The sequence below is a fragment of the Nocardiopsis sp. NPDC049922 genome, from assembly GCF_040660275.1.
Classification (GTDB): domain Bacteria; phylum Actinomycetota; class Actinomycetes; order Streptosporangiales; family Streptosporangiaceae; genus Nocardiopsis.
This window is the reverse complement of the sequence record NZ_JBFAME010000020.1, coordinates 1-55,302: the sequence shown is the minus strand read 5'-3', so window position 1 is coordinate 55,302 and position 55,302 is coordinate 1. Positions and strand designations below refer to the sequence as shown.

50 protein-coding genes, 1 tRNA gene and 1 pseudogene are annotated in these 55,302 nt (G+C 69.3%); 30 read left to right on the top strand and 22 right to left on the bottom strand.

The window, feature by feature from the left end; genetic code table 11:
* Both AB0I72_RS25760 and AB0I72_RS25755 read right to left on the bottom strand, forming a co-directional pair.
* Positions 1-696, bottom strand: a 696-nt coding sequence (locus AB0I72_RS25760) for a hypothetical protein (RefSeq protein ID WP_358573087.1), incomplete at its 3' end; no start/stop codon positions are given.
* A gap of 108 nt (positions 697-804) precedes the next feature.
* Complete coding sequence (locus AB0I72_RS25755) at positions 805-2,181, bottom strand: tyrosine-type recombinase/integrase (protein WP_358573085.1); 1,377 nt, start codon at positions 2,179-2,181, stop codon at positions 805-807.
* Positions 2,182-3,194: 1,013 nt separating this feature from the next.
* Here AB0I72_RS25755 and AB0I72_RS25750 point away from each other — a divergent pair.
* Positions 3,195-3,545: a MerR family transcriptional regulator gene (locus AB0I72_RS25750; RefSeq protein ID WP_358573083.1), complete on the top strand. Its 351-nt coding sequence runs from the start codon at positions 3,195-3,197 to the stop codon at positions 3,543-3,545.
* Between the two features lie 539 nt (positions 3,546-4,084).
* Here AB0I72_RS25750 and AB0I72_RS25745 read toward each other — a convergent pair.
* Together AB0I72_RS25745 and AB0I72_RS25740 are read right to left on the bottom strand one after the other, a co-directional pair.
* Positions 4,085-4,978 carry a hypothetical protein gene (locus AB0I72_RS25745; RefSeq protein ID WP_358573081.1) on the bottom strand — a complete coding sequence of 298 codons (894 nt, stop codon included), beginning with the start codon at positions 4,976-4,978 and terminating at the stop codon, positions 4,085-4,087.
* Between the two features lie 364 nt (positions 4,979-5,342).
* Positions 5,343-6,077, bottom strand: coding sequence for a helix-turn-helix domain-containing protein (locus tag AB0I72_RS25740; protein ID WP_358573079.1), 735 nt, complete (start codon positions 6,075-6,077; stop codon positions 5,343-5,345).
* Between the two features lie 427 nt (positions 6,078-6,504).
* On the opposite strand from AB0I72_RS25740, the gene AB0I72_RS25735 reads away from it, so the two are divergent.
* From AB0I72_RS25735 to AB0I72_RS25725, 3 genes are all read left to right on the top strand, one after another.
* Positions 6,505-6,783, top strand: coding sequence for a hypothetical protein (locus AB0I72_RS25735; protein WP_358573077.1), 279 nt, complete (start codon positions 6,505-6,507; stop codon positions 6,781-6,783).
* A gap of 215 nt (positions 6,784-6,998) precedes the next feature.
* Entirely contained in the window at positions 6,999-7,484 is a 486-nt protein-coding gene (locus AB0I72_RS25730; RefSeq protein WP_268645229.1) for a GntR family transcriptional regulator, read from the top strand.
* A 64-nt stretch (positions 7,485-7,548) separates the two neighbouring features.
* Positions 7,549-8,046, top strand: a complete 498-nt coding sequence (locus AB0I72_RS25725) for an HD domain-containing protein (RefSeq protein ID WP_358573095.1) — start codon at positions 7,549-7,551, stop codon at positions 8,044-8,046.
* A gap of 2 nt (positions 8,047-8,048) precedes the next feature.
* Here AB0I72_RS25725 and AB0I72_RS25720 read toward each other — a convergent pair whose 3' ends face one another.
* The 4 genes and pseudogenes from AB0I72_RS25720 to AB0I72_RS25705 all read right to left on the bottom strand — a co-directional run bounded on the left by AB0I72_RS25720 (position 8,049) and on the right by AB0I72_RS25705 (position 10,226).
* Entirely contained in the window at positions 8,049-8,522 is a 474-nt protein-coding gene (locus AB0I72_RS25720) for an NUDIX domain-containing protein (protein ID WP_358573093.1), read from the bottom strand.
* 45 nt (positions 8,523-8,567) lie between these two features.
* Positions 8,568-8,981: pseudogene (locus tag AB0I72_RS25715) on the bottom strand (Clp protease N-terminal domain-containing protein); the annotation flags it as partial.
* A 2-nt stretch (positions 8,982-8,983) separates the two neighbouring features.
* Positions 8,984-9,472, bottom strand: a complete 489-nt coding sequence (locus AB0I72_RS25710) for a Clp protease N-terminal domain-containing protein (protein WP_358573075.1) — start codon at positions 9,470-9,472, stop codon at positions 8,984-8,986.
* A 16-nt stretch (positions 9,473-9,488) separates the two neighbouring features.
* Positions 9,489-10,226 carry an XRE family transcriptional regulator gene (locus tag AB0I72_RS25705; protein ID WP_358573073.1) on the bottom strand — a complete coding sequence of 246 codons (738 nt, stop codon included), beginning with the start codon at positions 10,224-10,226 and terminating at the stop codon, positions 9,489-9,491.
* A gap of 288 nt (positions 10,227-10,514) precedes the next feature.
* Between AB0I72_RS25705 and AB0I72_RS25700 the strand changes: the two genes are divergently transcribed.
* The 3 genes from AB0I72_RS25700 (at position 10,515) to AB0I72_RS25690 (ending at position 12,688) form a co-directional block, all read left to right on the top strand.
* On the top strand, positions 10,515-10,922 hold the full coding sequence (locus tag AB0I72_RS25700) for a plasmid replication, integration and excision activator (protein ID WP_358573071.1): 408 nt from the start codon (positions 10,515-10,517) through the stop codon (positions 10,920-10,922).
* 105 nt (positions 10,923-11,027) lie between these two features.
* Positions 11,028-11,273, top strand: a complete 246-nt coding sequence (locus tag AB0I72_RS25695) for a hypothetical protein (RefSeq protein ID WP_358573069.1) — start codon at positions 11,028-11,030, stop codon at positions 11,271-11,273.
* Positions 11,273-12,688 carry a cell division protein FtsK gene (locus tag AB0I72_RS25690; protein ID WP_358573067.1) on the top strand — a complete coding sequence of 472 codons (1,416 nt, stop codon included), beginning with the start codon at positions 11,273-11,275 and terminating at the stop codon, positions 12,686-12,688. The genes AB0I72_RS25695 and AB0I72_RS25690 overlap by 1 nt, the downstream gene beginning before the upstream one ends.
* Positions 12,689-12,879: 191 nt before the next feature.
* On the opposite strand, the gene AB0I72_RS25685 is transcribed toward AB0I72_RS25690, so the two are convergent.
* Positions 12,880-13,044 (bottom strand): hypothetical protein, encoded by a 165-nt coding sequence (locus AB0I72_RS25685; protein WP_358573065.1) that lies wholly within the window; start codon positions 13,042-13,044, stop codon positions 12,880-12,882.
* A gap of 116 nt (positions 13,045-13,160) precedes the next feature.
* Between AB0I72_RS25685 and AB0I72_RS25680 the strand changes: the two genes are divergently transcribed.
* The 3 genes from AB0I72_RS25680 to AB0I72_RS25670 are packed head-to-tail and all read left to right on the top strand — an operon-like array spanning position 13,161 to position 16,239.
* The gene (locus AB0I72_RS25680; RefSeq protein ID WP_358573063.1) at positions 13,161-14,855 is read left to right on the top strand and encodes a replication initiator; all 1,695 of its coding nucleotides are present in this window, start codon (positions 13,161-13,163) and stop codon (positions 14,853-14,855) included.
* Positions 14,855-15,079 carry a helix-turn-helix domain-containing protein gene (locus AB0I72_RS25675; protein ID WP_358573061.1) on the top strand — a complete coding sequence of 75 codons (225 nt, stop codon included), beginning with the start codon at positions 14,855-14,857 and terminating at the stop codon, positions 15,077-15,079. The genes AB0I72_RS25680 and AB0I72_RS25675 overlap by 1 nt, the downstream gene beginning before the upstream one ends.
* Entirely contained in the window at positions 15,079-16,239 is a 1,161-nt protein-coding gene (locus AB0I72_RS25670) for a tyrosine-type recombinase/integrase (RefSeq protein WP_358573059.1), read from the top strand. Before AB0I72_RS25675 ends, AB0I72_RS25670 begins: the two co-directional genes overlap by 1 nt.
* Before the next feature lie 115 nt (positions 16,240-16,354).
* Here the strand turns inward: AB0I72_RS25670 and AB0I72_RS25665 are convergent.
* Positions 16,355-16,425: transfer RNA gene (locus tag AB0I72_RS25665), tRNA-Gly, on the bottom strand.
* Positions 16,426-16,565: 140 nt separating this feature from the next.
* On the opposite strand from AB0I72_RS25665, the gene dcd reads away from it, so the two are divergent.
* The 4 genes from dcd to AB0I72_RS25645 all read left to right on the top strand — a co-directional run bounded on the left by dcd (position 16,566) and on the right by AB0I72_RS25645 (position 20,864).
* Positions 16,566-17,156: a dCTP deaminase gene (dcd, locus tag AB0I72_RS25660; RefSeq protein WP_358573057.1), complete on the top strand. Its 591-nt coding sequence runs from the start codon at positions 16,566-16,568 to the stop codon at positions 17,154-17,156.
* A 433-nt stretch (positions 17,157-17,589) separates the two neighbouring features.
* Positions 17,590-18,585, top strand: a complete 996-nt coding sequence (locus AB0I72_RS25655) for a glycine betaine/L-proline ABC transporter ATP-binding protein (RefSeq protein WP_358573091.1) — start codon at positions 17,590-17,592, stop codon at positions 18,583-18,585.
* Positions 18,582-19,817: an ABC transporter permease subunit gene (locus AB0I72_RS25650; RefSeq protein ID WP_358573055.1), complete on the top strand. Its 1,236-nt coding sequence runs from the start codon at positions 18,582-18,584 to the stop codon at positions 19,815-19,817. Before AB0I72_RS25655 ends, AB0I72_RS25650 begins: the two co-directional genes overlap by 4 nt.
* Before the next feature lie 39 nt (positions 19,818-19,856).
* Positions 19,857-20,864: a glycine betaine ABC transporter substrate-binding protein gene (locus tag AB0I72_RS25645; protein WP_358573053.1), complete on the top strand. Its 1,008-nt coding sequence runs from the start codon at positions 19,857-19,859 to the stop codon at positions 20,862-20,864.
* Positions 20,865-20,971: 107 nt separating this feature from the next.
* On the opposite strand, the gene AB0I72_RS25640 is transcribed toward AB0I72_RS25645, so the two are convergent.
* Together AB0I72_RS25640 and AB0I72_RS25635 are read right to left on the bottom strand one after the other, a co-directional pair.
* Positions 20,972-21,586 (bottom strand): rhomboid family intramembrane serine protease, encoded by a 615-nt coding sequence (locus AB0I72_RS25640; protein WP_358573051.1) that lies wholly within the window; start codon positions 21,584-21,586, stop codon positions 20,972-20,974.
* Positions 21,587-21,730: 144 nt separating this feature from the next.
* Positions 21,731-22,204 (bottom strand): hypothetical protein, encoded by a 474-nt coding sequence (locus AB0I72_RS25635; RefSeq protein ID WP_358573049.1) that lies wholly within the window; start codon positions 22,202-22,204, stop codon positions 21,731-21,733.
* Between the two features lie 735 nt (positions 22,205-22,939).
* On the opposite strand from AB0I72_RS25635, the gene AB0I72_RS25630 reads away from it, so the two are divergent.
* The 6 genes from AB0I72_RS25630 (at position 22,940) to AB0I72_RS25605 (ending at position 33,014) form a co-directional block, all read left to right on the top strand.
* On the top strand, positions 22,940-24,589 hold the full coding sequence (locus AB0I72_RS25630) for an ABC transporter family substrate-binding protein (protein ID WP_358573089.1): 1,650 nt from the start codon (positions 22,940-22,942) through the stop codon (positions 24,587-24,589).
* A gap of 159 nt (positions 24,590-24,748) precedes the next feature.
* Complete coding sequence (locus tag AB0I72_RS25625) at positions 24,749-25,759, top strand: ABC transporter permease (protein WP_358573047.1); 1,011 nt, start codon at positions 24,749-24,751, stop codon at positions 25,757-25,759.
* Positions 25,752-26,666, top strand: coding sequence for an ABC transporter permease (locus AB0I72_RS25620; RefSeq protein WP_358573045.1), 915 nt, complete (start codon positions 25,752-25,754; stop codon positions 26,664-26,666). Before AB0I72_RS25625 ends, AB0I72_RS25620 begins: the two co-directional genes overlap by 8 nt.
* Positions 26,663-28,867, top strand: a complete 2,205-nt coding sequence (locus tag AB0I72_RS25615) for an ABC transporter ATP-binding protein (RefSeq protein WP_358573043.1) — start codon at positions 26,663-26,665, stop codon at positions 28,865-28,867. The genes AB0I72_RS25620 and AB0I72_RS25615 overlap by 4 nt, the downstream gene beginning before the upstream one ends.
* Positions 28,868-28,995: 128 nt before the next feature.
* Positions 28,996-30,639: a D-alanyl-D-alanine carboxypeptidase/D-alanyl-D-alanine-endopeptidase gene (dacB, locus tag AB0I72_RS25610; RefSeq protein WP_358573041.1), complete on the top strand. Its 1,644-nt coding sequence runs from the start codon at positions 28,996-28,998 to the stop codon at positions 30,637-30,639.
* A 305-nt stretch (positions 30,640-30,944) separates the two neighbouring features.
* Positions 30,945-33,014 (top strand): AarF/UbiB family protein, encoded by a 2,070-nt coding sequence (locus AB0I72_RS25605; protein ID WP_358573039.1) that lies wholly within the window; start codon positions 30,945-30,947, stop codon positions 33,012-33,014.
* Positions 33,015-33,121: 107 nt separating this feature from the next.
* Here AB0I72_RS25605 and AB0I72_RS25600 read toward each other — a convergent pair whose 3' ends face one another.
* Complete coding sequence (locus tag AB0I72_RS25600; RefSeq protein ID WP_358573037.1) at positions 33,122-33,673, bottom strand: TIGR03086 family metal-binding protein; 552 nt, start codon at positions 33,671-33,673, stop codon at positions 33,122-33,124.
* Between the two features lie 112 nt (positions 33,674-33,785).
* Between AB0I72_RS25600 and AB0I72_RS25595 the strand changes: the two genes are divergently transcribed.
* Positions 33,786-34,586 (top strand): helix-turn-helix transcriptional regulator, encoded by an 801-nt coding sequence (locus AB0I72_RS25595; protein ID WP_358573035.1) that lies wholly within the window; start codon positions 33,786-33,788, stop codon positions 34,584-34,586.
* Here AB0I72_RS25595 and AB0I72_RS25590 read toward each other — a convergent pair.
* Both AB0I72_RS25590 and AB0I72_RS25585 read right to left on the bottom strand, forming a co-directional pair.
* Positions 34,528-35,124 carry a TetR family transcriptional regulator gene (locus AB0I72_RS25590; protein ID WP_358573033.1) on the bottom strand — a complete coding sequence of 199 codons (597 nt, stop codon included), beginning with the start codon at positions 35,122-35,124 and terminating at the stop codon, positions 34,528-34,530. The genes AB0I72_RS25595 and AB0I72_RS25590 overlap by 59 nt on opposite strands.
* Positions 35,125-35,164: 40 nt before the next feature.
* Positions 35,165-35,488: a multidrug efflux SMR transporter gene (locus tag AB0I72_RS25585; RefSeq protein ID WP_358573031.1), complete on the bottom strand. Its 324-nt coding sequence runs from the start codon at positions 35,486-35,488 to the stop codon at positions 35,165-35,167.
* 308 nt (positions 35,489-35,796) lie between these two features.
* Here AB0I72_RS25585 and AB0I72_RS25580 point away from each other — a divergent pair, with 308 nt between their 5' ends.
* On the top strand, positions 35,797-37,104 hold the full coding sequence (locus AB0I72_RS25580) for an Ig-like domain-containing protein (RefSeq protein WP_358573029.1): 1,308 nt from the start codon (positions 35,797-35,799) through the stop codon (positions 37,102-37,104).
* A gap of 142 nt (positions 37,105-37,246) precedes the next feature.
* On the opposite strand, the gene AB0I72_RS25575 is transcribed toward AB0I72_RS25580, so the two are convergent.
* Positions 37,247-37,489: a hypothetical protein gene (locus AB0I72_RS25575; protein ID WP_358573027.1), complete on the bottom strand. Its 243-nt coding sequence runs from the start codon at positions 37,487-37,489 to the stop codon at positions 37,247-37,249.
* A 628-nt stretch (positions 37,490-38,117) separates the two neighbouring features.
* On the opposite strand from AB0I72_RS25575, the gene AB0I72_RS25570 reads away from it, so the two are divergent.
* Positions 38,118-40,265 carry a serine/threonine-protein kinase gene (locus AB0I72_RS25570; RefSeq protein WP_358573025.1) on the top strand — a complete coding sequence of 716 codons (2,148 nt, stop codon included), beginning with the start codon at positions 38,118-38,120 and terminating at the stop codon, positions 40,263-40,265.
* Positions 40,266-40,286: 21 nt separating this feature from the next.
* On the opposite strand, the gene AB0I72_RS25565 is transcribed toward AB0I72_RS25570, so the two are convergent.
* The gene (locus AB0I72_RS25565; protein WP_358573023.1) at positions 40,287-40,862 is read right to left on the bottom strand and encodes an NADAR family protein; all 576 of its coding nucleotides are present in this window, start codon (positions 40,860-40,862) and stop codon (positions 40,287-40,289) included.
* A 109-nt stretch (positions 40,863-40,971) separates the two neighbouring features.
* Between AB0I72_RS25565 and AB0I72_RS25560 the strand changes: the two genes are divergently transcribed.
* The 6 genes from AB0I72_RS25560 to fxsT all read left to right on the top strand — a co-directional run bounded on the left by AB0I72_RS25560 (position 40,972) and on the right by fxsT (position 50,721).
* Positions 40,972-41,457, top strand: coding sequence for a MarR family transcriptional regulator (locus AB0I72_RS25560; RefSeq protein WP_358573021.1), 486 nt, complete (start codon positions 40,972-40,974; stop codon positions 41,455-41,457).
* A 196-nt stretch (positions 41,458-41,653) separates the two neighbouring features.
* The gene (locus AB0I72_RS25555; RefSeq protein ID WP_358573019.1) at positions 41,654-42,079 is read left to right on the top strand and encodes a DoxX family protein; all 426 of its coding nucleotides are present in this window, start codon (positions 41,654-41,656) and stop codon (positions 42,077-42,079) included.
* 216 nt (positions 42,080-42,295) lie between these two features.
* On the top strand, positions 42,296-43,279 hold the full coding sequence (locus AB0I72_RS25550) for a serine protease (RefSeq protein ID WP_358573017.1): 984 nt from the start codon (positions 42,296-42,298) through the stop codon (positions 43,277-43,279).
* Entirely contained in the window at positions 43,276-44,754 is a 1,479-nt protein-coding gene (locus tag AB0I72_RS25545; protein WP_358573015.1) for a hypothetical protein, read from the top strand. The genes AB0I72_RS25550 and AB0I72_RS25545 overlap by 4 nt, the downstream gene beginning before the upstream one ends.
* A gap of 31 nt (positions 44,755-44,785) precedes the next feature.
* Entirely contained in the window at positions 44,786-45,949 is a 1,164-nt protein-coding gene (locus AB0I72_RS25540) for an AAA family ATPase (protein ID WP_358573014.1), read from the top strand.
* The gene (gene fxsT / locus AB0I72_RS25535) at positions 45,946-50,721 is read left to right on the top strand and encodes an FxSxx-COOH system tetratricopeptide repeat protein (protein ID WP_358573013.1); all 4,776 of its coding nucleotides are present in this window, start codon (positions 45,946-45,948) and stop codon (positions 50,719-50,721) included. The genes AB0I72_RS25540 and fxsT overlap by 4 nt, the downstream gene beginning before the upstream one ends.
* A gap of 30 nt (positions 50,722-50,751) precedes the next feature.
* On the opposite strand, the gene AB0I72_RS25530 is transcribed toward fxsT, so the two are convergent.
* A complete protein-coding gene (locus AB0I72_RS25530; RefSeq protein WP_358573011.1) occupies positions 50,752-50,952 on the bottom strand; it encodes a DUF397 domain-containing protein in 201 nt (66 codons plus the stop codon).
* A 217-nt stretch (positions 50,953-51,169) separates the two neighbouring features.
* Here AB0I72_RS25530 and AB0I72_RS25525 point away from each other — a divergent pair, with 217 nt between their 5' ends.
* On the top strand, positions 51,170-51,505 hold the full coding sequence (locus AB0I72_RS25525) for a CU044_2847 family protein (protein ID WP_358573009.1): 336 nt from the start codon (positions 51,170-51,172) through the stop codon (positions 51,503-51,505).
* Positions 51,506-51,664: 159 nt separating this feature from the next.
* Here AB0I72_RS25525 and AB0I72_RS25520 read toward each other — a convergent pair whose 3' ends face one another.
* The 4 genes from AB0I72_RS25520 to rox all read right to left on the bottom strand — a co-directional run bounded on the left by AB0I72_RS25520 (position 51,665) and on the right by rox (position 54,995).
* The gene (locus AB0I72_RS25520) at positions 51,665-52,543 is read right to left on the bottom strand and encodes a hypothetical protein (protein ID WP_358573007.1); all 879 of its coding nucleotides are present in this window, start codon (positions 52,541-52,543) and stop codon (positions 51,665-51,667) included.
* 14 nt (positions 52,544-52,557) lie between these two features.
* Positions 52,558-52,719, bottom strand: coding sequence for a hypothetical protein (locus AB0I72_RS25515; RefSeq protein WP_358573005.1), 162 nt, complete (start codon positions 52,717-52,719; stop codon positions 52,558-52,560).
* Positions 52,716-53,153 carry a hypothetical protein gene (locus AB0I72_RS25510; RefSeq protein WP_358573003.1) on the bottom strand — a complete coding sequence of 146 codons (438 nt, stop codon included), beginning with the start codon at positions 53,151-53,153 and terminating at the stop codon, positions 52,716-52,718. Before AB0I72_RS25510 ends, AB0I72_RS25515 begins: the two co-directional genes overlap by 4 nt.
* A 414-nt stretch (positions 53,154-53,567) precedes the next feature.
* The gene (rox, locus tag AB0I72_RS25505) at positions 53,568-54,995 is read right to left on the bottom strand and encodes a rifampin monooxygenase (RefSeq protein WP_358573001.1); all 1,428 of its coding nucleotides are present in this window, start codon (positions 54,993-54,995) and stop codon (positions 53,568-53,570) included.
* Between the last annotated feature and the right edge of the window lie 307 nt (positions 54,996-55,302).

Here is a 55,302-nt window from a genome sequence, read left to right as displayed (position 1 = left end):
GACCCGCTTCGAGGCGGGCAGGTCCAGGACCGGCCGGAGAGCTTCCGCGGCGCCTTCGATCTCTCCTAGGGATGCTCGGGCGTAGCCGAGGTCGGTACGAGCTCCGGCCTCGTCCTGGTAGGCCCAGTCGTCGGATCCCGCAGCGGCTGCGGCCTCGTAGAGCTGAACGGCTTCCTGCGCGACCCGCTGGGCCTGTTCCTCGCGTCCGGGGATCCAGATCTGCGTCTCAGCTCCGTAGTAGAGCTGGCGGCAGTGCGCGAAGTGCATGAGCCCGCCGAGTTCGTCCAGGTCGTCCGTGCCCAGCCGCTCGCGCAGGGCGGTGGCTTCCTGTAGGTCTTTGAGCGCTCGTTCCCCGTTGCCCAGTGACGCCCATGTGCGGGCGCTTTGGGACATGAGCCAGATGGCGGCCGTGCCGGTGCGCTCGGTCGCCAGGCCACGCGCCAGCTCGGCGTACCGGGCGGCCTCTGCGGGCCATCCCGCCCAGTACGCCATCAGGCTCTGCTGGGTGCGTACCCGGATCCGCAGCCCGTCGTGGTCGGCGTTGTCCGCGCAGATGAACGCGGTTCGGGCCTGCTTCATCGCGGCGTGCGGGTCGCTGAGGTCATGGATCGCCTTGGCGAGCATCATGCTCAGCAGGCCGCTGAGCAGGTACAGGTCCCTGGTTTGGTTGGGGCGCTGTCGTCCCTCCAACAACATGAATGCCACATCCTGGGCCTCGATAGGGGAAAGGAACAGGAGGGCCGGTGGGGTGAGCATTCACCCGCCCCACCGGCCCGGCTGGCTCCCGGTCTTTTGCCGGTGGTGTCAGGAGATGAGCCGTTGGCGCTCCCCGCCGTCCGGATCCAGGTGGGGTGCCGGAGCGGTGGGTGGGCCGTCGATGGCCTCGATGATGGCATCGTCGATGTCGGTGACCAGGTGCCCGTAGCGGTCCATGGTGGTGGTGATCGACTTGTGCCCGAGCCTGAGCTGGATCTTGAACACGTGCACGTCCTTGTCGATCAGCCACGCCACGTGGGTGTGGCGCAGGTCGTGGATGCGCGGTTTCTTGGCCAGGCCCCTCTCCCGGGCCTTCTTCACCGCGGGGACCCAGCGCCGTGAGTAGAAGGAGGAGTGCCGCCACCACGCTCCCGTGGCGGTGGTGAACACGAAGTCCTCGGCGTCCTTGCCCTTCAACCGGGCCTGGATGAGGTCGATGGTGCCGGGCGAGAGCGGCACCCGCCTGCGGGAGTTACGGGTCTTGGGCGGGCCGAGCTTGAAGGTGTTGTCGCTCTGGCGCTTCCACGCCCGCCGTACGTCCAGGTACCCGCGTACAGTGGCGGTCCCGTCGGCTCCGACCGCTCGGGTGATGGTGATGTCGCGGACCTGGAGGGCGACCAGTTCGCTGTAGCGCAAGCCCGTGCGCACGAACACCTCCAGCATGTCCCGCACGTCCTCATGGGCGGCCTCGCGCAGGATCTGGAACTCTTCGCGGGTGAGGAAGCACATCTCCTGGTCTCCTTCTCCGTCGTCTACGCGGGGTAGGCGGGTGCGGGCGGCGGGGTTGGAGTGGCGTAGTGGTGGGTCCTCGCGGACGGCGGCGTCGCAGATGGTGAACAGCAGCGCGTGCAGGTTCTGGATCGACTTCGGTGCGAGCGGAGGCCGTAGCCACCCGTTCTTCTGGCCGCGTTTGGCGCCCTTCTTGCTGCCCTTGCCCTTGCCGTTGTTGGGGTTGACGGGTGTCCTGGGGTCGGGGATTCCGGTCTGGAGGTGGTTGACCCAGGCCCTCACGTCCTTGGGCTTGAGCTGGGACGTGTCGCGCAGGTTCACCTTCCCGAAGCGGGGGAGGAAGTGGCGGTTGAGGTCGCGGTGGTAGTCGGCGCGGGTGCGTTCGTCGATGCCGGACATGGAGTCGATCAGCTCGCGGGCGAAGTCGGCGAACAGCACCGGTTCGTCTTCGGGCTCGTCGTCGGTGGTGACCCATCCGTGGCCGGGGACCCACTCCTGCGCCCATCCTTTGCGGGGGATCCAGTTCTCCGGCCACAGGTGGCCCGCTGCTTCGACGTGGAGTTTGAAGGTGTAGGCGTCGGCGTGGACGTCGAAGGGTTCGGACTGGGGTGCACCGTCACGGGTGCCGCCGAGGCGCCATTTCACCCAGTACCGGGTGCGCCCGTTGGCCAGTTTTCGCTGGTTGATGGTTGCCATGCGTGGACCATCGCTTGGGTGGGGCCGGAAGCGAAGGGAATCGGCGGAAGATCTTGGAGAACCTTCGACCCGGGTGTCAGAACGGGCGATCCATCCGCATCTGCGCAGGTTGTCGGCCTTACGCGGCCGGTCCGTGCGCCCGCTCACCTCAGTCCGGGGCGTGGGTGGGCGTGGACCGAATGGCGTCCTCGGTGATCCACCGCGCCGCCGAGGCCGCTTGCCAGGGGCACGGGCGGAGTAGGGGCGAAGCGGTAGGGGGTTCCGCACGTCGGCCGACCCTCCGCGGTCCCGGCTGGGGGAGGTGCTGGAGGTCGGGCTGGCCGGCAGCCGAACGATCTCGGTACTCCAGAGAATCTTCCCCAGCGGAACCTCGAAACTTGTAGCGGCGAGAGTAGACATGGCTTTCCCGTCCTGCTACATTTCCTGTCGTAGCCGAAGAGATTCACGGCTGGACCACCGGATGCGCCGGTGGAGAGTGGGACGGCCCGACCGGTGTGCTTGGCTGTACGGCACCGGGGGTCGGTAGTACCGGTGTCCCGCCCGTCTGGGGGACGCCGCGCAGGAAGTAGCAGGACGGCTCGACGGTGTGCACGTGCTTGAAGACACCGGGAGCCGGTAGGACAGCAGTTCCGCAGGACCGGCCTCCCGCCCGTACGGGGGAGGCCGCGGCAGGAAGAAGAAGGACGCGGCAGGGCTCGACCGGCGCGCGCTCCAACAGCGCCGGTCGAGCCGCCAGGACCGCAGTCGAAGCAGTGCACGAAGTGAGATCGAGAGGAGTAGATGCCATCAGGATCGCCCGGGTGAGGCAGGAATCCCGCTCGGGTACCGCAGGCCCCTGTTCTGGAAGAGGGTGGTCCACGGTCACACAACCGCGATCCCCGCGATCCCGTACCGGCTTGACCTCGGGAAGCGGAAGACCGGCAACAGCCGGTAGGTGGTATTGAACTCTCGGGCCCCAGCGCCGTTCGGCGTTGGGGCCCTCGACGTGCGTTCACACGAAGGAAGACACGCACTTGTCCCGTCCCGACACCGGTGACCGGTTCGACGATGACGACTATCCGGCCTACACCGTGGGCAGCGCGGCGGAGATGATCGGCGCAACGCCGGCGTTCCTGCGTGCCCTGGGCCAGGCCAAACTGATCGAGCCTCTGCGCTCGGAGGGCGGCCACCGCCGCTACTCCCGCTATCAGCTCAGGCTCGCCGCCCGGGCGCGTGAACTCGTGGACCAGGGCACACCCATCGAGTCCGCGTGCAGAATCATCATCCTGGAGGACCAGCTGGAGGAAGCCCACCGGATCAACGAGGAGTTGCGCGCCACCGGCCGGGGGCAGGCCCCCGACGAGCTTGGTGACGGCCCCGCCTGAGCACGCACCGCGCCCGCCTTCGGTGAGATCGGGACCCTCTCGCGATTGCTCAGTGGTTGTCTTGCCCTCGACGAGGACCCGCATCGACGCGTTCTGCGTGGGTGCGGGCCTTCTGTCGTTTCCGGGGCCGGTGAAACACCGATAGCCGTGTGAGCGCCGGGTCGGGCACGGCCGTCAGATCGGTGGGCGCGGGGTGTGTATGACGGGGTGGGCGGAGCACACCCACCGGCCGAATCCCGGCCCCGTGCACCCGCTGGTGCACCCCCAACGCGAAGACGGCCCCTGGTGTGCGAACGATGTCCGCAGTTCAGGGGCCGTCTTTCGAACGGAGCGGATGACGGGAATCGAACCCGCGTTATCAGCTTGGGAAGCCGAGAACGCCTCTGATGGCTGACCTCGAACTTCGCCTACCTGCACGGACGCGGCCCACCTGCCCGCGATTCCCCGTGGTTCCCCGATGTTGACCGCCTCGTGTGGCACGTGTGTGGCACAGATGTGTTCTGCGGTGCTCTGCTTCAGAGGCATTCCTGGGGTGAATTTCAGGTCGATCGGCTTGGTAGGGCAGCGTCGAACCAGTGAACGAGCGTAACAGCCAGCGATACGGCAACTTTTGCCTCGTCAATGGAGACATTTCCAGGTGCAGAAGGCTGCCCTCCGTGTCGGTCGTGTTGGCCGTGCCACAGCATGCGCATCATGCTTACGAGAACATCTCCTGAGGCGGCGTTGGGATGCTCACGATCCATCGGCAGCTTCCAGTTTCGCTGGTCTTCAAGCTGCTTGATCACTGTCCCCAATGTCGCGTTCCGGTTGTTAGGTGACACCACTGGAATAGAGGCGTCCTCAACTGCCAATATTGCTATCCGGTACGCCTCGCTCGCGTTGGGGTCTACGCTGTAGAGTTCTTCCCATGCCTTGGCTAGCCGTACGCCAGCACGACCAGCACGCGCCATGATGGAGTTGGCAGCGACTTGCACCCCGAGTGGTACTCGGCGGACAAGGCCTGGCCGCCCGGAGCGGGTGCCAACCTCCCAAGCAGACTTGCTGCGCTCCAACAAATCATTCAATTTTTCGTCACTTGCGTTGTTCTTCTGGGCCAGAATATAGTCTGCGATCTGGAGTGGGGAATTATGCCGCTGCAAAATCTCCAATGCTCTGCTTAGCTGCCGCTTCCCAGCGTCATAAGAAACTCCCTCGACGCGCAGATTGGGGAGGGAGATTCGAAGCGTGTGTCCCATTCGTTCGAATAGGTCGGTGTTGAGCATCGCTATCCGCCCGCTGCCGTCGCTGAAACGTCGGATTACAGTAATGGAGTCATATACCCAAACCCAGAATGAAGCGTGCATCCATTGTGGCACGCCGTCGTGCAAGGCATCATATTCTGCTATCTGCTCTTCTGTGTCAACGCCAAGTGGGCGCCAGGTTTCTTCGCTCATGGCCAGAATTATTCCACACGCTACGGCCACATGGAGAGCTTCGTCATATCTCCAGTACCCCCGGCAGTGAGTAACCACGGTTCCGGGCCGAGGTGCCCGAGAGCGCCGGAGCGAGTAACCCGAGACAGACGCATTCCGCTCTCGGGTACCTCGGGATCCGAACACACCAGCAACCACCGTGCGCCACGCGGGGCCGGAACTGGTTCTGTCGGATCAGCCCCGGTGCCGCTCCTCCGCTCCGCCCGGTGTCCGGCTCGGGACCGGGCGGCAGCCCGCAGCCCGAGCCGGGCGGCGGGCTGCGCGACGGCGCTCGCGCCGTCGCCTTGATCCCATACAGCCCAATTCGGCAACGAGGCCAGTGGACCTATGACGCGACGGGTTGCGCTCCCTCCCACGCCAGTTCAAAGCTCCGTGCGTAGGTCTCGGCCATGTCCGGGGACAGGGGCCGGTCGATCTCGACCACGGGCGACTTCGCCGCAGGAAGGCCATAGATGTGCTGGTTGACCAGAAGCCGATTTTCCGTCAGGTAGACGGAGTTGTACAGGATTGTGGAATGAGTCCTGACCTCGACGCCTTCGACGCCCAGGAGGGGGCGGAAGAGGGCAAGTGCGTTCCTCGCCCTGGCGGCCAAGGCGTCTCCGATCCCCTCGTCCTCCCCGCGCTGCCTGACCTCTGGGGAATCAGGGTCTCCGAGCAGGATCCGGACGCTCACGCCGTCACGGGCTCTCGCGGCCAGGAGCTCCAGCATGCCCGCGTCGTCAGCGAGGAAGAGACCGCTGTAGACGAGGATGCCGATTTCCTGCTTCGCCTCGGCGAAGAGAGCGCACCATGCTTCCCGCGGTACCTCCCATCGGTGGGCGAACACGCGGTAGGCGTGCTCGAAGAGGGGAGAGTCCTCCTCCGGCTCTGGAGCCCCCTGCGGCCATAGATCCTCCTCGTCCACCTGGAGAAGATCGGCGACCGCCCAGCGATGGCGGGGGTAGGGCCGTTGACCAGAAAGCCATCGGCGGACCGTCTTGGGGTCGACGCCGAGACGTGCAGCCACGTCGGTCTCAGTGAGTCGGGACGCGGCCAGTGCCTTCCGCAGTGCAGTGTTCACGTCGGTGCCCTCCGGGGGTACGGGCCCCCGACGATAACAGAAGACGTCCCTAGACGTCCCTCAACTTGTCCGATACGTGGTACACATGTCCGCCTACTCAGAGCATCGTTTCCCACGTAACGAAGGCTCCTGCGAGTCCCTCGGACTCCCAGGTGTCTGACCCGACCGAGTAGGGGCGGAACATGCGGAACCCGTTCGCGTACGTCCGGAAACGAGCACCCTCCACGAACCAAGTCCCCAGAACCACGCCGCGCACGGGGCTTTCCTTCACACCGCCGCCGTCCGCATACACGGTCGCTCCCCTGGTACGTGTGGCCCGGCCCTACGTGCTCCACGCGGAGAGGCTGCGCGCTGCCCGTCTCGTCGACCAGACGCGAACCGGTCTGGAAGTCCTCTTGGAGATCTCGCGAATGGAGGCGATGGCGGCGTGAGCGCGAAAACCGGACCGGACATCCTGCTTCGACTGCTCAAGAGCCACTACGGCGACCAGTGGTCCATCCGGCGTCACGGACGCCTGTGGGTCGCCACCACCACGAACGCTGACGCGACGCACGCTCCCACGCTCATCGAGGAGAACGTGGAGGTCTTCGCCAACCAGCTTGAGCATCCCCCCAACGGGATCGGGAACGCGGACCTGCTTCCCGCGCGGATCGCCCAGGGCGGCCGTCGCATCGGGGGTACCGAAGACGGTCCTCCGGAGGGGTGAGGACCGGCCGCGGGCCGACGCTCGAGTTCGTCCGTGACCAGCTTCGGTGCTGCGGTTGGGGCGTCCGCCTGGTGGTGATCGGGGGGAGGGTCTACAGGCCCGGTCATCACCGGCGGGCGTCCGTAGAAGTCCTACAGTCATCTGGAGACAGTAGGACTCAGTTGGACTCGGTGGGACTCAAAGTCCGACCGCTGGCTTTTCTCGGAGGAATCCGCTTGAACTCGCGTACCCCGTGGGGGACCTACAACCAGATCGCGGAGGTCCTCCGCTCCCGCATCGCCGCTGGGGACCTCGCACCTGGGGACGCGCTTCCCTCGGAGGCGGCGCTCGGAGACGAGTTCAGTGTCTCCCGCACGACCGTTCGCCGCGCCCTGGCCCTGCTGGAGGCGGATCGACTGATCAAGGCCCTTCCCGGGACGGGCCGGGTCGTGTGCACCGAGGAAGAACGCCAAAGTAAGGAACCGGGCTCTGCGCCTCCTGCTCAGTATCGGCGGATCGCCGCTGACCTGCGGGACCGGATCACCAGTGGTGAACTCGCGCCCGGTGACGCTCTGCCCAGTGAGGCCGCGCTTGTCCGGCAGTACGACGTATCGCGGGGGACGGCGCGACAGGCTCTCTCCGAACTGGAGGGAACCGGGCTCGTGGTCGCCGTGCACGGCAAGGGCCGGTTCGTCAAAGGCCCGGACACGGCCGCGGGTTAGCCTGGCACATGTGGGACATGTTCACTGGGCGCGGGATCTCGCGCGAGAGTTGCTCGAACGACCGTTGCCCCGGCGCTGGGCGCACACACAGGGCGTGGCGGAACAGGCCCGTTCCCTGAACGGGGTTCTCGGGGAGGACGCGGATCTCCTCGAAGCCTCGGCCTGGCTGCATGACATCGGGTACTCACCGGACTTGGCGACGACCGGCTTCCATCCCCTCGACGGTGCTCGCTATCTGCGGGATGTCCAGAAAGCTGATCACGAGTTGTGCTCCCTGGTCGCCTACCACTCCGGCGCCGTCGTGGAAGCCGAGGAACGCGGCATACCGGGTGTGCTCGAAGGCGAGTTCGCGCAACCCCGGGAACACCTGCTGGAAGCGCTCACCTACTCGGACATGACCACGGGGCCGGACGGCACCCGTCTGCCGGTCGAACGTCGCCTGTCGGAGATCCTGGAGCGCTACGCCCCTGACCACCTCGTGCACCGTGCGATCACCCGTTCCTCACCGACCCTGACGTCGGCGGTGCGGGCCGTGGAACAGCGCTTGGCCAACGCTCGCTGAGGTCACCCGATGTGCATCGGTCCGCCGCTGAGGAAGTGATCCACGCGTAGCCGCATGGACCGGTCCATCGTGTACGTCGCCAACTCCGCCCGGGGAACCCAGACGACTTCCTTGGATTCGCTGCTGGGCCTCGGCTCACCCGAGACAGGACGTGCGGTGAACGCGATGGAGAATTCCTGACGTGCCTCGCCGTCGCTCGTGTAGTAGATGATGTGCTTCGGATCGCTGTAGATCCCGACAGTTCCGATGATCTCGCAGGTGATCCCGGTCTCTTCGAGGGTCTCCCGCACCGCGGCCTGGGGAACCGACTCGCCCAGGTCGATGGCGCCCCCGGGAACCGCCCAGTTGTCGTTGTCGGTGCGACGAATCATCAGAACTTCGTCACGCTCGTTGACGACGAAGACATTCACGGATGGGACGAGGCTGTTCGCGGCCGGAGCCTCGGGGTCGTCGTAGTAGTCGATCCGCTTACCCATGGGCCTTTCCTCGCCTGAATGCGCTATGTAGTCCAGGGCTCGATTGATGTGCTGAGAGACCTGTGCAGGGGAGACACCAAGGCTTTCGAGCACGGACGATGCCGTGTTGCTCTGATCGTGCAAAAGTCCGGAAAGCAGATGCTCCGTACCTATGGCGTCGTGACCCCGATCAGTCGCTGCGTGGAGGGCTCCCACCAATGCGGTCTTGGCATCCGGATGGAAGGGTAGGTGTTTCGGCCGGAACCAGATTTTTCGCTCGCCGGTCTTGACCGTTTTCGCCCGAACCGCCTCGTAGCTGACATTGAAGAACTTCATGGTGTGGGCGGCAATGCCCTCGCGTTCCGCAATGATGCCGAGAAGCAGGTGTTCGGTTCCGATGTAGGTGTGCTTGAGTGTCTTTGCTCCGTGCTCGGCTAGGCCGACCACCTGCCGGGCCTGGGGTGTGTATCTCTCGAACATGGCTACTGCTCTCGCATCAGGCGGAGTTTGGAGGCCTGATCATGACTGTACTTCGCGAGGTCGTCCAAGGTTCGGTGTACGTGCTGAACAACGTCTTCAGGAGGAATGCCGAGGTTCTGGAGGGCGTGGGATGCCACGTTGTGTTCTTTGCGCAACAGTCCGAGAAGTATGTGTTCTGTCCCGATGAAGTTGTGCTCTCGCCCTATGGCGGCGTAAAGCGATCCCTCCAAGGCATTCCTGGCCTCGGGGTCGAATCGTCGATGGTACCTGAGGGTCCAACTCTTTCGTCCGCCGAGGTGGGCCACTTCTGTTCGAGCAGCCTCGTAGTCCAGTCCGAGAGAGGCCAACGTGCTGGCCGCGAGACCGTTGCCTTCCAGGGCCAGCCCCAATAGCAGGTGCCCGCTGCCGATACGTCTGTGCTTGAGTGCAACCGCTTCGCTCTGTGCCTGCACGACTGCATCTCGTGCTTGGTCGGTGAACCGTTCGAACATGCCCCTCAGTCTCGCATCAGTCGAGGGGGGTCGCCCCGTCCCACACCTTCTCGTAGCTCTCCATGTAGGTGCTCATCATCCCACCGCCGGGAATCTTGCGGAGGTGGAAGACCGGCGCCTGGGCCGCCGGAGCACCGTAGACGTGGGTGTTCACCAAGAGCTCGTCGTCGGCGCGGTACAGCGAGTTGTACAGAGTCGTCCCGTGCAATCGGTACTCAGCACCCTCGACTGCACGTACCGGCTTGTGCATCAGGATGACGTTCTTGATCTTCGATGACATCAGTTCGTCGATGCCCTCGTCCCGGCCTCGCTGTGCGACGGCTTCGCTTTCGGGGTCTCCCAGGGTGATCCGCACGCGGACACCGGCGCGGGCCTTGTCCGCCAGGAGCTTGAGCATGCTCGGGTCGTCCGCGAGGAAGAACCCGCTGAAGACGAGGATCGAGATCTCTTCCTCGGCGCTCTTGAAGAGGCGCTTCCACAGGTCGGGAGGGACGCTCCAGCGGTGGGGGTAGATCTCGATGATCTCGCTTTGCGATGCCGTCTTGCTCTGTTCCGGGCTCAGGGCCTCGGGCCAGATGTAGGTCTCTTCGACTCCGAGGTAGGCCGCGGCCGAGTAGCGGTGCCGTCGGTAGGGCGTGCGGCCCTGCGTGATCCAGCGCTCGACGCTTTTCGCGTCGACACCGATCGCTTCGGCCACGTCGGCCGGTGTGACGCCACGCTGAAGGAGCGCGGCTCGCAACCTCTCGTTCGGCATGTACCTCGGGGTTCGCAGGATGTCTAGGGACGCGCTCACATTATCGAGACGTCCCGAACACGTCCAGCCATGTAGTGATCTCGTCCCGCCACCTCAAGGGATCGTTGTCACTGTCGCCGGAACCTCCGGTGCCAGCGGATTCGACGGACTTCCCCAACTTGCTCCGCCTGCTGCTAGCCGCGAGTATCGATGCATGCTATACATGTATCGAAGTTGGCCCGAGTGGTCGCCTAGCGATCACTGAAAAGGGCCCTGAACTGTATGAACGATGAGAAGAGGACTGCCGATATGGCTATTCAGGGTGCGTTGCCGGTGGAGTTCGGGACGGTGTTCCCGCACGGCGCCTTCGCTCTGGGGGTGGAGGCGATCACGGACTTCGAGACCAAGCGTCCGCAGTTGGACAAGGAGTCGGGCCTGCCGCTGTGGGCGGTGGACGTGATCGACGCCGACCCCGAAGCCCGGGGCAAGGCCAAGTCGGTCAAGGTCAAGGTGGCTGCCGAGGTGTGCCCGACGCTGCCGGACGAGGTCCCGGGGCTGCCGTTCCGCCCGATCGAGTTCGAAGCGATGGCTGTGATGCCCTACGTGGACGACAACGGCCGTCGCCCCCGGGTGGCGTACTCGCTGCGGGCTCGGGGTGTGAAGGCTCCCGGTGCTGCCGGTGGTGGGCGTCGCTCCCAGACCAAGGACGCCGCCTGACCCCTGCCTGAACGTGAAGCGGGGCGGCCTGGTGCGCCAACACCTGAGCCGCCCCTGAACCCCTCCCCGTTACCCGCGAAAGCTTCGTGAAGAGGTGCCTTCAGTATGTCCCATTACCCCGATGACCTGTCCGGGCTCTCCGGCTCGCGGCTGGTCCGGCTGTTCCTGGAAGCGGTGGACACGCCGCGCACGACCTCGACCGAGTGGGCGGAGTTCTTCGACTTCAAGGCGCGCGTGTTCGCTCTGATCGCCGAGCGGGACGGCAACCCCGACGCGGCCAAGGCCGCCGAGCGTGCTCGCACGAACCGGGACCGGGTCCTCAACGAGACCGCGGACGGGGGTGAGGTCTGATGCCGTCCAAGGTGGGTTCCGCTCAGACCTCTCCGACTCTGCCGTCTCCGGCTCAGGGGGTGCGGTGGACGACTCCGATCGTGGAAACCCCCGGGATCGTCGTGCTGGCCTCGTGGGTGTGGCGGCTGGCCCGGTTCCTGTTGACGCTGCCGTTCCGGTTCCCCGTCATGGTCGGCTCGCTGGCCTCCTCGGCTGCGGCGTGGTGGTGGTTCGGCTGGCCGGGCCTGGCCGTGCTGTGGGCAACCGCGTCGGTGGCCTCTCTGGTGTGGTGGCGCGTTCGGCCGGACTCCTACCGTCAGTGGGTGACGCTGCGGACCCTGGCGTGGTGGCGGCACGTGTTCGTCTACCGCCGGCACTGGCAACCCGTCCTGGTGATCTCCGGCCTGGCCGAGTCCTACCAGGAACGCCGCTATCTCCCCCGCATCCGCCGCGTGGTCTGCACCTCCTGGTCGGACCGGGTCCGGGTGACCCTCGTGGCCGGAACCTCCCCGGCCGACTTCGAAACCCGCGTGGCCGAGCTGGCGCACGGCTTCGGTGCCCCGTCCTGCCGTGTGGTGGTGGAGGGGCCGCGCAAGATCACCCTGGAGTTCCCCCGATACGACACGTTGGCCGAACCCCTCCACGCCTTCCCGATGACCCACCACGTGGATCTGTCCGCACTGCCGGTCGGCGTCACCGAAGACGGTTCGCAGTGGCGGCTACGCCTGCACGGGACGCACGTCCTGGTCACTGGGGTGACCGGCTCCGGAAAGGGCTCGGTGATCTGGTCCGCCATCCGCGCGATGCTCCCCGCCGTCTCCGAGGGGATCGCGCAGGTGTGGGCGATCGACCCCAAACGGATGGAGCTGTCCTACGGGCGTTCCCTCTTTGCCCGGTACGCCGACGACGGCGAATCCGCGGTGGCGGTCCTCGAACTGGCCGTGAGCCAGATGCAGGACCGGGCACGCCGCTACGCCGGTCGCCAGCGCTCCCACGTCCCCACGGTGGCGGATCCGTTCGTGTTGGTGGTGCTGGACGAGGTGGCGTTCCTGACCGCCTACCACCCCGACCGCGACATCCGCCGCCGCGCGGAGAACGCCATAGCCACGCTCACCTCGCAGGGGCGTTCGGTGGGGTTCGCGGTCCTGGCCGCTTTGCAGGATCCGCGTAAGGAGGTGATGAACCTGCGCAACCTGTTTCCGGACAAGGTCGCGCTCCGTCTGGATGAGGCGTCCCAGGTCGACATGATCCTCGGCGAGGGTGCCCGCGACCGGGGGGCCAACGCGCATCTGATCGACCCGGGCCTTCCCGGGGTGGGCTACGTCCGCATGGAGGGATCCCCGGCACCGGTGCGGGTGCGGGCGGCGTATGTGTCCGATGACGACATCACCGCCATGACCGACGCTTACGGATCTGAGTCTTGGGAGGTGGAGTGATGACCGCGTTTGCGTCGGTACCACTTAGTCCACAGGATCACCAGCGCGAACCAAACCCCCGCCCCGGTGAGTGCTGCCAACAGACCAACGTGGATCGACAGCATCCCGAACAGCAGCATCCCTGGGAAGCTCACCCAGAATATGAGCTGCGTTGCATCCATGACGAAACCCTAGATCGACTTCAGGTGGGGCTACGGGGCGGACTCTTCCCCTGGGGGAGGGGTGGCCTGATGTTCCTGGAAGGCGCGTCTCTTGGTCACGTACGTGTAGACGCCCAAGGCCAGGCAGATCAGCCAGGTGATGAGTATGTCCCACAGCATGAAGGTGAAGGAGCCGCTGATCTCCGGTCCCGTCACCAGCCATGTGGCGGCACCTACCACGATGACGCTGCTCAGGATCACGAACCATGGACGGGGCCGTTTGGGTTCCATGCGGTGGGGGTCTCCCGCTCTGTGGTCGTGGGGGTGGGTTGATGCCGACTTCTACCGGTAAGTCGACCCGTGCCGAACGGCTGGCGCAACCCCTGGCGCGTGAGGTGGCCGAACAGGTCGCTGCCGACCACGGGGTGTGCATCCGGCCGGTCTCGCTGCGGCGGACCGACATCGGGACCGGGGAAACCGAGATCGTGGACGTGCCGTGCGGGTCCACCCTGGAATCCCGCTGCCCCGCCTGCGCGAAGCGGAAGCGGTCGCTGCGACGGACGCAGTGTGAGGAGGGCTGGCACCTGACCGCCGAACCGGTGGTGGAGCCTGACCCGCCGTCCGAGGTGCAACGGGGCTGGGTAGAACAGCGGGCCGTGGTCACCGCCGAACGGGAACGGCTTGCCGCGTCCGGGGGCGCCTCGGCTGAGGACCTGGCCGAACTGGACGGGGTGATTGCAGACCTGGATGAGGAGATCAACGCCTCTGGCCTGCGGGGCTCGGTGACCCGCTCGGTGGGCTCGTCGTCGGGGTCGCGTCGGGTGCGGTCGACTCGTCGTCGTCAGGATGCCCCGGACCTTCCCAAGCGGTCTATGACGCGGAAGACGGTCGGGCGGGCCTACACCGATCCGAACACGGGCAAGGTGTTCCGGCCGTCGTTGTTCATCACGCTCACACTCGATTCCTACGGGCGGGTGAAGTCGGACGGGACCCCGGTGGATCCGGCGACGTATGACTACCGGCGTGCGGCTCGGGACGCACTGCACTTCTCCAAGCTCGTGGACCGGTTCGTGCAGAACCTGCGCCGGGTAGCCGGGTTCGATGTGCAGTACTTCGCGGCCGTCGAACCGCAACGGCGTCTGGCTCCGCATCTGCACATGGCCACACGGGGGACGATCCCCCGGGCCGAACTCCGCCAGGTGGCCGCCGCGACCTACCACCAGGTGTGGTGGCCCCGGGTGGACCGGGTCGTATACGAGGGTGACCACCTGCCGGTGTGGGACGAAACCGCGGGGACCTACTTGGATCCCACTACGGGCGAACTCCTGCCCACCTGGGAAGAAGCCCTGGATGCCCTGGACGAGAATCCTGACGCGGAGCCTCATCACGTGGTGCGGTTCGGTCGCCAGGTGGACGCCAAGGGGGTCGTGGCTGGTTCGGCGGACGCTGACCGGTGTGTGCGCTACCTGGCGAAGTACCTGACGAAGGACATCGCCGAGTGCCACGAGGTCGAATCCGTGGCGCAGGAACAGCACGTGGACCGGTTGTTGGACGCGTTGCGGTTCGAGCCGTGCTCGCCCCGGTGCGCGAACTGGCTCCGCTACGGCATCCAGCCCGACCAGGCCAAGGCGGGCCTTCGCCCCGGGTTCTGTCGGTCCAAGGCGCACCGCCGCGAACACCTGGGCTACGCGGGCCGTCGCGTCCTGGTCTCCCGCAAGTGGTCGGGCAAGACCCTCGCCGACCACAAGGCTGACCGGCTCACCTGGGTCCTCAACGCCCTCGGGATCGACCGCATCGATCGTATCGATGGCGACGACGGCCAGGAGGACGAGAACAACCCCCGCCCACCCGCGCTGACCTCGGTCAACTCCGGCCGGTTCGCCTGGGAACTGGCGCGTCCCACTGATCCCGACGTGGCTCCCCGTGAACGGCGCCTACTCCGGGCGGTGGGCGAGTCCCTCAAACGCCGTGCCCAACTCGACGCGGCACGCACCCCCGAACGTTCGGCAACGGAAAGGGCTGCCTGATGGCGACCACCAAGACCCGTCCCACTGGCCGTCTGCTGACCGTGGCGCAAGCGGCCGAACGCCTCAACACCTCCGAGCGCTACCCCCGTCGGCTGATCGAGGAACGGCGCATCACCTTCGTGAAGCTCGGCCGCCACGTGCGCATCCCGGAATCGGCCCTGAACGAGTTCATCGCCGCTGGCACCGTCGAACCGGTCCGGCTCCGGATGGGAAGGGTCGCGTGATGGCGGGGGAGAGGAAGCGCGACTTCGGCAACATCCGCAAGCTGGCGTCGGGGCGCTTCCAGGCTCGGTACCGAGTGCCGGACGGGGAGCTTCGTCCGGCTCCGACGACGTTCGCGACCAAGAGGGCGGCGCAACGCTGGCTGACGCTCAAGGAAGCGGAGATCGCCCGGGGCGACTGGTTCGACCCTGAGGCTGGGAAGGTCCCCTTCGGTGAGTTCGCGGCCGAGTGGGTGAAGGATCGCGATCTGACTCGCAAGTCTCGACGGACCTACGAAGACCTGCTGCGGCTCCACCTGAACCCCACGTTCGGTGACCTGCACCTGAACGAGATCACGACGGCGGACGTTCGCCGGTGGCGGGCCTCCCGGCTCCGACGCAAGCGGGGGAGGGGCCAGGTGCCCAAGGCGTACCGGCTCATGCGGGCGGTCCTCAACACCGCCGTGGCGGACAAGCTCCTCCGTGAGAACCCGTGTCAGATCGAGGGCGCGGGCCAGGAGGACAGCGAGGAACGCCCGGTGCTGTCCGTCGCTGAGGTGTTCAAGCTGGCTGATGCCATCAAGCCGCGTTACCGGGCGCTGGTCCTCCTCGCGACGTTCGGCAACATGCGCTGGGGCGAACTGGCCGGACTCCGTCGCCAGAACCTCGACCTGGACAAGCGCACGGTCCGGGTCCGGGAGACGGTGACCGACGTGGGCGGCCTGTACCAGGGCAAGCCCAAGTCGAAGGCGGGTTACCGGACGGTGTCCCTCCCGGAACTGATCATCGCGGACCTGCGCCACCACGTGGAGACCTACGCGGCCCCGGGGAGGAACGGGTTCGTGTTCGTTGGCGTGCGGGGCAACCAGCTTCGACGCGGCAACTTCTCGAAGTACTGGGCGGACGCCTGCGACGCGGTGGGCCTGGAGGGCGTCCACCTTCACGACCTCCGGCACACGGGCAACACCTACGCGGCTGAGGCGGGGGCGTCCCTGCGGGAGCTGATGAAGCGCATGGGGCACTCCAGCTCGAAGGCGGCGCTGATCTACCTGCACGCCCGGGAGGAACGGGAACGGGAGATCGCGGACCGCCTGGGCGCCCGGGTCGCCGAAGAGCTGAAAGCGGGCCGGACCAACCCGGACGATGACGACGATGACCCGCCGTTGGCAGGGGCCCGGGTCTGAGTCCGTCTCTCGCCCGTGTGGCACGTGTGTGGCACGGCGACCGGGACATACTCCCACGAAGCAGTTAGGCCAGGTGTTCGGAAAACCCCGAATGACCTGGCCTAACACTGTTCGGAGCGGATGACGGGAATCGAACCCGCGTTATCAGCTTGGGAAGCTGAAGTTCTACCATTGAACTACATCCGCGTCGTCCCGCCGACGATCCTCGTCGGCTGGCAACGAACGCCATCCTAGCCCAACTTCGGCCCCCGTGGGCAACTCACCTCCGAACCGGGTCGCCTACGGGCCCGCTCCCGTGGCGTTCTCGCAGGCGGTAGGTTCGGAGCGTGCTGCTCTCCGATCGCGATATCAGGTCCGAAATCGACGCCGGACGGGTCAGGATCGACCCCTTCGACCCCGGCCTCGTCCAACCGTCCAGCATCGACGTCCGGCTGGACCGGTACTTTCGGGTGTTCGAGAACCACAAGTACCCGCACATCGACCCCTCGGTCGAGCAGCCGGACCTCACCCGTCTGGTCGAGACCGACGGCGACGAGGCGTTCGTCCTCCACCCCGGCGAGTTCGTGCTGGCGTCCACCTACGAGGTCGTCTCCCTTCCCGACGACATCGCCAGCCGCCTGGAGGGCAAGAGCTCCCTCGGCCGTCTCGGGCTGCTCACCCACTCCACGGCCGGGTTCATCGACCCCGGCTTCTCCGGGCACGTCACCCTGGAGCTGTCCAACGTCGCGACCCTGCCGATCAAGCTCTACCCGGGCATGAAGATCGGCCAGCTGTGCATGTTCCGCCTCTCCTCGGCGGCCGAGCACCCCTACGGTTCCGCCCGGTACGGCTCCCGCTACCAGGGGCAGCGTGGTCCGACGCCCTCGCGCTCGCACCAGAACTTCATTCGCACGCCGATCCCCGTCGAGTCCGACTGACCGGAAGCGGCCACCCGGTCCGGCCGTTCTGACGCTATGGTCAGGGTTGGCCACGTTCCGTGGACACACGTACCCGCCTGGTTGATGTGACCCAAATCACGGCAAAGTACCCAGTGGTGTAGATCACAACTGGGTGCTTCGTGCTGCCGACATCCACCGCCACAGGTCGGCGGACCGCTTTTATCCCGGTTAAACCTGTTACTTGCTAGTGACCTTCCAACTAAACCGCCGGTGTACATCTCGGTAAGGTTGCCCCCCGACGTGACACCAGGTGGCGGTCTCGCCCCGGTCCTCGGGGTGCGCACGCGGGGGCTCTGCGCAGATCCGCCGCCTGAGATGACCGCGGGTGGCGAGGGGACAGTGTGTGCCCTGTCGGTCCTCGCGGCGGGACAGCCCCACAGAGGAGACCGTGTCAGCAGTACGCGCAGACAACCTGTACAAGGTGTTCGGCAGACAGTCGGGAGCAGCGGTCAAGCGGCTCTCCGACGGCAGCCACCGTGACACCATCGCCGACCTCAACGTGACCGCGGCCGTCATCGACGTCTCGTTCGAGGTCAAGCCCGGCGAGATCTTCGTCGTCATGGGCCTGTCGGGATCGGGGAAGTCCACCCTCATCCGCATGCTCAACGGCCTCCTGGAGCCCACGGCGGGCACGGTCGAGGTCGACGGCGTCGACATCTCCGCGCTCCGAAAGAAGGACCTGCTCCGGCTGCGCGGTCAGAAGATCAGCATGGTCTTCCAGCACTTCGCCCTGCTTCCGCACCGCACGGTGTGCGAGAACGCCGCCTACGGCCTCGAACTGCGCGGCGTGCCCCGCACCGAGCGCGAGCGCAAGGCACGCGAGACCCTCGAACTCGTCGGCCTCGGCGGATGGGAGGACAAGCTCCCCCACCAGCTCTCCGGCGGCATGCAGCAGCGCGTCGGGCTGGCCCGCGCCCTGGCCGCCGACACCGACATCATCCTCATGGACGAGGCGTTCAGCGCCCTGGATCCGCTGATCCGCCGCGACATGCAGACCCAGCTCCTCGAACTCCAGGCGACTCTGGGCAAGACGATCATCTTCATCACACACGACCTCAACGAGGCCATGCGTCTCGGCGACCGCATCTGCGTCCTGCGCGACGGCCGCGTCGCCCAGATCGGCACCGCCCAGGAGATCCTCAGCTCTCCGGCCAACGACTACGTCGAGCGCTTCATCGAGGACGTCGACCGCACCCGCGTGCTCACCGCCGCCTCCGCGCTGGACACCGAGGTCATGGCCGACGCGGCGGCGCCCCAGGTCGGGGAGGACACGCCCATCGCCGACCTCTACGCGAGCCTGACCAAGGTCGACCGCCTCCGGGTGGTCGCCGACGACGGACAGGAGATCGGAAGCGTGTGCCGTAACTCCGTCATCGCCGCCCTCGCGGCTGGGAAGGAGAACGCGTGACCCCCGTCGACTTCCCGCCGTCCCTTCCCCTCGGCACCGGCTTCGAGGTCCTCAACCAGTGGCTCAAGACCCACTTCGGCGTGGTCTTCGACGTCATCGGCGAGTTCGTCAGCTGGGCGGTGGACGCGCTCTCGGGCTTCTTCGTCTCACCGGCCGCCGGTCAGCTGGCCTTCATCGCCGCCGCCATCATCGCGGTCCCCCTGCTCCGGACCCGCCGTGTGCCCCTGATGGCCGTCATCGGCGTGGTCTCGGTCCTCTACATCCTCCACGCCCAGTTCGCCGTCGGCGACCTGTTCATCAACCGCCTCCTTCCGCCCGCGCCGATCCTCTGGCTGATCGACGTCACCGGCGAGTACGCCGACGGCTACTTCGTCGTCTCCCTGCTCTTCCTGCTCGCCGTCACGGTGCTCGGGACGCTGGACAAGGGCACCCGTCTGCGCACCGGGATCGTGGCGGGCGGCTGGGCCGCGGCCGTCCTGCTCGGCTGGTTCCTCCTGCCGATCGTGGTCACGGAGCCCCGCGCGCTCCTCATGATCCTGCTGCTCAGCCTGCTCGCGCTCTCCGTGGCCGGCTGGAAGATGGGGCTGTTCGCGCTGGTGGCGTTCTCCCTGGTGGCGTCCGTCGGCCAGTGGGCCAACGCCATGGACACCCTCGGCCTGGTCTTGGTGGCCAGCCTCATCGCCGTGGTGATCGCGCTCCCGATCGGCGTCCTGTCCGCGTACAACGACACGGTCAGCAAGATCGTCAAGCCGGTCCTCGACCTCATGCAGACGATGCCCGCCTTCGTCTACCTCATCCCGGCGATCTTCTTCTTCTCGATCGGGTCCGTGCCCGGCGTGGTCGCGACCGTCGTGTTCGCCATGCCGCCCGGTGTGCGCCTCACGGAGCTGGGCATTCGTCAGGTCGACAGGGAGCTGGTGGAGGCCGGTGAGGCGTTCGGCGCGCCCGGCCGCAAGATCCTGGCCGGGATCCAGTTCCCCCTCGCCCTCCCCACGATCATGGCCGGCGTCAACCAGGTCATCATGCTCAGCCTCTCCATGGTCGTCATCGCGGGCATGGTCGGCGCTGGAGGCCTCGGCAACCAGGTCTACCAGGGCATCTCCCGCAACATTGGCGCTCTGGGTTTCGAGGCCGGTGTGGCCGTGGTCGTCCTGGCGATCTTCCTCGACCGCCTGACCGCCGCGATCACGCACAACACTCCGCAAGCGCACGCCGAGCGCGCGCGCTCGTGATAGACCGACGAAGAAGTACCGAGGGAAGGAAGACCACGTATGAACGCGCGTCTGGCATCGCTCACGGCCCTGGGCCTGGGCAGCGCACTCCTGCTGACCGCCTGCGGCGGTGGCGGGCAGAACCTGACGGAGGGGGAGGGCGACGACCAGGCGGCCGGCGCCTGTGAGCCGGGCGCGGAGGCACCGGTCGTCGAGCAGACCGACATCCCCGTCGTCGACATCCCCGAGTCCGGTGAGGATGCCGAGGAGATCAACATCGCGCTGATCCCCTGGGAGGAGGGCATCGCGGCCACGGCCCTCTGGGAGGTGCTCCTGGGGGAGAAGGGCTATGACGTCACCATCACCGAGCTCGACGTCGCCCCCATGTACCAGGGCACCGCCGACGGTGACATCGACCTGTTCCTCGACACCTGGCTTCCGCAGACCCACGCGGACTACTGGGCGGACTACGGCGACCAGCTGGAGAACCTGGGCGCCTGGTACGACAACGCCCGTCTGACGCTGACCGTCCCCAGCTACATGGAGGACGTCAACACCATCGCTGACCTGCGCGAGCAGGCGGACGAGCTGGGCAACCGGATCGTCGGCATCGAGTCCGGCTCCGGTCTGGTGCGCACGGTCAGCGAGCACGCCATCCCGGGTTACTGCCTGGACGAGCTCGAGCTGGTCGAGTCCTCCACCGGTGCCATGCTGGCCGAGCTGGACTCCGCCTACCAGGCCGAGGAGCCGATCGTCGTCACCCTGTGGCGTCCGCACATCGCCTACGCTCAGTACGACCTCAAGGACCTCGAGGACCCCGAAGGCATGATGGGCGGCGCGGAGACCATCCACGCGATCGGTCGCGGCGGTTTCGCCGAGGACTACCCGAACGCCGCCTCCTGGCTGAGCGAGTTCAGCCTGTCCGACGAGGAGCTCGGCTCCCTGGAGTCGCTGACCCTCGACGAGTACGAGGACGACCCGCAGGAGGGCGCCCGCGTCTGGCTCTCCGAGAACCCCGAGTTCCTGGAGCGCACCCTGGGCGACGACGCGGAGGGCGTGGAGTTCTAGCCCCCGCGCCGACCAGCCCGCGGTGACGCAGGCCAGGCCGTGGGAACGACGAACGGGCCGTCTCCCTCCGAGGGGAGGCGGCCCGTTCGCGTGTCGCGGTCCCGGGGTCAGGGGGCGTAGTAGCCGCCCTGCGAACCGGGCCTCCACTGCTGGTTCTGGTTCTGGCGCTCCCGCCGGGGGAGGACGTAGGCGGCGAGCAGGCCGCCGAGGAAGCCGAACAGGTGCGCCTGCCACGAGACGCCGGGGTGCTGGGGCAGGACCCCCCAGATCATCGTCCCGTAGAAGAGGACCACGCAGATCATGATCACGATGTCGATGGTCCTGCGCTCGATCAGGCCGCGCAGCACCGTGTAGCCGAAGTAGCCGAAGACGAGCCCGCTGGCGCCGACGGTGAGGGTGAGGGGCGAGCTGAACAACCAGACGCCGAGGCCGCTCACCAGGGCCACGATCAGGGTGGTCAGGAGGAACCGGCCGAGCCCGCTGAAGGCGACCAGGCATCCCAGCACCAGGAACGGTAGTGAGTTACCGATGATGTGCTGGAGGTTGCCGTGCATGAACGGTGCCGTGAGCACGGTCCAGGGGTCGGAGAAGGTCCAGGCGCGCAGCCCGAACTCCCGGTCGAGTCCTCCGTTGAACAGGACGCTGTCGAGGATCTCGAAGACCCACATGGCCGCGAGCATCCCCGCTACGGTCAGGATGGCGGTGATTCTGGACTGCTTCACCCCATCGAGGGTAGATCACACGACCTTGCGGCGGTATGTCCCAGTGGCGTGTGGTGCCGCGCGGGAGCGAGTGACCTGAGGGCTCACACCGCCTACGCCTTGGGACCGCGCCACCCGTCTCGCGCGTGGTCGCCCGGCTCCGACTCAGGAGGTCAGGGAGCGCTCACGGGGCGGGATACCGGCCACGGCCATGAACGACTCGACCTTGGCGGGCCTGGTCATCCCGGTCAGCGGGAGGTGCGTGCGGGCCGTGCGGCGGCTGTGCAGCGAGGGGAAGCGCTTGGGCCGACCGGCGGTGTCGTACAGGGCGAGGGACCGGATGCGCCCGGGGAGCACGTGGTAGGAGCCGATGTCCTGGAACGGGACACTGACGACGTAGCGGCCGCGCACGTAGCGGAACTCGTCGTCGGAGACCTCCAGGACCGGTGACGTGATCCGGTGTCCGTGGACCGCGAGGGCGATCCCCATGAGGGCGAGGAGGACACCGAGGGTGATGGTGGCCCAGTGGCCGGGATCGACGGCCACGGCGACGACGGCCAGCGCCACGAGAAGGTAACCGGCCGACAACTCCACGTGCTTGCGACCTGCGGGGCAGACCATGCGGACGGTTTCGGACACGGCAGATGCCTCTCTCGACGGGTGCTGCACGGGGTGACGGCGGTCGCCGATCGCAGCCTATCGGCTTCCCAGGCGTGCGGTCTGCGGTTTCGGACACCCCCGTTCCCGGCGCCCTCAGGTGCTATGTGGCTGTTGGTGTCTGTTGTTCCTCATGTCGCTTTTTTCTGATGATCATAGGATCTCCGGATGAATGAAATCCTTTGCCCCTTCGCCTCTCGGGCGGTGTGCGCCGGGGTTCGTGGTGGGAGACTCTCGCGTTATGCGTGTAGTTTGATGCTCAATGTCCGGTTTGGTGTGCGAGTCATCCTGTGGTGACCTCGGGAATAAACACTGTTGACCTGGTGTCCACTTCCGCCGCCCGCGCCCAGTGGGTATCAATCTCTTTTGGGTATGTCCGAATCCAACTTCGCTGGGTTATCGGTCACGAATAGGCTCTGTCCTGCGAAAACGCGCGAAGGCATGGAGTGTTGCGCCCGTGTTGAGGCCGTGTTGAGGTCGCGTGTCGGACACTCCGAGTAATGGCCGCGAACGGGTTGCGGATGGGTCACGAATCCAGCAGTGGGGCTATACAGACATTTCGCCTAATGGTCTTCTGATCGACTAATCGCCTAACTTCGGCGGGGTATGCGTCACTCGATCGGACGCTGTGTGTTCGGCTCGTATTAGTGATCAAGGGTGTAACTGATGCACAAACGAAGGAAAACGCTCGCGCTGGCCGCGGCCGGCACATCCGCGATGATGGTGTTGACGGCCTGTTCCGGCGGCGGAAGCGGTCCAGCGGACGGAGAACGCGAGGTCACATGGGTGATCAACAGCCTCCCGGCCGCGTGGGCGAGTACCAGTAGCGCCGGAGGCAGCGTCTACACCCTCCAGATGCTCTCCGGGGTGGTCCCGAACACGGGCGTCTGGCAGCCGGACGGCAGCTACGGGTACAACCTGGACATCCTCGCCGAGGAGCCCTCGGTCATCAACGACGACCTCGACGCGGGGCCGTTCCAGTACAGCTTCACCCTCGCCGAGGACGCGGTGTGGAGCGACGGCACGCCGATGACCGGCGAGGACCTGCGCGTCACCGCGATGATGTCGGCCTCCCCGGACGAGGGCTACTGCACCACCTGCGACTCCCGGGGCACCACCAACGCCGACATGATCGACACCATGGAGGTCGACGGCAAGACCATCACGATCACCCTCAAGGATGGGCTGTCCGACCCCGAGTGGATGGGCCAGTTCGACTCCGACAGCCCCGGCGGCGGCTTCTACCCGTCCCACCTGGCGGAGGAGAACGGCTGGGACGTCGACGACCCCGACCAGCTCGGCGAGTTCTACACCTGGCTGCACGAGACCCGGCCCGAGTGGTCCGGCGGCCCGTGGATGATCGTCGACGGCGACCTGGAGAACCAGGTCGTCAAGGAGCCCAACGCCGAGTGGTGGGGTGAGCCGGTCCAGCTCGACCGGATCATCATGCCGTTCAACAACGACGAGGGAACCTTCGTCAACGCGTTCAACAACGGCGAGATCGACGGCGCCAACCCCGCCCAGTTCAGCGAGGACGTCATCGCGGAGCTGGAGGGCGTTCCCAACGCGACCGTCACCATCGCCGAGGGCAGCACCTGGGAGCACATCGACCTCAACACCGAGAACGAGTGGCTCTCGGACGTCGAACTGCGCCGCGCCATCTTCACCGCGATCGACCGCGACGACATCGCCAGCCGCACCTACGGGCAGGGCTACCCCGACTACGAGCTGAAGAACAACCACATCTTCGGCAACGACAGCGAGTACTTCGTCGACCACCTCACCCCCACCGGGCAGGGCAGCGGCGACACCGAGGGGGCCGTGGAGATCCTGGAGGAGGCCGGGTACGAGCTCGACGGCGACACCCTCATGCTCGACGGCGAGCAGGTCGGCCCGTTCCGCCTCCGCAGCACCGACACGGTCGTGCGCAACAACTCCGTGCAGCTGATCCAGGCCCACCTGGCCGAGATCGGCATCGAGACCACCATCGAGATGACCGACAACCTCGGCGAGATGCTCAGCACCCAGGACTACGACATCGTCGAGTTCGGCTGGAGCGGCTCGCCCTACTTCGCCAGCAGCCCCGAGCAGTTCTGGCACAGCGAGAGCCCCAGCAACTTCGGCGGGCTCGACAACGAGGAGGTCGACGAACTGGTCGAGGCCGCCGGCAGCGCCGCCAACCAGGACGAGGCGGCCGACAACGCCAACCAGGCCATGGAGATCCTCGTCGAGGAGGCCTACGTCCTCCCGCTCCTGGCCGACCCCAACTACTTCTTCGCCAGCGACCGCGTCGCGAACATCGAGGACAACCTCTACTCCAGTTTCCGCGCCACCTACAACATCGGTGAGTGGAGCCTCGCCGAGTAGATCGGCACAGGTCTCCAGGCCCGGGCACGGGAGCCGACCCGTCACCCGCCACCACCCCGAACACCGCTTCGCGCGGGGTGGGGCGCCCCCCACGGGCGCCTGCGGCACGGCTCCTCCCCTGCCCGGGCCGGTCCTCGTTCACCCTGAAGGATCACACCCATGCTCGTTTACACGGTGCGGCGCGTGCTGGGCGCGATACCCGTCCTCCTCCTGGCGTCCGTCCTCACCTTCGTCCTGATCGACGTCTCCGGCGATCCCCTGGCCGACATGCGCGTCATGCAGCCGCCTCCGGACCCGGAGGTCATCCAGCTCCAGGAGGAACGCCTCTACCTCGACCGCTCCATGCCCGAGCGGTACTGGCTCTGGATCACCGGCATCGGCGGCAACGGCGACATCGGACTGCTCCAGGGGAAGTTCGGCCCCTCCACCCAGAGCGCCACCTACGACATCGGCGCGAACATCGCCGAGCGCCTCGGGGTCACCCTGCGGCTGGTGGGCGCGGCGACCGTCTTCGCCATCGGCCTGGCCGTCCTCACCGGCGTGGTCAGCGCGATGCGGCAGTACTCCAAGCTCGACTACACCCTCACCTTCATCGGCTTCCTCGCCCTGGCCATGCCGACGTTCTGGTTCGCCGGGATCGTCCAGCAGGCCGGGGTCGGATTCAACGAACTCGTCGGCACGCAGTTCTTCGCCACGGTCGGCGACGGCACCTACCAGGCGCAGAGCGAGTCGGGTTTCGGGCTGGTCACCAACGCCCTCGCCTACATGACCCTGCCCACGATCGTGCTCATGCTGACCAGCTTCGCGTCGTGGAGCCGCTACCAGCGCACCTCCATGCTGGAGGTGCTCAACAGCGACTACGTGCGCCTGGCGCGCGCCAAGGGGCTGCCCAACCGCGTCGTCGTCCGACGGCACGCCCTGCGCACCGCCCTCATCCCCCTGACCACGGTCGTGGCCGTCGGCATGGCGGCCATCATCGACGGCACGGTCCTGACCGAGCGGGTCTTCCAGTGGCGCGGGCTCGGCGAGTTCTTCATCCAGGCGGTGACGGCCAACGACTCCTTCGCGCTGATGGCGTGGCTGATGCTCAGCGGCACGACCGTCATCGTGGCCAACCTCATCGCCGACCTGCTGTACGGCGTGCTCGACCCGAGGATCCGCTATGAGTGAGAACAGGACGGCGGGCACGGCCGTCGCCGCCGACGGGGTGGGCGGCGTCGAGCGCACCCAGCTCCAGATGATCGTCCGCCGGTTCCTCCGGCACCGCCCCGCCATGATCAGCCTGGGCGTGCTGGTCGTGATCGCCCTCTTCGCCTTCGTCGGCCCCTTCCTCTGGACCTGGGACCACACCGTCCACCGGGAGATCCCGCCCAGCGTCCCGCCCAACGCCGACCACCCGCTGGGCACCACCACGGCCGGGAACGACGTGCTGGGCCAGCTCATGCGCGGCGCCCAGCAGACCCTGAAGGTGGCCTTCACCGTGTCGATCCTCGGCACGGCGGTCGGCTCCCTGTGGGGCGCGACGGCCGGATACTACGGGGGTCGGACCGACGCCCTGATGATGCGGATCGTCGACGTCTTCATGATCGTCCCGCTGCTGGTCATGGTCGCCGCGATCGCCGGAAGCGTGCGCGGCGGCACCACGTGGTGGGCGGTGGCGCTCATCATCGCCGCGTTCTCCTGGGCGCAGATCGCCCGCGTCGTCCGCGGCGTGGTGCTGTCCCTGCGGGAGCAGGAGTTCGTGGAGGCGGCCCGGGCGGCGGGCGCGTCGCCGGGCTGGATCATCGTCCGGCACCTGCTGCCCAACGCGGCCGGGCCGATCATCGTCGCCGCCACCCTCCTGGTGGCCGTGGCGATCCTGCTGGAGGCCGGGATGTCCTTCCTCAGCTTCGGCATCCAGCTCCCCGACATCTCCCTGGGCCAGATGATCGGCGATGCCCGTACGGCGGCCTCCACCCGGCCCTGGCTCTTCTACCCGCCGGGCGTCCTGCTGGTGATCGTCTGCCTGACGATCAACTTCATCGGCGACGGCCTCCGCGACGCCCTGGACCCGCGACAGACCATGGAGCGCCGATGACCACGACCGACGCGACGAACAGCGAGAAGGAAGCCAGGGAAGCCACCGTGGAGCGCGACGACGTGGTGCTGGAGGTCAACGACCTCGGCGTGACCTTCCAGTCGGACGACGGGCCGCTCCGGGCGGTCCGCGAGGTCTCCTACGTGCTGCGCGCCGGTGAGGCGCTGGGGATCGTCGGCGAGTCCGGGTCGGGCAAGTCCGTGACGTCCATGGCGATCATGGGTCTGCTGCCCCGCAACGCCCGCGTGACCGGTTCGGCGCGCGTGCTGGGCCAGGAGGTCGTCGGTCTGACGGACGCGCAGATCAGCAAGGTGCGCGGCGAGCGGATCGCGATGATCTTCCAGGACCCGCTGACCTCGCTCAACCCCGTCTACACCGTGGGCTACCAGATCTCCGAGGCGGTGCTCGCGCACCGGAACGTGAGCAGGGCGAAGGCGATGGCCCGCGCGCTGGAGCTGCTGGAACTGGTGGGCATCCCCCACCCGGAGCAGCGGCTCAAGCAGTACCCGCACGAACTGTCGGGCGGCATGCGCCAGCGCGTGGTGATCGCGATCGCGATGGCCAACGAGCCCGACGTCATCATCGCCGACGAGCCGACCACCGCGCTGGACGTCACCGTCCAGGCCCAGGTGCTGGAGGCGTTGAACGCGGCGCGGCGGGAGACCGGCGCGGCGCTCGTGCTCATCACGCACGACCTGGGCGTGGTGGCCGGGAACGTGGACCGGGTCGCCGTGATGTACGGCGGCCGGATCGTGGAGTCGGGGCCGGTGGAGGAGGTGTTCTACCGGCCGCGGATGCCCTACGCCCTCGGGCTGCTGGGCTCCCTGCCCCGGCTCGACGCGGACCGGCGCGAGCGCCTCACCCCGATCACGGGGACGCCGCCCTCCCTCAACGCAATGCCCCCGGGCTGCTCCTTCGCGCCGCGCTGCCCGATGGCGCGGGCACGGTGCCACGAGGAGGAACCGCTCCTGCTGGCGCTCGACGAGCGCGGCGACCGCGTGTGGGTCGACGTCGGCGACGTCGCGGCGCACTCCGCCGCGTGCCACTTCAGCGCGGAGCTGGGCGAGTCCACCCCGGCCGACCTGTTCCGCGCCGGGGTCGCGGCCGGGTCCGACACGGACGGGGGTTCCGAGCGGGAGGAGCCCACTGGGGAGGAGGCCGCGGGCGCGGACTCCGGGGCGAGGGGCGGCGGCGAGCCCATCCTCACCGTCACCGACCTGGTGAAGAACTTCCCGATCCGGTCCAAGGGCCTGCTCCGGCGGAAGATCGGCGAGGTGCAGGCGGTGTCCGGGATCTCCCTGGAACTGCGCGAGAAGGAGACGCTGGCCCTGGTGGGCGAGTCCGGGTGCGGCAAGTCCACGACCGCGCGGCTGCTGCTGCAGCTCATCCGGCGGACGTCGGGCGAGGTGCACTACATGGGCCAGCCGCTGCACACGCTCACCCCGCGCCAGATGCGCCCCCTGCGGCGCGACCTCCAGATCGTCTTCCAGGACCCGTTCGCCTCGCTCGACCCGCGCATGACGGTCGCGGACATCATCGCCGAGCCGCTGCGCATCCACCGCGAGGGCAACGGCCGGTCCCGGCGGCGCGTCGGCGAACTGCTGGAGCTGGTGGGGCTCAACCCGGAGCACGCCTCCCGGTATCCCCACGAGTTCTCCGGCGGCCAGCGCCAGCGCATCGGCGTCGCCCGCGCCCTGGCGCTCAACCCCCGGGTGCTGATCCTGGACGAACCCGTCTCCGCCCTCGACGTGTCCATCCAGGCGGGCGTGATCAACCTGCTGGAGGACCTCCAGGAGGAGCTGGGCCTGTCCTACCTGTTCGTCTCGCACGACCTGTCGGTGGTCAGGCACATCGCCGACCGGGTCGCCGTGATGTACCTGGGGCGGATCGTGGAGACCGGCACGACGGAGCAGCTGTTCGGGTCCCCCGCGCACCCGTACACGCAGGCGCTCATCTCCGCCATCCCCCTGCCGGACCCGGTCAAGGAGCGCACCCGGGAGCGGATCATCGTCACGGGTGACGTTCCCAGCCCGGCCGACCCGCCGTCGGGGTGCCGGTTCCGGACGCGGTGTCCGAAGTTCGCCAACGAGCTCTCCGCCCAGGAGCAGGCCCGATGCGTGGAGGAACCCCCGGAGCTCGAGGAGCGGGGCGCCGGTCACCGCGACGCCTGCCACTACTCGGAGGTGGTCGAGCTGATCTGAGCCGGGTGTCCGTACCCCGGGCGCGTCCGTGGCGGACGGGAACGCCGTCCGCTACGGTCGTTTCGCCATGTTCCGCGGCGCCGTGCCCCCGTGTCACCGGACCCCCGACCGATCTCACGAGGAGATCCATGACCGCCGAAACCCCCGACGGCCACCGCCCCCCGCGGTTCCGTCCCGGGAGCCTCCGGAGAAGAACCCGTCTGGCCGCCGCCGTGCTGGCCGCGCTCCCCCTGGCCACCGTCGCGCCGTTCACGGCCTCGTCCGCGCTCGCCGACGCGGTCGACGAGCAGGACCGTCTGGCCGACCTGCGCGCCGACATCGACGCCCTGCTGGAGGACCCCGCCCTGGAGGGCGCGGTGTCCGGAGTGGTCGTCGTCGACCCCGAGACGGGCGAGCGCCTGTACTCGCGCGACGGCGGCGAGCAGCTGCTCCCGGCCTCCAACATGAAGCTGTTCACCACCGCCGCCGGGCTGGACGTCCTCGGCGCCGACCACACGTTCACCACGGACGTCATGGTCGAGGACCGGCTCGGCCGGGGCGGCTACTCGGTGTCGGACCTGTTCCTGGTCGGCGGGGGCGACCCCTCGCTCACCGCGGCCGATCTGGACGCGATGGCCGAGGAGGTGGCCGACGCGGGGATCCGGACCGTGCGCGGCGACCTGGTCGCCGACGACACCTGGTTCGACGACGAGCGACTGGTCGACGACTGGTGGCCGTCGGACGAGCCGTACGCCTACTCAGCGCAGATCTCCGCGCTGACCGTCGCCCACGGGGAGCGCCTCGACACCGGCGTCACGGAGGTCGTGGTCACCCCGGCGGGGGAGGGTGAGCCGGTCGACGTGGCCCTGGGCGCCGCCGAGGGCTACATGGAGCTGGACAACCAGGCCGTCACCGTGGCGGCCGGGGAGAGCGGCTCCGTCGTGATCGACCGTCCCACGGGCACCAACACCATCACGGTCACCGGCTCCCTGCCGGAGGACGCCGACCCGGTGGTCCGCCTGCGCACGGTCGACGAGCCCGCCGCCTTCGCCGGGCACGTGTTCCGGGAGGCGCTGGAACGGCACGGGGTCCGGGTCCGGGGTGACGTGACCCTGGGCGAGATGCCCGAGGACCGGTCGGACGCCGAGGTGGTCGCCGACCACGAGTCCGACACGCTGGGCGAACTGATGTCGCCGCTGATGAAGTTCAGCAACAACGGGCACGTGGAGATGCTCGTCAAGAGCATCGGCCGGGAGGTCGCCGACGAGGGGTCGTGGCCGGCCGGTCTGGCCGGTGTCGAGGAGGCCGTGGCCGGTCTCGGCGTGAACACCGAGGACGTGGTCTTCCACGACGGCTCCGGCCTGTCCCGGACCGACCGGGTCACCGCCGACGCCGTCACCGAGCTGCTCGGCCAGACGCGGGACGCCTCCTGGTACGAGACCTGGCGCGCCTCGATCCCGGTCGCGGGCGACCCCGACCCGTGGGTCGGCGGCACCCTCACCAACCGGATGCGCGGCACCGCCGCCGCCGGCGTGGTCCAGGGCAAGACCGGCACGATGTCCGGGGTCAGCGCGCTGTCCGGGTACGTCACCGGGCCCGACGGCCGTGACCTGGTGTTCAGCGTGGTCAACAACGGCCACTCGGGATGGGCGCCGATCCACGTGCAGGACGGGATCGCGATCAGCATCGCCGAGTACCTGGGACACGAGGCCCCGATCACGACGCTCCGCCAGAACGCCCCCGCGCAGCAGCGCGGCGGTGAGCTGGAGTGCTCGTGGGAGCTGACCTGCTGATCCGGGGTCTGACCCGCTGATCCGCTGAGATCCGACACGGTGGGGCGCGCACCTTGAGGGGGCGCGCCCCATCCGCGTCCGCGGGGTCGGCGGGTGGTCCACAGGCGGTGCGGTCTCTGGGGCGGCGAGTTGTCCACAGGTAGTGGACCCGCCACCCACGGTCGCCGCGCGAGTGGCAGACTCGGATCCAGGCGCCCCCGTCTCCACCACTCCACACCGGGTTCCACGGCGCCGTCCCTGCCCCCCGAGCGGTCGTCCGCGCGCGAGCGGGTGTCCGCCACGACGTCCCGGAAGGGTTCGTGGCCATGTACAGCCACCTCGAACAGTTCCCCGAACACGCGTCGGCCGTCCTGGCCGCCTCGGCGACCACGGACGCCGGGAGCTGGCTGGGACAGATCCTGTCCATCGGCTTCTTCGTCCTCCTCCTGCTCGGGCTCGGCGTCCTCGCGAGTCGGATGATGGGCGTGCCGTTCAACGCCCCGCGGCTCGCCGTCGCCGGGGCGATCGGTGTGCCGATCGGCGGCGCCGCCAGCATCCTGCTGTACCTGGGCTCCACGCCCACCTCGCCCGACTTCGACCCCGAGCGACTGGCGGGGCCCGGGTTCGTCGCGTTGATGTCGCTGGCCATGGCCGTCGCGGCGATGCTCGCCTTCGTCGCCCTCGAACTCGCCCTGCCGCAGGGGACCCGGCTGCGCCCGGTCGCGGCGGCACGCGGGGCGGTGCTCTGGTTCAAACGGATCGGCCGCTACCGCAGGATCGTGTGGATCCTCGCCCGGCACGGGCTGTGGGGGTACGTGACCCGGCGGCGGGACGGCGGCGAGGACGCCTCCACCCAGCGCCGCCTCGCCCGCTCCCTGGCCAGGTCCATGGAGGAGGCCGGGGTGGTGTTCGTCAAGCTCGGCCAGGTGATGGCGACGCGACGCGACCTGCTGCCCCCGGTGTTCGTCGAGGAGCTGGGCCGCCTGCACAACGAGGTGGCGCCCGTCCCGTCCGCCCGGGTGCGCGAGGCCGTCGAGCGGTCCCTGGGCCGCCCCCTGGACGAGGTCTTCGCGGACTTCTCCGCCGAACCGCTCGCCGCCGCCTCCATCGCCCAGGCCCACCTGGCGCGGTTGACGGACGGGCGGGAGGTCGTGGTCAAGGTCCAGCGTCCGGGCGTGCTGCCGATCGTCCAACGGGACCTCGACATCATCCGGCGGCTGGCGCGCAGGTTCCACAGGGGCACCGACTGGGGTCCGGCGATCGGTGTGGTGGACCTGGCGGAGGGGTTCGCCGAGGCGCTGCTGGAGGAGTTGGACTTCGAGGTCGAGGCGGCCAACATCGCCGCCGTCGCCGGGGCCACCGCCGACTCGCCGGTGCGTATCCCGACCGTGCACGAGGCCTACACCACGCGCGAGGTCATGGTCATGGAACGCCTGCACGGGACGCCGTTGGGCGGGGCCGACCTGAGCGGGTCGGACGGCGGGCACATCGCCCGCGTGCTGCTGGACTGCCTGCTGGAGCAGGTGATGGTCGGCGGCATCTTCCACGCCGATCCGCACCCCGGCAACATCATGCTGCTCGACGACGGCGGCGTCGGGCTGCTGGACTACGGGTCCGTGGGCCGCCTGGACGGGCAGACCCGCGAGTCCCTGCGGATGATGCTGCTGGCCATCGACCGCTCCGACGCGGTCCTGCTCACCGACACCCTGCTGGACGTGGTCGACGACGCCGCGGGGGTGGACGAGGAGCGGCTGCGCCGGGCGCTGGGCCAGTTCATGGCCCGCTATCTGCACAGCGGCGCGACCGCCAGCATGCGTATGTTCACCGAGCTGATGCTGATCGTCACCCGCTTCGGTCTGTCGCTGCCACCCGAGCTGGCGGCGGTGTTCCGAGCGCTGGCCACGTTGGAGGGGACTCTGGTGTACCTCTCCCCGGGCTTCGACACGGTCACCGAGGCGCGGCGGTTCGCGGAGGGCCGGATGGCGGGCGAGCTGAACGCCGACAACCTGCGGGACGCCGCGATGGCCGAGCTGGTGGCGGTGATGCCCACGCTGCGGAGGCTGCCGCGCAGGATGGACCGGATCACCGAACAGCTGCACAAGGGGCGGTTCACCGTGCGGGTGCGGCCGTTCGCCCACCCGGACGACCGAGCCCTGCTCCGGCGCGCCGGCCAGCGCGCGGTGCTGATGGTCCTGACGGTGGTGACCGGGCTGATGTCGGTGGGGCTGTTCAACGTCACCGAGGGGCCCGACGTGGTGTGGGCCGACATGTCCGCGCGCGCCCAGGTGCTCAGCATCGCCGCCTGGGCGCTGCTGGCCGCGTCGGGGCTGATGATCCTGCGGCTGCTGATCGGGATCACCAAGGTCGGAGCCGCCGCCCGCGCGATGGACACGTGACCGCGGCGGCCCCGGACGGTCCGGCGCGTGGGGGGAGTCGACAGGCCCACCCCCACCCCCCCCGGAGCCCGATCGGACGGTCCGGTGTGGAGGGAGCCCGCGGGCGGCTACCAGGCGCGGCGGCCCAGGTGGGCGAGCAGGCGGGTCTGCTCGTCGGCGCCCTCCGGCGGGGTCAGCTCCGCACGGCACACGCCCTCGCGGCGCAGGTTCGAGCCGAAGCGGTCGGCGGCCTCGCGTACCCAGCGCACGTCGTCGGGGTCGATGCGCTCGTCCTGGCCCGTCGCGCGGCACAGGTCCCACCGGTGGATCACGAGGTCGAACCCGAGGAACCGGTCCACCGCCTGGGCGAACGTGGTCCGGCCGAAGAAGCCGTCGAACTCGGCACCAGCGCGCTCGGGGTCGTTGAGGTCGGCCAGGACCACCGTCCTGGCCGCGTCCCAGGCGGCGGCCGGGTCGTCGTCCACCGAGGGGATGTCCCCGAGTTCGCGGCCGACCAGGCCGAGGAACGTGCCCTGCGTGTCCACCACGTGCCGGACCAGATCACGGGCGGTCCAGCCCTCGCACGGGGTGTCGGCCGACCACCCGTCCTCGGGAACGGCCGCGACGGCGCGCGCGAAGTCGGCGGAGAGGCGGTCGTAGCGCTTGGCGATGTCACTCATGGCGGAACCTGCTTTCCGGGTGTCGTCGGTGGCCACCAGTCTGGTCCGGCCTCGGCCCGGGGTCTTGAACAAACGCGACACGTGTTCGAACGCCGCGTCCTATGCTGGGCACATGAGACCGAAGCCCGTCGACAGGGACGCGCGCGGCATCCTCGACCCGGAGACCGGGCTGACCCGCTTCCGGCTCGACCGCCACGCGCCCTCGGCGCCCGTCGCCCGCCTCGTGGACCGCTACTGGGTGGCTTCCTGGGACCTGACCGACCGTGCGCCGCACGTGCAACGGGTCCTGCCGCACCCCGTGGTCAACGTGGTCTTCACCGAGGGCCGCGCGGGTGTGTACGGGCCCGCCACGGGCGTCACCGAGCGCCGTCTGGAGGGTGTCGGCTGGGCGCTCGGGGTCATGTTCCGGCCCGCCGGGTTCCGGCCCCTCCTCGGCCGCGCGCTGAACACGATGGTGGACGCCGCGCTGCCGTGGGCGGAGGTCTTCGACGGCGACGTGCCCGACCACACCGGTCCCGAGCCGCTCATCGCGTGGGTGGACCGCCACCTCGCCGCACGGCTGCCCGAGGAGCGCCACCCGGCGGAGGACACCGCCGACATCGTGGACCGGGTGGCCGCCGATCCCACGGTGGTCAGCGTGTCCGCGCTCGCCGAGCGCGAAGGAGTCGGGGTGCGCCTGCTGCAACGCCGGTTCGCCGACCACGTCGGCCTCGCGCCCAAGACGGTGATCCGCCGGTACCGCCTCTACGAGGCCGCCGAGCGCGCCCGCGCGGGGGAGCGGCCCGACTGGGGCGGGCTCGCCGCCGAACTCGGCTACAGCGACCAGTCGCACCTGACCCGTGAGTTCACGTCGGTCATCGGGGTTCCTCCCGGCCGGTACGCGGCGCGGCGGACGCGGACACCAGCCGGGTGAGCACCGCGTACACCTCCTGCTCCGTCGGCGCGGACTCGGTCGTGCAGGAGCGCAGGAACAGGCCGTCGATCGCGGCGGCCGCCCCGGTCCGGGCCACCGGATCGGTCAGGTAGGCGGCGAGGAAGGAATCCACGGCCTCGTTCCAGCGTTCGATCTGTGGGCGCAGGGACGGCCGCCGTGCGGCGATGAGGAAGAGTTCGCACTCGGCCATCACGTGTGCCCGGTCGGCGCCCGAACCGGCGGCGACCAGTGCGGCGAACCCGCGTAGTGCGCCGTCGGGGTCGTCGGGCAGGGCGGCGATCGCGGCCACGTAGGTGTCGTTGACCCGGGTGAGGGCGTCCACCAGGAGGTCGTCCACGCCCGCGTAGTAGTACGTGACCGCGCTGGCCGGGACGCCCGCCTCGGCCGCCACCCGTCGTTGGCTCACGGCGGCGACGCCGTCGCGTTCGACGACGCGCATCGTGGCGTCCAGCAGGAGGCGGCGGCGCTGCTCTCCCTTGCGCCGTCGGCCGTCGGTGATGTCCCCGGTCTCGTTCACGTGTCCCCTTGTCGACGGGTGTGACCGTGCGGGCGCCGGGTCAGTGGGCGCCGCCCAGCTCCAGCGCCATGACGCCGCCGATGACGAGGGCGATGCCGCCCACCTGGACCCAGGTGAGGGACTCACCGAGGAACAGGGCGCCGATCGCGGCGACCAGGGCGATGCCCGTCGCCGCCCACACGCCGTAGGCCACACCGAGGTCCATACCCCGGTTCAGGGAATGAGAGAGCAGGTAGAACGCTGTGAGGTATCCGACAGCCACCACGACCGACGGGATCGGCCGGGTGAAACCCTCGGAGAGCTTGAGCGAGGTCGTCGCGGCGACCTCGGCGACGATCGCGCCGCCCAACCAGATCCACGGCATGGGGTCCCTTCCAGAGAAACCTGATCGACTGCTCCAGATTCTACCCAACAACTTGTCCGTTCGCTCAGGTTCTTGGGCGTGACCGGTCTCTGTGCGGACCGGGTCTCGGGTGGCCGTAACCTCGGGACCGGAGGTTCGGACTCTTACCCCCTGGGTGTAACGTCGGCGGTTCCGGCGCTTTCTCCCCACGCGCCCGAGATCACCGCTCCATACCAATCCGCGGAGGATCCGAACCTTTTCGGCGCTCACGCGTCTCACCTAGCGAAAGCACACACCAGGCACCCGGCGTTCAAGATGGAGGTCCAGACGTGACGGGCAACACCACCCCGGCGGTGACGCGTCGGTTCGGCATCGGACTGATGGCGCTGGCGCTCGCGGCCACTGCCTGCACGCCTGGGGACGCCGAGCCGCAGAGCAGTGAGGACTCCGCCGTCGACGCGGACCCCGCGGCGCTGACCATCACCCCCGGGGACGGCGGGACCGGGGTCGCGCCGAACTCGCCCATCCGCGTGAGGGCCGAGAGCGGCGTCATCACCGATGTCCAGGTCGAGCAGACCGTCGTCAGCGAGGCCTCCCTCACCGGCACGGAGGAGGACGGGTCCCACCTCCTCGACATGACCGGAACCCTCAACGAGGGCGAGACCGAGTGGGTCAGCGACTGGACCCTGGCCCCCGGCTCCGAGGTCGTCGTCACCGCCACCGCGGCGAACGCGGCCGGTGAGGAGACCGAGCTCGTCCAGCAGTTCAGCACCCTGGACGCCACCCCCGGGCAGCGCCTGGAGCTGGACACCTACACCACCTTCCCGAGCAGTGGCGACACGGTCGGTGTCGGCATGCCCGTGGTGGTCGGCTTCGACCTGCCCGTCACCAACAAGGAGCAGGTGGAGAGCGCCATGGAGGTGACCGCGGACCAGGAGATCGCGGGCGCCTGGAACTGGGTGTCGGACCAGCAGGCCGTCTTCCGCCCCGAGGAGTACTGGGAGCCGCACCAGAACGTGACCGTCGACCTCCACCTCGCCGGTGTCGAGGCCTCCGAGGGCGTCTACGGTGTCCGCGACTACCAGATCGACTTCGAGGTCGGCCGTGAGCTGATCCTGACGATGAACGTCCCCGACCACGAGATGGCCGTCAACATCGACGGCGAGCAGGACCGCGTCATCGAGGTGAGCAACGGCAACGGCAGCAGCCGGATGTACACCACCACCACCGGCACCCACGTGCTCATGGAGCGCTACGAGCAGCTGACCATGGACTCGGCGACGCTCGGCGTCCCCGCCGACTCCCCGGACGCCTACCGCGTCGACGTCCAGTACGCCGTCCGCACCTCCAGCAGCGGCGAGTTCCTCCACGAGGCCTCGTACAACGGCAACATCGGCTCCGCCAACACCTCCCACGGGTGCACCAACCTGAGGATGGAGGACGCCCGGTGGATCTTCGAGAACACCCTCATGGGCGACGTCCTGGAGACCACCGGCACCGACCGCGACCTGGAGTGGAACAACGGCTGGGGCTACTGGCAGATGTCCTGGGACGAGTGGCTGGAGGCCAGCCTGACCGGTGAGCAGACCACCGACGGCTCCGGCACCTCCGGCTCCCCCCACGGCGAGGGCCTGTAACCGACGAACACCGGCGGGGGCGGTGGGACGCGGTCCCGCCGCCCCCGCCGGCGCGCGAAGTCCTCCCCGTCCGGGGCGGCGAACAGCCACTCGATGACGTGGCGCCGTGAACCGTCACTCGGTTCTCCCCCGACGACGTGCGTCACCAGGCGCGCACGCCGCCGATGGGCGCGGGCAGGCGCTCGTTGAGCCAGGTCCACGTGCCGTCGTTCTCGGTGAAGCGGCGCTGCACGCGGTCGATGTCGTGGAGCGGGTTGGTGAACACCTCGCGCCACGCTCCGGCGGCGCGCTCCTCCAGGTAGAGGCAGTGGGCGTCGGTGCGCATGCGCACGGCCTGGAGAGTGTGGGAAGAGCCGTCGTTGAGGTGGATGCGGTAATAGGCCATGGGAATCCCCTGGGTCTGGTCTCGTCAACGTAGGACGGCGTGTCCCGGAACGAACGCGGCGCGCCGAGCGCGCGTGATGGACCAGTTTCCCGGGGCGCGTGACCGCATTGTTGACCGAGGGCCACGAGAATCGCTGAAGGGTGGCGGCGAGAATGCCGAGACCCGGAATGCTCCGGGGAACGGGTGCGGGTGCCGGGGCACCGTAGTGTCCGCGTTTCCGGACTCTACTCCTGTGGTGGGGTGTGCGGAGCCAAACAACGGGTTTACCCCAGGCGAATTCTCCCCTTCGCGCTCCCGGAAGGGGAGAAACGACTCTCAAGTCACCTTTGCGAAATTTATGTTCTATTATTACCTCTGATGGTTGGTGTCTGGTTCACCTCAGGCGTTGATCCCGCCGTTCACGGCTGGCGCCTCGTCGATCAGTGCGGCGGTCAGGTCCTCGGTCGGCCCGAAGGGGACGGTGTCCGCGTCGCCGTCGTTCGCCCACGGCGCCACGGTTCGGACCCCCGCGAGGGGGCTAGGGTGAACGGTCGGGGCGCGCGAGGCGTCCCAACCGCGTGACCGTTTTCCTCCCGTGGGACGCGACCGCCGTCGTGCCGCGGTGGAGGCCCCGACCCCGAGGACTTCCATGGCTCACCCGCCCCACGTGCCGCCCGGCCTGACCCCGCTCCAGCCCACCGACCCCCGCGTGATCCCCCCGTTCACCGTCCACGGCAGGCTCGGCGCCGGCGGCATGGGCGTGGTCTTCGCGGCGACCGATCCCCACGGGTTCTGGGTGGCCGTCAAGGTCGTGCGGCCGGAGTACGCGGGCGACCCGGAGTTCCGGGCGCGCTTCGCCAGCGAGATCGAACTCATGCGCCGGGTCCAGGCGCGCTGCATCGCCCCCGTCCTCGCCCACGACACGATCGCGGAGCAGCCCTGGTACGCCACCGCCTACCTGCCCGGTCCCACCCTGGGTGAGCGGATCCGCCGGGGCGGCGCGCTCTCCCTGCCCCGGACGCGCGTGGTCGCGGCGGGCATGGCCGAGGCCGTCGCCGCGATCCACGCGGCCGGTGTGCTGCACCGCGACCTCAAACCGTCCAACGTCATCCTCGCCCCCGACGGCCCCAAGGTGCTCGACTTCGGCATCGCGCGCGCCGTCGACGAGACCGGCCTGACCCGGACCGGCGGCCTGGTGGGCTCCCCGGCCTGGCTGAGCCCGGAACGCTACCGGGGCGCCAGCGGGCCGGAGGCCGACGTGTTCGCGTGGGGTGCGATGGTCGCCTTCGCCGCCACGGGGCGCTCGCCGTTCGGTAACGGCGGCGCGGAGACGCTCATGTACCGCATCCTCAACGAGGAGCCGGACCTGGACGGGCTGCCCGAGGAGCTCGCGGAACCGGTGGTCCAGGCCCTGGACAAGGACCCCGGGCGCAGGCCCCGGGCGGCGGAGCTCGTGCACCGGATCGCCGGACCGCGGGCGGAGGACGTCGGCACTGACGGCACGACCATCGTCGACGTCCTCATCCGCGACCACTGGGGCCAGGACACGGGGGACCCGCGGTCCGGGACCGGTGCCGCCACACCTCCTTCCACACCGGCCCCTCCCACACCGGTCCCGACCGCCCCGCCGCCTCCGCCCGGTAAAGCGCCCCGCCGCTGGAGGCTCCCCCTCGCCGTGGGCGCCGGAGCCCTCTCCGTCGCGGTCCTCGGCGCGTTCGGACTGTTCGCGGCCACGCGCCTGACCGCCGACGACCGCACGGGACAGGGCGGGGATCCGGTCGCCGCGACCATCGAACCCGCGGACCCGCACACCCTGTCCGGGAGCTTCCTGGGCGCCGGATCGACCTTCGCCGGCACCGCGATCCAGACCTGGGCGGAGGAGTACACGCAGGATCGGCAGTCGGGGGTCTCCGTGTCCTACAACCCGGTCGGCTCCGGTTCCGGAGCCGAGCAGTTCGTCAACGGTCGGATCGACTTCGGTGTCGCGGACTTCGGGCTCACCAGCGGTCAGCGCCGTCTGGCCGAGGACGCGCGGGGCTGCCCGGTCGTGCAGTTCCCGGTGGTGACCGGTGCCGTGGCCGTCATCACCGCGGGCGGGGAGTTGGCCGACATCCCGATGAGCGCGCGTCAGCTGGAGGCCATCTACGCCGGGGAGGCCACCAACTACCGGGACCTCATCGGCTACCTCGATGATCCGGAATCGATCGACTACGAGCTCCCGGACCTGGAGATCCTCCCCGTCCGCCACGACGACGCGGCCTCCACGGCCGACGTCTTCAGCGCCTTTCTGGCCACGTACGGTGCGACCTGGCGAGAACAACGCTACGACGACGCCGGGCGGGACACCGACTGGGGGACGGTCTCCACGTACGCCGTGGGAGACACGGGTGTCATGGTGACGGTCCTCGAGAGTCCCGGTGCGATCGGGTTCGTCAACGCGTCGATCACGGACCAAGCCGATCTGGCGGTCCTCCCCGTCGAGAACTCCGACGGAACAGCGGTTCGGCCCACGCCCGAGACCACGGGAGCGGCCACCGAACTGCTGGAGCTGGCCCCCGACGGGATCGCCACCCTGCCCTTGGTCTCGGGCGACGCGTATCCGATCATGCGGATCAGCCATGTCTTCGCCTTCGAGTGCGGGTACGACGACGGTGTCGGCGCGGCACTGCGCGACTTCTGGACCTACACGCTCTCGGAGGACGGCGCGGCGATCGCCGAGGAGGCGGGCTACACCCCGCTGGCCCCCCTGGTCAGCCGAGAGGTCAGCGAGACGGCCGCCCGGGTCGGAGCCGAGTGACGGAGGCGGTCCGGGGCGGGGTCAGGCACCGCCCTCGGCCGCCAGCCGCGCCCGGGCCTCCATCAGGGCGAAGCCCAGGAGGTTGAGGCCGCGCCAGCGCTCCGGGCGCTCGGCGTCCTCGTTCCCCGCCCCCAGCCCGATCCCCCACACCCGGTCCCTGGGGCTGGCCTCCACCAGGACCCGTTTCCCGGTGCCGAGCAGGAACGACCGCAGCTCCGGGTGCTGGCCGAACTTGGCGACGTTGCCGTCCACCACGATCCCGAACCGCGCCGCCTCCCACACCTCCTGGTCGAAGTCCCGGACCTCCCGCCCGAGCTTCTTGGCCTCTCCGGGGTGCTTCGCCGCGACGATCCGGTCGGCCGCCTCCGCGTCGTCGAACAGCCGCGCCTTGCCCGCCATCATGTAGTGCTCGGCCGTGGGGTAGGCGATCCCGTCGACGGTGAACGCGGCGGGCCACCACTGGGACAGGCAGCTCGCCGACACACCGCCCGACGCCGGTGGCCGGTGTCCCCAGAAGTGCACGTACTCCGGGCGTCCGGTCGCCGCGACGAGTTCGTCCACCGACCGCGCGTCGGCGGGGTTCCGTGTGTCCGTCATGCGCCGCATCGTCGCACACGGCTCGGACGGTGCGACACCGGTGCGCCGGGGCGGGTGACGGGCGCGTAGTAGCGTTGCGCGACGAGAATCGATCAATCCCGGGGGAGCGGTGACCGACACGCGGTGGCTCGACGAGGGCGAGCAGCGGGCCTGGCGGTCCTTCATGACCGCCGTCAACCTGTTGGAGGCCTCGCTCGACCGTCAGCTCAGGCGGGACGCGGGGATGCCGCACACCTACTACCTCGCCCTGGTCATGCTCTCCGAGGCGCCCGACCGGACGCGGACGATGACGGACCTGGCGCGGATCCTGCGCTCCTCCGCGAGCAGGCTCTCGCACGCCGTGGCCCGACTGGAGGGTGACGGTCTGGTCCGCCGCTACAAGCGCCCCGGAGACCGGCGGACCACGCTGGTCGAGCTCACCCCGGAGGGGTTGGCGGCCCTGCGCGACGCCGCGCCGGGCCACGTGACGGAGGTGCGCCGGATCGTCTTCGACACGCTCAGCCGCGACCAGGTCGGTCAGCTGCGGGAGATCTCCGAGGCGATGCTGGGCGCGTTGGATCCCCGCCACGAGGACCCCGGCCGCCCGCCCCGGTAGCGCCCCGACACGCCGTCCGACCCCCGCGCACGCCCTGACCAGCGCCGATGTCGGCTGGGTTACGTCTGATTCGACACCATACGTGATCGACTGGACACGAATGTACACGTGGTTTCTCGGGAAAAGGTTGTAGCCTCAAGTATCCGTCTCGGGGCACCTCTCCCGAGACGCCCGCCACACGGAAGCAGGAAGATCCATGAGTCAACAGTCGTCCGGTCTGAGCGTCAGCGACTTCACCAGCCTTCTCGCCCGCCTCGTCGTCGGCGGGGTCTTCATCTACCAGGGTTGGCCCAAACTGATGGACCCCGGCGGCACCGCCGCGTACTTCGAGATGATGGGCATCCCCATGCCCCAGGTCGCCGCCGTCGTCGGCGCCCTCGTCGAGGTCGGCGGCGGGATCGCGCTCATCATCGGGTTCCTGCTACCCCTGGCCGGTATCCTCCTGGCCCTCCAGATGGTCGGCGCCTACGTCTTCGCGCACTCCGGCCAGGCGTTCGGGGAGTGGCTGCTCGTCCCGGTGATCGGCGCCGCCGCGCTGGCCCTCGGTTTCGCCGGCGGACGGTTCGCCCTCGACCGGATCATGCCGTGGGGCCGCCGCCGACGCGGGGATGACCTGGCGTAACCACGCCGATCGTCGGCCCCGGTCCGCCTACCATGGAAAACGGGCGGCCCGGGGCACTTCTCTACTCAATTCACCATTCAGGTCGGCTGCTATAAGGATTTGTGTATTGTGGGTTTTTCGGGTCCGTAGGTAGAATCAGACGAATCCACGTCGACAGTGGGGTGGAAACGAGCTCCGTCCTCCGTTTCCCGCCCCCTGTGCCGAACGGGAGCCTGATTGTCCCACCTGGCCACATATCCGCCGCACCAGAATTCCGCCGACTGGCAACTGCGCGTCACCGACCGGAACGGATCCGTCCTCCACGGGGCGGGGGTCCTGGTCACCCCCCACCACGTGGTCACGTGCGCCCACGTCGTCCGAGCCGCCGTCGCCGACGCGGGCCCCGGAAGCCGGGTGCACGTGGACGCCCCGCGCGGCGCCGACGGTTGGACCGCCGCCGCCGAGGTCGTTCCGGGCGGGTGGTGGTGGAAGGACGCCAGCCCCTGGGACGTCGCCGTCCTCCGCCTCGACCGCCCCGCCCCGGCCCGCCCGGCCGAGCTCGCCCGTCCGCCACGGATCGGCGACCGCGTCCGCGTCGTCGGCTTCTCTCACTCGCCGTCCGGCCGTTGGGTCACCGGGCGCGTCGCGGGATCCGGCGGCAGCCACCCCGAGTACGTCCAGATCGACACCGAACCCGGCGTCGGAACCGCCTTCACCCGCGGCTTCAGCGGAGGCGGTGTCCGAGAGGAGGGTACGGACGCCCTTGTGGGCATCGTGTGTGAGGCGGCCACCGAAGGCAGGCTGGGCTGGATGATTCCCATGTCGGAGATCCGACCCGTGTGGGAGTCGGACCGGACGGCCCCGACCCCCGCGGCCGTGCGGCGACCCCCGGCCCCCGTCGACCCGACACCCCGCCCCGGTCCCGTCGCCGCGCGGAGGGCGGTCACGGCCACCGGCCTGGCCATGGCCGACCTGGACACCCTCCTGTCCCCTGACCAGCGCCGCGCCTTCCACCAGGGGCTCGACCGGCGGCTCCGCGTGCGCGTACGCCTCGACCAGGACCCGCGGACCTTCGCCACGCACCTGGTCCGCCTGGCCCACCACGAGTTCGACCTCCTCACCGAGGTCCTGGACCTGCTCGACACGTGGGAGGAAGGGGGCGCGTCCATGCGCCGCGTCCGTGACGCGGCGGCACCACTGCTGGAGTGGGGACCCGGGTGAACGCGCGGGACGTCGAGCGCCTGGCGCGCGCGCTGTGCGACGTCGAACACGTCTACGCCCCGAAGCATCGGGAACAGCTGGTGCACTACCTGCCCAGCGCCGTCCGCCGGAACGCCGACCTCTCCGGGGAGGCCTCCGTCTTCGCCCGCGCGCTCGTCCGGCGCTGCCACCAACACCGCCGCCTCGGCTGCCTCGTGCGCTGGGTGCTGTACCTGGAGGACCGGGGCCGGAGCGCGCGGGAGGCGGCCGACGCCGCCCGCCCGCTGCTCGTCGAGGAGGAGTACGAACTCCTCGTCCAGCACCTCGACGTCCGCAACGCGCGGGACGTGGGCACCGTTCGGGACGAACTGTCCGCGGTCCCGTTCGACCAGGTCGAGGCGGCTTACGAGCGCGTCCTTCCGGCGACCTTCCGGGTCGACACCCCCGAGCCGGTCACGGCCTGGGACGCCCTCACGGATCTCGCCGAACGCCCCGCGCCACCGGGCGGAGAGCCCCCGGTGGCCCTCTTCTGCGCCGAGGTCGCCCGCGACCTCAGGACGCCGAACACGGGCCTGCTGAAGGACTGGGGCCGCGGCCTGCGCCCGCCGGATCCGTCCGCGACGGCGACCGTGACGCCGCAGCCGATGACGCCGCCGCCGGAGCGTCCGGCGCGGTTGGTCGTGCGGGTCGGTCGGGGCACGCGGCGCGACCGCTACGACGTCGAGTACTGGACGGTGCTCAGCCAGCGCGACGGCGGGGAACCGGAGTTCTGCGACCACGACCTCCAGGCCGACGTCGCGCCGGACATGATCGGTGCGTGGGTCGGCCTCCTGCTCAGCCGGATGGAGGCCGACCCGCGCGTGGCGCACCACAGCGGCAGGCGGGTCGAGCTGGTCGCGCCCCTGCCCCTCCTCGACCGCCTCGAGGCCGAGACCTGGCAGCGGGACGCCACCGGAGGAGTCCCGCTCGGTGCGCGCGCGGAGGTGCTGTACCGCGCGGAGGAGCTGCTTCCGGACCACGCGGGCCATGACGTGTGGGGCACGTGTGTCAACAGGTGGCGCCTGTTGGAATCGAGCGGGGAGGCGCTCGCGGTCGACGAGTACCATGACCGCGGAATGGACGACGAGCCGCTTCCGGAACGGCTGCGCGACGGCCGGGTGATCGTGCTGTCGGTACCCTCGCGTTTGAACCATTGGTATACACAGGTCTGGTCGGCGATTACGCTTGGAGTTCCGGTTGTGGTCTGGCGTTCCTCGGAATTCGGTCCGGGAATCGGATCATGGCTGAATCCGGTTCGCGTGGGGCGGGAGGTGACCGTGACCTCGGAGGAAATCCGCGCGCTTCCCGAAGTTCTCCACGGCTCTCGCTCCGGACGCGTGTCACCGAGTGAGAGCGGGTACATCGAGGGCAGTCTCGAGATAGCCGTCATCTACAATGACCCCTTTCCGGTCCTTCCGGAACCCCCTCCGCAACTGTCCACAGACAGCATCCGATAGCCCCCCTTGGGCGCGGCTCGAAGGGCACGCCATGACCACACCCCCCGAGACAGGGTCGGCCGACTCCGCGCGGACGGTGCCGGACTGGTGGATCTTCCATGGCTCCGGTCAACCCCGCGGCCACCTCGACCTGGCCGCCCAGCTGCCGCCACCGCCGCCGTGGCGCGCGTACGGGGGTGAACCGGACCCGGGCGCCGCGCCGCCGCACGACCCTCCGTCCGACGAGGACACCGCCCGCGTGCTCGGCCGGGCCCGGACCCGGGTGTCGACGGTTCCGCTCGGTCCCCGGCGCCGACGCCTGCTCGACCGGGTCAACGCCGCCATCCTGCTGCGCCGCCCGCTCCTGATCGTGGGTCCGCCCGGCGTCGGGAAGTCGAGCCTGGCGCACCAGATCGCCCGGGAACTCGGGCTGGGCCGGGTCCTGCGGTGGGCGGTCAACAGCCGGACCGCCGCCACCGAGGGCCTCTACGTCTACGACCCCCTGACCCAGATCCACGACCTCAACGTGGAGGGCGCGCGCCGCCGCGCCCTCGGCACGGTGGACCGCCGCTACGGCGCCGACGGCGACCCGGTCGAGGCGCACCTGCGCTCCAGCGCCGAGTCCATCGGCCGCTATCTCACCCTGGGCCCCCTGGGCACGGCCTTCCTGCCGACGAGGCTGCCGCGGGTGCTGCTGGTGGACGACTTCGACCTCGGCGACTTCGACCTCGCGGGCGACCTCCTGGACCTCTTCGAGAACGGCGGCTACCGCGTCCCCGAACTCGCCCGGCTGGCGGGCGTCGCCGAGTCGATCGAGGTGGCCACCGACGATCCCGACCGGACCGCCCGCGTCACGCGCGGCGAGGTGCTGTGCTCGGCCTTCCCCATCACGGTCGTGACCTGCAACAGCGACCGCGACCTCCCGCCCGCCTTCCTCCGTCGCTGCGTTCCGGTGTACATGGAGCTGCCGGACGCCGAGGAGCTGGTGTCGCTGGTCGCCGGGCACTTCGACGGCGTCACGCCGCCGGGGACGCGGGCGCTGGTCACCGAGTTCCTGCGCCGTACCGGGGACGGCCATCGGCTCTCCGTCGACCAGCTGCTCAACGCCGTGCACCTGCTCGGAACCGTGGACGGGGCGGGCGGGGCGCCCAGCCCGGAGCAGGTGGAGCACTTCTCCGACCTGTTGTGGCACCGTCTCACGGAAACCGCGGGATGAGCCCCCGCGGGGAGTACGGGAGCGACGGTCCCCAGGGGCGCGGCGACCGGGCCGACCCGTGGGCCGAGGCGTTCGGCGCCCACGCGACGGACCTGGCGGACGCGGTCTTCCTCGCCGCGCTGCGCCGGACCCGCGCCGACACGCGGCGGCGGGAACCACCCCGCGGCGCCGACCAGGACCAGGACCCTCCCCACCCGCTGACGGAATCCGGCCGTGACCCGGCCTCCGGTGCGGAGGCGGGGACGGGCGAGAGGGCGGACGCGAGCACGCGCGGAGCGGATAACGCGGCCCCCGAGGCCTGCGGGCAGGACCCGACCGGGCCGCCGCCGACGGTGGCCGCGCCCGGAGATCCGGGGACGGCGGAGCCGCCCGGGACGGCTGAGGCCGAGCCGTCCGGAACGCCGCCGCAGCCGCCGCCGGGGACACCGGTCGACACCGTCCACCTTCCCGGCGACGCCGTGTCCACCGGGGCGCCGTGGCCGCCGTTCGGCGCGGGCGAGGGCTCGCTGGGGGAGCGCCAGGAGTTCCTCGCGGCCCTGCGACCGTTCAACCTCAGACTGCCCCAGGGACCGAGCGACCAGATCGACCTGGTCGGCACCGCGCGCGACTACGCCCGGGCGCTGCTCGCCACCGGCCACTGGTCGGAGGCCGACCGGGAACGGCAGAGCGTCCCGATCATCCCCCGGCTGCGCGCGCGGTCGCTGCGTGCGGTGGACCTCGCCCTCATCGTGGACGACGGGGTCACCATGCTGTTCCAACGCGGCGTGGCGGGCGCCTTCTCCCGCCTGGCCCGGGACAGCGGCGTATTCCGGTCGGTGCGGGAGCTGCGCTTCGACGCCGGAGGCGGCGGCGTTCCCGTCCTGCGGGACTCCGGCGGCCGTCCGCGCGGGCTCCCGGCACCGCCGCGCACGGGGACGCGGGTCGTGCTGGTGCTCACCGACGGGCTCGGCACGGCCTGGCGGGACCGCGCGTTCCAGGAATGGCTCGCCGGGGTCGCCGGCGACGGCCCGGTCGCGATCCTGCACCTCCTCCGCCCCCAGCTGTGGCGGCGTGGCGCGTTGCGCACGGTGCCCACGGAACTGAGCATGCGCGCGCCCGCCCGGCCCGGCTGCCCCAACACGTCCTACGTGCGCGAACGGGCGATCACCCGGGCGGACGAGGAGGACCGGCCGCCGACCGGGACGGTCGTGCCCGTACTCCCGCTCCGCCCGGACGCCGTCCACGCCTGGGCGTCCTTCGTCATGGGACGCGACCGCGGCCGCCTGTGGGTCCACGCCGCCCAGTTCCCCGCCGAGGAGGAGGGCCGTCCAGGGGCGGCCCCGGCGCCCGCCGGAGCGAGCCCGCGGGGAAAGCTGGCGGTCGCACCGGGCGCGCCCGACGCCCCGACCGCCGACCCCGTCGACGCCCCGTCCTCCGGACCGGGGGGAGCCCCGGCTCCTGACTCGGGTGGTGCGCCCGCTCCCGGGCCGACGGGCGGGTACGGACCCAACGGCGGGTGGGCCTTCGATCCCGTCCGGGCCGTGCACCGCTTCCACCAGACCGCGACCCGTGACGCCTTCGAGCTCGCGGTCGCCCTGGCGGCGGTCCCGCTCGTCCCGAGCATGGTGGGCGCGGTGTGCGAGGACGTCTTCGGCGGTCCCACACCGTCGGAGCTGACCGAGGTCTACTTCAGCGGGCTCGTCACCCGGCGCACGGACCCCGACGGAACCGGCGCCGACGCGGACTCCGACGAAACCGGCGCCGACGTGGAGCGCTGGGAGTTCCGCGAGGGTGTGCGCGAGGCACTGCTGTCGCTCGGCGGGCGGGTGCCGGACATCCGCCGGATGCTCGGACTGGCCGCCCAGCGCCTCGGTCAGAAGGATCCCTGGTTCGGTGACCTGGACCGCATGCTCCGCGGGCAGCGCGTGGAGCGGTCGGACATCCCCCGGACGTCCCGCCGCTGGGTGAATTCGATGAAACCCGCGATGGACAGTATCTCGCTCCACCGAAATGACGCGGGTTCGATCGACATGTACGACAACGCCCTTTCCGAGACCACGGAAGGACGTGAACCGGTGTCCTCGGAAGTCGCCGCCCCACAGGGCACTGGTCTACAATCTGCGCAGGGTCCCGGATCTGCGCACGCTACCACGAGCAACACAGGGAAAACGCGGAACCCTGCACACAGTTCCGTCCCTTCGGGCGAAGAGAATGGTATGTCCATAATCCCGTCAAGTGGGGAAATGATGAACGATTCTGTCAGCTCGCCCACTGCCGTCACCGGTGGACGCTCGCGGGGCCGGCCGCTGAACGCGGTCTGGGTGCAGGTTCCCCGAAGGAACACCGCCTTCACCGGACGCGAGGAGCTGCTGTCGGCGCTCCGGTCGCAACTGGTGAAGGACCAGCGGCAGGTCATCACCGCGCTCAACGGCATGTCGGGGGTCGGCAAGACCGAACTCGCCAAGGAGTACCTCTACCGGTACGCCGAGGACTACGACCTGATCTGCTGGTTCCTCGCGGGCCACAGCAACCAGCTGCGCGAGGCCTTCGCCTCGCTGGCGGCCCGCCTCGGGCTCGACAGCGTCGGCGCGGGCAGCGAGCACGTCATACAGGACGTCCTCGAAGCACTGCGGCGCGGTGTGCCCTTCGGACGCTGGCTCCTGGTCTTCGACAACGCGCAGTCCCGGGAGGAACTGGAGCAGTACCTTCCTGTCGGGGGCGAGGGACACGTGATCATCACGTCGAGGGACAGCAGCTGGACGCGCAGGGGAGGGGACACCTTCCTGTCCGTGCGCGAGTTCACCCGGGCCGAGAGCATCGAGCTGCTCCGACGTCGGGGCCCCACGTCCCTGACCGAGGACGAGGCCGACCGCCTCGCGGAGGAGCTCGGCGACCTGCCCCTGGCCCTGAACCAGGCGGCGGTGTGGCTGCACGAGAGCGGCATGGATCCCGACGAGTACCTGCGGCAGTTCGCCGAGAAGTCCACCGAGATGATCCAGCTGCTCTCCCCGGTCGATCCGGACTACCCGGTCCCGGTCGCCGCCGCGTGGAACGTCTCGCTCGACCGGCTCGCGACCACCAACCCGGCCGCGCTCCAGCTCCTCCAGCTGTGCTCGTTCCTCGCCACCGCGCCCATCCCGCGCTCGCTGTTCAAGTTCGCCCGGCAGATCGACGCCCCGCCCGAACTCCGCGAGGCCCTGGCCGAGCCCGCGCGACTGGGCATGGCCATCCGCGACATCGGGCGCAACAGCCTCGCGCACATCTCCCACCGCAACGACACCATCTCGCTGCACCGCCTGGTCCAGCGCGCGGTGCAGGCGCCCATGACCGACGAGGAGCGCGAGGTGATGCGCCACTGCGCCCACCAGCTCCTCGGCCACAACGACCCCCAGGACTCCACGATCGCCGCACTCCCGCAGTACGCGCGGCTCGTGCCGCACGTGTGGGCCTCCGAGGCGTGGAACTGCGAGGACCCGTGGGTGCGCGCCCTGGTGATCCAGATGGTGCGGATCGCCCTCAACGGCGGCGAGGCGGACGAGGCCGAGCGGCTCGCGTCGGTGGCGTTCGCGTGGTGGCGGCGGACCCTGGGGGAGGAGCACCGCAACACCCTGGACATGGCGCTCCAGATCTCCAAGGCGATGCGGGACCAGGGCAAGCTGGAGTCGGCGCGGGAACTGTGCGAGTCGACCCTGCACACGCTGCGCCGGGTGCACGGAGAGCAGGCTCCCGAGGTCCTGGAGGCCGAGGTCGAGCACGTGCGCAACCTGCGCCTGGCGGGTCGGTTCAAGGACTCCCTCCTGGAGGCGGTCGACATCTACCACAAGCGGGTCCGGGCCTTCGGCGAGGACGACCCGCTCACCCTGTCGATGGCGCACAACGTGGGCTACAGCCTCCTGCTCAGCGGAGACCCCCAGGCGTCGGTCAACCGTTACCAGGACACCCTGGAGCGGAGGGAGAGCGTCCTGGGGCAGGACGATCCACGGGTCGTCGCCACGGTCAACGGCCTCGCCGAGGCGACGATGGAGCTGGGCCACTACCGCGAGGCGGAGCGGATCCAGACCGACGTGGTGCGCCGCTGCGTGCAGGTTCAGGGAGCGGACGGTGTGGGGACGCTGTCCAACGAGTCGATGCTCGCCGTGACGAGGCGTCGGACCGGCGACCACAACGGCGCGTTCGCCCTGTCCGAGCGCGCCTGGCACCGGTTCCTGGCCAAGCAGGGCGTCGACAGCAGCGACACCCTGTACGCGGCGCTGGTCCACGCGCTTTCCCTGAGCGCGGTGAACAGGCACGACGAGGCGCTGGAGCTGGCCGAGGTGTCCGGTGAGCGGTACGTGAAGCTCCTGGGCGAGGAGCACCCCCACGTCGTGGCGGCCTCGGTCAACCGGGGGATCATCCTGCGGCGGCTGGGACGGGCGCTGGAGGCGAAGGACCTGGACGAGCGGGCGCTCACCCTGTTCCAGGAACGACTGGGCAGCCACCACCCCAGCACCCTGGCCTGCCGGGTCAACCTGGCCAACGACCACTTCCTCACGGGGGGCGTCGACCGGGCCCGGGAGCTCGACGAGGTGACGATGGAGGCCTGTCGGACCGAACTGGGTGACCGCCACCCGCTGACGCTCGTGGCGCGGCGGAACCTGCTGGTGGACCTGAACACGCAGGGCGAGGACGTGTCCGTCGAGTTCGAGGCGGTGGAGACGGCCTACCGGGACGTCATGGGACCTGAGCACCCGGCGACGTTGAGTATTCGCCAGACGGTCCGCGGGGACGCCGACATCTTCCTGACGCAGATGTGAGTCGGCGGTGCGGGTGGCCCGCACCGCCGTTCATCCGGAGTGGGCGAGCCGGACCAGGGCCGCCCATTCCCACCGGGGGAAGGCCAGCATGGCGCCCATCCGGTGGGTGGAGTCCCGTACGCCGATCCGGTTCCGCGCGTACCACGCCACCTCGACGCACTCGCTCTGACTTTTGCCCTCGCTGTGGCTGGAGACGCGCCAGGTGCCCGGTTCGCGCCCGAGCCCTCTCACGTGTCCCTCCGAAGGTGTTGTCTCCCCTGGTCTTTTCTATGCACGAGACGGCCTCGATTCTCCCAGTTCCCTCATTGGTCGCTCCTGTTTCCCGCGCAGCCCGCAAAGTCCGATCGTTCGCTTATGTTTTCTGATAACGTTCGGGCTCACTTGTACATGCCCACTCCGCTGCCGATCATGTGGTCGCGGTGGCCGCTCCCCCCGAGAGGTGCATTAAGTGTCACGGCTCGTGCGTTTCAGCGTGGACGAAGGTGACTCCGTCGTCGTCGAGGTCGACGGCGGCCGGGACGACAGCGTGCTGGTCGCCGGCGGTCGGGAGATCGAGGACGCCACCGCGACCTTCACCGAGAAACTCTCCACCGTGCGCAAAGCGGTTTCGGCGACGCTCGACGAACTGGGAAACTCGTTGAAGCCGGACGTCATCAAAGTGACCTTCGGCGTGAAACTCACCGCGGAGGCCGGGGCGGTCATCGCCAAGTCGTCCGTGGAGGGAAATCTGCATGTCCAGATGCAGTGGGGCTATGAACACCCCGAGGACGAGCAGCAGGGTTAACCGTTCCCAGCGGCGGCGGGACACACCCGCCGCCGCACCCGCCTCGTGCTACTGACAGTTTTCGCTTCGCGGTGTGCGGACGCGGGAACGGCCTCCGCCCGGCGGCAGGGGTGCCGGACGGAGGCCGGTCGCTTCGATGGGCTCTCGCGTGGGGAGCGGTCAGTCGAAGAGGTCTCCGGCGCGGTCAGCGGTGGCTGAGCGGCGGAGCCAGGTGTGCAGGGTGTTCAGGTCGGTGCAGGACTCGATCCGCTGGCGGATCTCGTCCGTGACGGTCAGACCGCGCTCGTCCAGGACCAGCAGCACGTTGCGTGCGGCTTCCTCGGTGTGACCCTCTTCCCGGCCTTCCTCGCGGCCGATGCCGACGTACTTGCGGGCGAAGTCGCTCTGCCACTGGTAGGTGTCCACGGCCATCAAAGCCTCCAGCTCCTTCCGGGCGGCCTCGTTGAGACCGGCCAGTACGTAGTCATAGTAGAACACGCGGTGTCGGTTGGGCGTGGCGTCCAGCGCCTCCACCACCGCCTTCAACGTGCTCGGATCGGTGTTTCCGTGCGCGCGGGCCGACAGCATCGCCAACTCCGGAAGCGTGCGCGCCTGTTCGGCAGTCTCCACGACCGGCATGTCGGAGGGACCGATCGTCAGCGGCGACAGCTCGAACCCCGGATGACCGATACTGATCGGCGTCGCACACCATTTCGCCAGCGAGTCGGTGGGGCACAGGACCACCAGCACCGCAGGGCACTGCAATCGGGAGTGGAGGTTGACCAGGTACGCGGGCCAGCTGAGCCGTTTCTCCTTCGCGTGGTCGTTCTGGCGCTCCACCACGACCGCCAGGACGTGGCGGGGGCCGTCGCGCAGCAGCACGGCTCCGTCGCTGTTGAGTTCCTTGGGGTCGCAGTTGGTCAGCGCCGAGAGGGTGTTGATCGCCTCGGTGTGATGCGGGACCTCGAAACCAAGGGACTCCAGCAGCACGGGTGCCAGGGCGGGCTGGTTCTGGATGATCCGCAACGGGATCTCGTGTTCTCGGGTGGGCGAGGGCATGTGGCTCCGTTTCTCTAGTGGTTGGTGAAGACGTGGGGCCGCAGACCGGCGGGAGCGCCGGTCAGGTCGTGGTCAAGGTCGGCGCGCACCCGGGCCAGCTCGGACAGCTCGCCGGAGTACACGCGGTGCTCCCAGCGCACGAGTGGGCGGGGTTCCCCGTGGACGGTGGTCCTCATGCCGCGACGACCTCCCGCGACCGCTGGGCCTGCCAGGTGCGGACCAGGGCGGCGAGTTCGTCGAACTCCCCGGGCCGGGGGCGCGTGGGGACGCCGGGCGGCGGAGCGGCGAGGAGGTCGCCCGACCAGGCGTGGAGGCGCGCGGTCGCCCTGGCCTGGACGTGATCGAGGGCGCGTTCCCGCTCCCACGTGGAGTAGTACGGCCGGACGAGGGCGATCTCGTCGGCGGGGATGTGCTCCGGGGGAGCGGCCAGTCGGGGAGTGAGGGCGGGCGGGGTGCTGGTCTGCTCGGGGATCGGGAGTGGCGCGTAGCGGCGGACGCGGGTGGAGCGGCGACGGCGCGCGGCGGTCGCGTGGCGTCCGCGAGCCGGGGCGAGGAGGGCCCACAGGCGGTGCAGGGCACGCCGGAGGAGGGCAGGGATATACTGACCCATGCTGGCAATCCGTTTCGTTCAAAATTTGTGAGTTGCTGGCCACGGCCTCGGGCGGTAGTCAACCGTCGCGAGGTCTTTTTTGGTTGTTGGGAAGGAGAATAGGGGATGGGGAGGTTGGGGGCGAACTTTTCTGCGAAATCAAGGGGAAGAAGTTGGAGGTGGGGGTTGTCACCGCAGGTCAGAGTATGTGTTCGAACGGGTGGGTGGTAATTGATGGGGGAGTCGGAAGAATCCTTGTTGTCCGGAATGAAGGGAAATATTCACCGGTGGTGAGCGCGTGCGTTGCGGGGATGCGAAAGGGGTGGCGCTCCCGTGGGGAAGCGCCACCCCTGCTTTGTTGTGAGAATTCCTCACAGGACGGCCGTGTCAGCCGGTGTCGCGGCTCGGTCGAGGTCACCGGCCGCGACGGCGCGGTCAGTCGTCGGGTGTGCCGAACCACGTCCGCAGGTGGTTGACCAGGTCCCGCTGGTCCTCACCGACCCACGCCACGTGGCCGTCCGGCCGCAGCAGCACGGCGGGCGCCTCCAGTTCCTCGCTGGTGTCGACGACGTGGTCGACCCGATCCGTCCAGCCCTCCGCCGACAGTCCGCCGGTCTGGTCGAGGAGGAGGCCGCGTCCACCGTGCATCAGCCCGTAGAGCCGACCCCGCTTCAGTTCGATGTCGCGCAGCCGCCGACCGAGCAGGTCATGGCCCTCACCGAAGTCGTAGCGGACCCCGATCGCGGTGACCTTCCCGATCAGGTACCGGTTCACCTCCTCGATGTCCATCAGCTCCGACAGCAGCTTGCGGACCGACCGGGGTCCCGGCTCGGGGGACATCAGCTCCATCTGCGCGCGGGTGTTGTCCAGCACGTCGGCGGCCACCGGGTGCCGTTCGGCGTGGTAGGTGTCGAGCAGCCCCTCCGGAGCCCAGCCGTTGACCTCGGCGGCCAGCTTCCAGCCGAGGTTGAACGCGTCCTGGACCCCGAGGTTGAGCCCCTGGCCGCCGGTCGGCGGGTGGATGTGCGCCGCGTCCCCGGCCAGGAACACCCGGTCGACCCGGTAGCGCTCGGCCTGCCGGGTGGCGTCGCCGAACCGGGACAGCCAGCGCGGTGAGTGGATGCCGAAGTCGGTGCCCGCGAAGGCCCGCAACTGCCGCTGGAACTCCTCCAGGGTCGGCGCGGTCGCACGGTCCTCCGCCACGCCGTCGGCGGGAACGATGACGCGGTACACGCCCTCCCCGATGGGGACCGCGCCGAACCGAAGCTGGGTCTTGCGGACCTCGGCCGTCACGGAGGCCAGCGTCTCCGGATCCGCGGTCAGCTCCATCTCGCCGAGCAGCGTCTCGGCCTTGGCGGGCTCGCCGGGGAACGCGACGCCGAGCCCCTTGCGTACCGTGCTGCGGCCGCCGTCGCAGCCCACGAGGTAGCGCGAGCGCAACCGCGTGCCGTCGGCCAGTTCGGCGGTCACACCGTCCTCGTCCTGGTCCAGCCCGACCACTTCGCCGCCGCGCCGGATCTCGACGCCGAGCTCGGTGGCGCGCTCGGCCAGCAGGCGCTCGGTGATCTGCTGCGGGATGGCGAGGACGTAGGCGTGTGCGGTGTCCAACCGGTCAGGCCACGCCCTGTCGATGGCGGCGAAGAAGCCGCCGGTCGTGAACTGCCTGCCGAGCGCGAGGAACCGGTCCAGCAGGCCGCGCTGGTCCATGACCTCGATGCTGCGCACGTGCAGACCCTGTGCACGGGACTGCTTGGTCGGCTCGGTCAACGTCTCCAGCACGACCACGCGCACGCCGTGCAGCCTCAACTCACTGGCCAGCATCAGGCCGGTCGGCCCACCGCCGACCACGATCACGTCGATCATGTATCCCCCATGTGTCGCATTCCAGCCAGGTTCGCGAGGCCTCGATTTCCGCGGGTTCTGGCTTCGGCTGGAGATTGTGCAACACGACCTGGGTCTTGCCGCAAGCCCCGGGGTGCGCTATACATTAAGAGTGGCAGGGAGTGAATTTTTCTCCTTGCCTTTACTTTTTACCCTCCCGGAGGGTGACGCGCCACACTCGTGCCGTGCCCCCGCCAGGGCCCCGGAGTTCTCGCGCTTTGCCGGAGAAGACGCGAACGCCGGATTCGAGCAGGTCGGGCAGGGATGACCGAACCCAGACACGCGAAAA

Excerpts from the sequence above, each read along its gene's own strand:
- AB0I72_RS25565 (WP_358573023.1), bottom strand. The coding sequence starts at position 40,862 with ATGACGGACACACGGAACCCCGCCGACGCGCGGTCGGTGGACGAACTC.
- AB0I72_RS25555 (WP_358573019.1), top strand. The coding sequence starts at position 41,654 with ATGAGTCAACAGTCGTCCGGTCTGAGCGTCAGCGACTTCACCAGCCTT.
- AB0I72_RS25520 (WP_358573007.1), bottom strand. The coding sequence starts at position 52,543 with ATGCCCTCGCCCACCCGAGAACACGAGATCCCGTTGCGGATCATCCAG.
- AB0I72_RS25645 (WP_358573053.1), top strand. The coding sequence starts at position 19,857 with ATGAACGCGCGTCTGGCATCGCTCACGGCCCTGGGCCTGGGCAGCGCA.
- AB0I72_RS25600 (WP_358573037.1), bottom strand. The coding sequence starts at position 33,673 with ATGAGTGACATCGCCAAGCGCTACGACCGCCTCTCCGCCGACTTCGCG.
- AB0I72_RS25670 (WP_358573059.1), top strand. The coding sequence starts at position 15,079 with ATGGCGGGGGAGAGGAAGCGCGACTTCGGCAACATCCGCAAGCTGGCG.
- AB0I72_RS25615 (WP_358573043.1), top strand. The coding sequence starts at position 26,663 with ATGACCACGACCGACGCGACGAACAGCGAGAAGGAAGCCAGGGAAGCC.
- AB0I72_RS25695 (WP_358573069.1), top strand. The coding sequence starts at position 11,028 with ATGTCCCATTACCCCGATGACCTGTCCGGGCTCTCCGGCTCGCGGCTG.
- AB0I72_RS25630 (WP_358573089.1), top strand. The coding sequence starts at position 22,940 with ATGATGGTGTTGACGGCCTGTTCCGGCGGCGGAAGCGGTCCAGCGGAC.
- AB0I72_RS25755 (WP_358573085.1), bottom strand. The coding sequence starts at position 2,181 with ATGGCAACCATCAACCAGCGAAAACTGGCCAACGGGCGCACCCGGTAC.
- AB0I72_RS25595 (WP_358573035.1), top strand. The coding sequence starts at position 33,786 with ATGAGACCGAAGCCCGTCGACAGGGACGCGCGCGGCATCCTCGACCCG.
- rox (WP_358573001.1), bottom strand. The coding sequence starts at position 54,995 with ATGATCGACGTGATCGTGGTCGGCGGTGGGCCGACCGGCCTGATGCTG.
- AB0I72_RS25675 (WP_358573061.1), top strand. The coding sequence starts at position 14,855 with ATGGCGACCACCAAGACCCGTCCCACTGGCCGTCTGCTGACCGTGGCG.
- AB0I72_RS25585 (WP_358573031.1), bottom strand. The coding sequence starts at position 35,488 with ATGCCGTGGATCTGGTTGGGCGGCGCGATCGTCGCCGAGGTCGCCGCG.
- AB0I72_RS25680 (WP_358573063.1), top strand. The coding sequence starts at position 13,161 with ATGCCGACTTCTACCGGTAAGTCGACCCGTGCCGAACGGCTGGCGCAA.
- AB0I72_RS25745 (WP_358573081.1), bottom strand. The coding sequence starts at position 4,978 with ATGAGCGAAGAAACCTGGCGCCCACTTGGCGTTGACACAGAAGAGCAG.
- AB0I72_RS25540 (WP_358573014.1), top strand. The coding sequence starts at position 44,786 with ATGACCACACCCCCCGAGACAGGGTCGGCCGACTCCGCGCGGACGGTG.
- AB0I72_RS25690 (WP_358573067.1), top strand. The coding sequence starts at position 11,273 with ATGCCGTCCAAGGTGGGTTCCGCTCAGACCTCTCCGACTCTGCCGTCT.
- AB0I72_RS25515 (WP_358573005.1), bottom strand. The coding sequence starts at position 52,719 with ATGAGGACCACCGTCCACGGGGAACCCCGCCCACTCGTGCGCTGGGAG.
- AB0I72_RS25705 (WP_358573073.1), bottom strand. The coding sequence starts at position 10,226 with ATGCCGAACGAGAGGTTGCGAGCCGCGCTCCTTCAGCGTGGCGTCACA.
- AB0I72_RS25700 (WP_358573071.1), top strand. The coding sequence starts at position 10,515 with ATGGCTATTCAGGGTGCGTTGCCGGTGGAGTTCGGGACGGTGTTCCCG.
- AB0I72_RS25510 (WP_358573003.1), bottom strand. The coding sequence starts at position 53,153 with ATGGGTCAGTATATCCCTGCCCTCCTCCGGCGTGCCCTGCACCGCCTG.
- AB0I72_RS25620 (WP_358573045.1), top strand. The coding sequence starts at position 25,752 with ATGAGTGAGAACAGGACGGCGGGCACGGCCGTCGCCGCCGACGGGGTG.
- AB0I72_RS25575 (WP_358573027.1), bottom strand. The coding sequence starts at position 37,489 with ATGGCCTATTACCGCATCCACCTCAACGACGGCTCTTCCCACACTCTC.
- AB0I72_RS25710 (WP_358573075.1), bottom strand. The coding sequence starts at position 9,472 with ATGTTCGAACGGTTCACCGACCAAGCACGAGATGCAGTCGTGCAGGCA.
- AB0I72_RS25625 (WP_358573047.1), top strand. The coding sequence starts at position 24,749 with ATGCTCGTTTACACGGTGCGGCGCGTGCTGGGCGCGATACCCGTCCTC.
- AB0I72_RS25720 (WP_358573093.1), bottom strand. The coding sequence starts at position 8,522 with ATGGGTAAGCGGATCGACTACTACGACGACCCCGAGGCTCCGGCCGCG.
- dacB (WP_358573041.1), top strand. The coding sequence starts at position 28,996 with ATGACCGCCGAAACCCCCGACGGCCACCGCCCCCCGCGGTTCCGTCCC.
- fxsT (WP_358573013.1), top strand. The coding sequence starts at position 45,946 with ATGAGCCCCCGCGGGGAGTACGGGAGCGACGGTCCCCAGGGGCGCGGC.
- AB0I72_RS25605 (WP_358573039.1), top strand. The coding sequence starts at position 30,945 with ATGTACAGCCACCTCGAACAGTTCCCCGAACACGCGTCGGCCGTCCTG.
- AB0I72_RS25570 (WP_358573025.1), top strand. The coding sequence starts at position 38,118 with ATGGCTCACCCGCCCCACGTGCCGCCCGGCCTGACCCCGCTCCAGCCC.